This window comes from Williamwhitmania taraxaci, from assembly GCF_900096565.1.
In the GTDB taxonomy this organism is placed as follows: domain Bacteria; phylum Bacteroidota; class Bacteroidia; order Bacteroidales; family Williamwhitmaniaceae; genus Williamwhitmania; species Williamwhitmania taraxaci.
Genome location: NZ_FMYP01000004.1, coordinates 1 through 49853 on the forward strand (window position 1 = coordinate 1; position 49853 = coordinate 49853).

A 49853-nucleotide genomic window follows, 5' to 3' on the forward strand; every position below is an offset into this window, starting at 1 on the left:
CCCGCCAGCGCCAATGGTACTGCCGAAAGGTGGGAGAGTAGGTCGCCGCCGTTCTTCAATCCCGGTCTCGAAAGAGGCCGGGATTTTTTTGTTTATACCCCAGGGAAAGGGTGAAAAGTGAACCGAGCGCAGCGTGCTCGCCGAAGGCATTAACCCCACATTTCATGTGGGGTTTCCGGCATAGGGCTTGCATCAACCACGGCGTGGTTGAATGGAAAATTGGCTGGCGGGCACGGCAGGTCGTGGCCCTACGTGCATTGTTGATTCGCTGCTGCCAACTTTAGGGTATGATTGTCTATGCGCTGTTTACTATGTGGCGCCACCTACGGGGCGCAAATTGGTTTTGGTGTTTTTGTTTCTACCAATGTTTGCCTCCTCCGGAGGCGGCTGATCTTGGATGCGTTATGTGCTGATCAAATGTTGAATTGGCACGATATTTAGTATGTCGAACCATCCCCACTGCACGAAAAAGTGTTTGTAGAAGGGTGCCGTAGGCACCACATTATGGTAATTAAATTACCGCTTGTGCCTTTTTGAGCGCCGTAGGTGCGATACTTTTTTTTAAACGTGGAGGCGATTGTTTCTAATTGAACTCCCTCTATTGTCCTGTTCCTTATGTCCGTTGTGGTTGCTGTTGCGCCACCACCTAAGGGCGTAGTTGATTCTTGATTCACAAAAAAAGAGCAACAACCTGTCGGTTGTTGCTCTTTTGCTAATGTCGTGTGTTTATTATTACTTTCTAAGCGCTTTTGCCTGTGTTTGGAGCTGAATATCTTCCTCTGTTTTTGGAACAATTACAAGGTTATGAGCTGAGGGTTTTGTATTGTCATCAACGTGAATAAAAGTGATAAACCCGCTTACGAAGGGTTCTTCTACACTACCTGCGCGAATTACTTCGATATGAGCAACTAAGCTACTTCTACCTGCGAGCACAATCTTTGATGAGAACTTTAAAACTTGACCTGGACGCGCCGGTTTGCTAAAATACATGCCATGAATTTGGAGGCAAACTACATGCTGAGGATCGATTAGTGTGGCGGCGGCAATAAACCCTGATTCCACAAACCACTCTGCGGTCCGTCCTGCGAAAAGGGTCCCGTGGTGGTTTAAATCTTCACTCTTCACTAGCCTCATGGTGATGGCTGCTTTTGGTTCAATAATTCGCTTTTCCATATTCGTCTATTTTAATGGTTGCAAAGGTAGGATACAACTCCTACCGATATCCCGTTAGTGAATGTTGTTAAGCTGCTATTTTGATGTTGTTGATGTAAAAGGCAGTGAATGGTTAATTGTTGATGGTTACTGGTATATTGACCTGCTTATACTGCATTTACTTCCATTTCGAGTTCAATACCAAACTGGCTGTAAATGCTTCGCTGTATCTCTTTTGCTAGTGCGATTATTTCCGCTCCGGTGGCCCCTCCATGGTTTACAATTACCAGTGCCTGTTTTGCATGAACGCCTGCATTACCAATGGATTTTCCTTTCCATCCACCTTTTTCGATCAGCCATCCTGCGGGAACTTTTACCGTTCCCTCATTGCTTGGGTAAGATGGGATTTCGGGGTAAGTCTCTTTTATCTTTATGAATAGTTCTTCAGTTATAACTGGGTTTTTGAAAAAGCTACCAGCATTTCCGGTTATTTTGGGATCGGGAAGTTTCGATTCCCGTATTCCAATCACCACGTTTCTGATGGTCATGGGCGATGGAGTTTCGCCGGCAAGATCCTGTAGGTTGGCATAGTGTAGCACTGCTGTTGGCAACTTTGACAAGCGAAAAACAACGGAGGTTACAATAATCTTATTTCTTAATTCCTGTTTAAATATACTGGTTCTGTATCCAAAATGGCACTGGTTGTGGGTTATGGTTTCAAACCTTTTCGTGTCTAAGTGGTAATAGGTTACCGTTTCAATGGAATCTTTAACCTCCACTCCGTATGCTCCAATGTTCTGAATGGGACAGGCACCAACTTTTCCGGGGATGAGCGAGAGGTTTTCGATACCCCAAAGGTTTCGCAGGCAACTCCATTCCACCAACGAGTCCCAATCTTCTCCCGCAGCTACCCTTACTAAAACATATTCATTTTCATCCTCAATAATTTCAATGCCTGTAAACCAAGGGGCTACCACGGTTCCTTTAAAGTCGGAGGTGAGCAGAAGGTTGCTTCCCCCTCCAAGCACGAGCATCGGTTCTCTATCTGGTAAGAGGCTATCGAGAAGTTCAACCTCTTGGGCTGATTCAAGAATAACAAACTGATGTGCAGTGGCATCTATGCCAAAGGTGTTAAATGGTTTTAGCGAATAAGTCTCAAATCTCTTCATCAATCCTTAATTTGTTCAAAGATAAGCATACTTTCAATGCGCAAGGAAGCGGTTGGGCATGGTTCTTTCGCTATATTTGAAAAAAAATGTTTAATCATTCCTTGCATTGCTAAGGAGGATACAAGATTGTCAATCCATAATTCTCCTCTCTCAAAAATTAACCATTTAGTAGATTTAATTTAAAATACCAGGTGAGCCGAGTCGTAATTCTTGTAACTAACGATATTGAAGCCGATCAGCGCGTGGCGAAAGTGGCGGGAAGTATGGCTGTGTTAGGTTATGATATATCCATAGTGGGTGTTATGCGTTCGTATAGCAGTCGTAGTTTCAGGATGACTCACAAGTTGGTACGATTCCATTTGCTCTTCCAGCGCGGACCTCTGTTTTATTTGAGTTTCAACATTAGAGCATTCTTTCACCTTCTTTTTCATTCTTACGCTGTGGTGGTGGCCTGCGATACCGATACACTTCTTGCCGCCAGGCTTGCAAAGCTCGTAAAGGGATTCAAACTTGTTTTTGATGCGCATGAACTTTTCCCCGATGTTCCTGAACTAGTAGGGGATGATCATCGGCTAACCCGCGCTATTTGGAAAATGGTGGAACGCAGTTGCATTCCAGGTGTCGATACTGCAATAACCGTATCGGAGGGAGTTGCCAAGGAGTATGCTCGCCGCTATGGTAAATCGTTTTCGGTAGTGCGCAATGTGCCTCTTTCAATTTCAGGTTTCAATGCAAATCAATCGAATCAAAACGTTATCATTTACCAAGGGGCCATTAATACTGGCAGAGGGCTTGAACTCTTGTGCGAAGCGATGCATTTTCTTCCCGAAGCCGAACTCTGGATTGTGGGAACGGGATATCTCGACAATACTATTGCACGATTAGTGCAACCGCTGGTGGATTCTGGACAGATTAAGCTACTTGGGCGAATTGCCCCCGAAATACTGCGTGGCATAACAACCCAGGCGAGTGTTGGGGTTTCGTTGGAGGAGGATTTGGGGCTCAGCTATCGCTATTGTTTGCCCAATAAGCTATTCGATTATATTTTCGCCGGAATACCCGTGCTGGTATCCGATTTGCCCGAAATGCGCAAGTTGGTAGAGGGCTATAGCATTGGTGTTGTGCTCATGGAGCGAACGCCTCAAGCATTGGCAAATACAATAAGAGGGATGCTCTCTGATCTTTCTAGAAGAAAGCAATGGCAGCAAAATCTTGCGATTGCTGCCATTGAGCTATGTTGGGAAAAGGAGCAGGAGAAATTTTTTCGCGTTTGGAAACACGATATTTCTTCGCCCCAGTAAAGGCTATTCAGGTAAATCTTCCTCTGCTACGTTAATTGTTTCGGACACCCGAAATTTAGCTGGTCGGCTGACGAGCATATAGATAACGAGCATGCCAAGGAGCATCAGAGCCGTATTCTTTCCCGTGAGAAAGTATGCTACTGCACACAATACACCGCCTAGACCAATCAGGATCATCTTCTTTATAAAGGCTACTTGAAAGATTTTCATCTTGATGGTAATATCGGTCTTGTAGTTCAAATCGCCCATGGCCTCCTTCGCCAATGCATTGCCACCCAGAATGGACCCGATAGATGCCACAATGGCAATAATGTCGGCTGTGTAGCTGATCATTGGGTTTACAACTGGCTGAATATGGAACAGTAGGCGTATTGCCACGAGCGATAGCCCAGAAATAATAACAACCATTAAGGCTGTAAAATGGATAGAGTTTAAACGCTTCACCTTTAGTATATTTTGGGGCCGAAGATATACTATTTTACCGGGATAATAGTGAAATATATACCTCAAAAAGCAACTTGTTATGTCAAAATTGCTTATTTTTAGTAGGGTTTAAGCATATGCTTATTGGGTGCATGATAAGTTGCTTGTTTTGCATTGCCATATATTGCTGATGTTTAGATAAACTGGTAATTAAAAATAACGATTATGGGAAACAATAATCCTGAGTTGCTCTTTAAATTTCCTACTAACGGAAAGGGGAGCCTGAAAAATTTTTCGACTAATGGCACTGATGGTGTCGAAGACAAGGATCACGCCAAGAACCTATTGGAAGAGAATTTAAATACCATGATTGAGCATGAGGATTTGTTGTATGCTTCCGATCGCAACTCTGTTCTTATAATTTTTCAAGCGATGGATGCTGCGGGTAAGGACGGCACCATTAAGCATGTGATGTCGGGATTAAACCCCCAGAGCTGTCAAGTTTACAGCTTTAAGCAACCCTCAAAGGAGGAGCTCGATCACGATTTTCTCTGGCGAAACTACCGGTGCATGCCGGAGCGTGGACGAATTGGTATCTTTAACCGTTCGTACTATGAGGAGGTGCTGGTGGTACGCGTTCATCCCGAGATTCTGCTCAAACAGCAACTTCCTGGTTTGCATGTTATGAAGGATATTTCAAGCGATATTTGGCAACATCGTTACCGTAGTATTAATAGCATGGAGCGCCACTTGGTGGAAAATGGTACCATCATAATTAAGTTCTTCCTTCATCTTTCAAAGGGGGAACAAAAGGATCGGTTGCTGGCACGTATCGATGATAAGAGTAAGCGGTGGAAATTCTCGCTGGCCGATCTCAAGGAGCGCGAGCGATGGGACGACTACATGAACGCCTACAATGAAATGCTGAAGGAAACCTCCACCGAGGATGCTCCTTGGTATGTAATCCCTGCCGACCATAAGTGGTTTATGCGCTATGCCGTGGGTAATATTATTGCACAGAAACTCAAAGGGCTTAAGATGGAATATCCAAGAGTGTCGGAAGAGATGGAACGTGCGCTTTTCGATGCAAAGGCTAAGATGGAGATGGAGTAATCTCAGTTCGAAAATTGATAACTTGAAGATTTTATATTGGGGTAATTCGATAGTAAGGTGTTAAATGGTAAAGAGTAGTTAAACGGAAGTTAAAGAATTAAATGGAGTTAGAGGAAGTTAAAAGAAGTTAGAGGAAGTTAAAGAATTAAAAGAAGTTATACGAAGTAATGCTGATCCCTAAATTTCTACAGCCTTTTAACAATTGCCTCTCTGCGTCCTCTGTGTAAAATTTCTCTGTGGTTAAAACTTCGAAGTCAAAGGAAGTTAATCGGGAAAGGTAATACAGTAGTTGTGTAGGCTAAACACGGAAGTGTTCAGGAAAGTGTGTTGTAAACACTTTTGCAGGCGAAGCATGAAGGCCATAGACCGAAGGGCTTTGCGCTGTAATGGCTTGCAGCGCAATTACAGGTAAAATATCCGAGCGAGCTAGTGTCTCTTCTCTATGATAATTCCAAAATAGTCTAATCGTCACAGGTTATAGTGTATACCGATGAAAACAATTGTAATCACAGTTTTATTTTGCTTGCTTTTCCTCTTATCTTATTCACAAGAGAACATTAAACTAACTATTGTAGATGATGAAACGAAAGAGCCGATAGAATTTGCCACGTTTGCCTATTTTCATGCGAACCAATGCAGCGGTGTCTATTCCGATGCTTTGGGCGTTGTAACCATCACTTTGCCATCCACGGTTGATAGTATTAGGATTTCCTGCATGGGCTACCAACCCACAACGCTTACCAAAATTGCAAGCAAGACAATAGGCCTGCACAGAAAAACATTCAACATAAAAGAAGTGGTGGTGCGTCCATGTATAAACTTTAAGACATTAGGTTATATCAATAACAAAAAAGAGGTTCGCATAGGGGCAGAGTCTGGTCTTGAATGTGCTGTTTTAGTGGAAAATGAGACAGGATTAGAATCGCCCATTAAATCTTTATTATTCAGGTTTAAGCAGAACGAGAAAACTAAAACTGTCATTCGTATTCATCTATATAGTTGCAATAGCAATAGGATGCCCGACAAAGAACTGATAAACGAGAATTTGGTAGTGTACATAACTCCACAAAATGATGGTATTATAGATTACGATATTTCTAAGTTTGGCATTACTTTACCTGTAAATGGTGTGTTTGTCGGTATGGAATGGATTGGCTGCACTGATGGAGAAACAGAACAAATAATTAAACCCAAAAGAATCCTTAAAACTTCCATTGTATTTACTTCATTGAACCATCAAGCCACCTACCTCCGAAGTGAATTGTTTAATGGGATATGGGATAATCGTCTTTTGGATTCTATTGTGCCGCTAAAAAAAGGAAAATTTTTAAATGCCGCATTTGGATTAAAGATAGTTGAGTAGTGCATCTTAGATATTAATCTACTCTCAAACAATAGTCTATACACTTATCAAATAGTGCTGGATATTCCGGTGAAATGGCCCCGTAGATTTGCCATAACGCGCACTGCTTGTGCGGATGACAGTGCAGTACGCATATGATAGTCTTCATTGCGGGTATGCCCTATTGTATTTGTATCTTGACATAATACCTTTCTGTTTTTATCTTCCATTCTCGTTCTGGGATTTGTATTTCGGAATTGTCACCATGTATTGCTGACCCGGCATCATGAATTTCCGATTAACATTGTTGTGCAAAATTGTTTGCATTACGCAACGTATTTTGCTAACACATCCACCGAGTAGGTGAGGCTACCATGGTTGATTAATGGAACAGGCCATTTTTCAGGTTTACTGCTTATAGAAAGAGGTTATTGCGTTTTCCGCAAAAAATGGTAGATTTGGATAGGAGGCAAAATGGTATCTTGTATCCTGCGATTTGTAGATATAGTAGGGTTTTGCAACCGGTAAGCATCTCTTAAATTATTAGGTAATGCGTTCTATTGCAACCGATTTTTAATTGGCAACACGAAACAGTAGTATATGCTTCATCTTCCCGCTCTGATTATTGACTTGACGCTTATTCTCGGTGCGGCTGCTGCAGTAACGCTTATTTTTAAAAGATTAAAGCAGCCGGTAGTATTGGGATATATTATTGCTGGACTTATTATTGGTCCTTCCTTCAACCTATTCCCAACTATTCTTGAAACCGATAGCATCAAAATATGGGCCGATATAGGCGTTATTTTTCTGCTGTTTGGCCTTGGCCTCGAGTTCAGTTTTAAACGTCTAATTAAGGTTGGGGGCGTAGCAATTGTTACTGCGCTTACCGAGGTTACGCTTACAATGGGTGTGGGGTTTGGGCTGGGTAGGTTACTTGGATGGAACACCATCGACAGTCTTTTCTTAGGCGGTATTTTGGCCATCGCATCCACCACTATTATTATTCGTGCCTTCGATGAGTTGGGGGTAAAGAATCAGAAATTTGCAAGCGTAGTTACTGGTGTGCTGGTTATCGAAGATCTTGTGGCCGTTTTGTTAATGGTAATGCTTTCCACCGTGGCCGTTAGCAAGACATTTGCCGGAGGCGAAATGATTATGTCGGTTTTAAAGTTGGCATTCTTCCTCGTCCTGTGGTTTGTCTCCGGAATATTTTTTCTTCCCACTTTGCTCCAAAAGTTGCGGTTGTTGCTCAACGACGAAACGCTTCTGATTGTTTCGCTAGCCTTGTGTTTCCTGATGGTTGCATTGGCTACCTATGTTGGATTCTCTCCTGCTCTTGGTGCATTCATCATGGGTTCGATCTTGGCTGAAACAACAAAAGCCGAGAGAATCGAACACCTGCTTAAGTCGGTCAAGAATCTATTTGGAGCCATTTTCTTTATTTCGGTGGGAATGCTTATTGATCCGCAGATGATGGTTCAATATGCGTTACCCATCTTTGCGGCTACCTTAGTTCTGCTATTTGCTAAACCACTATTTGTAGTATTTGGAGCCACTCTTGCAGGACAACCCCTCCGAATTGCTATGCAGTCGGGGATGTCGCTTTCCCAAATTGGAGAGTTTTCATTCATCATTGCAGCGTTAGGTCTTAGCCTTAATGTTACCAGCAGCTTTCTTTATCCCATAGCGGTTGCAGTATCGGTAATTACAACCTTTACTACCCCATACATGATTCGCCTCTCGGAGCCTGTTTACAAGACCATTGAGGGAAGACTCCCTCAAAACATAAAAAATCTTTTGGCCAAGTATAGCCTGGGAACTCAAAACATTTCGGAGGTGAGCGATTGGAAAAAGGTGCTCCGTTTTTACCTTATAAATGTGATTGTATTCTCGGTAATCATTGTTTTTATTATAATTCTGAGTACAAAATATCTCGAACCACTCTTCTCCGGATATGAGTGGAGCAGGGTGATCACGGTAATGGTTTCCCTTGCAGTGCTGGCACCATTTCTGTGGGCACTCGCATTCCGCCGCACGCAGCGTCAGGCGTACGCCAATGTGTGGATTAATCCGGCTCGGCGACGCCCTTTGATCATGCTTCTATTTTCAAGGGTATTGTTGGCGGTATTCTATATCGGTTTTTTGTTTCATCGACTCTTTTCTCCCAAGATCGCCTTGATGGGCGTAGTTGTTGCGAGTATTATCCTTCTGATTCTCTCAAGAAGGATTAAGGCTTTTTATGGCCAAATTGAATTGCGATTTTTAACCAACTACCATGCGCGGGAAACAGAGACTGACTCAAAGGTGATCCCAACGCCGTGGGATACCCACATCACCTCGTTTGTGTTGAGTCCCCAATCACCCTACATCGGGAAAACCCTGTTTGAGGCTCGGCTGAGGGAGGATTTCGGAATAAACATTGCAGCTATTGAGCGTGGCGATCTCTTAATCAATATCCCAAACCGGTTCGAACACCTTTACCCGCACGATAACCTTATGGTAATTGGCACGGATGAGCAGCTCAATAAGTTCAATAAGCACCTGGATGATAGTGTAAATGAAACGCCTACCGTAGATATAAAGAAGCACGTTGCGCTGCATCAATTCACGGTAGGTAGTCGCTCACCGCTGATAAGTAAAAGCATTCGCATATCGAAGATACGGGAACGATCCAAAGGGTTGGTTGTCGGGATTGAACGCAACGGCCAGCGGTTGCTAAACCCCGAATCGGATATGCTATTTGAGGAGGATGATAAGGTGTGGATTGTTGGAAACGAAAAGCGTATCCAGATTTTGCTCAAGGAACTTGCCGACTAGCATGGAGAAAGCCTCTTTCATTTCAAATCATTTGCGGGCTAAATCAGGACGTAAATAACCAAATAAATAATTATACTTGTAGTTTGGCGTCGATATAATCATCCTAAATAACACTGATTTGCACAGAGTGAACTTTTTTATCTGAATTATTTTAGAAACGGCTTAAACGTACATTATGACAACACGATTACTATTTGTATTGATTTTTGCTGGTCTATGCTTTGGCTGCGAAAAAACGGAGGAGAATGGTGTAGATACTATTACGTTGCCGGTTAAAAAGCATTTTATTGCTGGCCAGTTTATCGGCGACTCCCTTGTTTCGAACTGTTTTATACCGGTAAAAGAGGTTAAAGGATATCGAAAAGGGGATGATTTAAATTACACCTATTTAGATTCCGTGCTTTTTGACGTAAATAGCGATGGTATAAACGATATAAAGTTCAGATACTATGAAGAATTAGTGACTTATAATTGTCCCCCGCCAAGTAATCCTGACGTAGTGGGTGATTGCTTTCCTGTTTTTTCTAAAATTGGTGCTATTGAATTGCTCTCAAATGTAGAAATTGCATATAATGTAATTGATTACCCTATACGGGTTACTCAAGCACAAAAGTTTGTTCAGGGAGATACTATTAGTAACCATACTTTATGGACAAAGGAAAAAATTCAAATGATTGGGAATGTGCAAAGCACCACACCATTTAATAGTTGGAGTATAGATGATTATTTGAGTTTTGTTGGGATAAGGATGATTAATAGGAGCGATACACTCTACGGATGGATTAGAGTTAACACTGCATATAATTCAAAATTCTTAATCTCAGATTATGCTGTTAGGGTGAAATAAAGCAAATCCTGATTGTATTCTTGATGCAAGGGAACTACAATATCATATGGAACGCCATAGGAGGGTGATTGGCGTTAACCTTAGGTGAGTCTTAGAGCCTTCGATGTAACTTAGCAACCTCGGTATAAATAGGTAATCGCTCAATGGTATCACCGATCTGCTGTATTAGCATCCATCTTCTCCTCTGCAATTATCAAAAGAATGCAAAACGCCTTAACGGATATGCTCTTGCATTCCTTGTTATTCCTTAGGTTCCATTGGTTAAAATTCGATTGAATCGGCTACACACTCAAAAAAAATATAGCGGATACTTGCGTGGGATTGCAGTATGGTTTATATTTATTGAAGAAAGAATCGACAGATACGGAGTGCTTTACCTTCTCATCATTTAGGCTGCATCACCATGAATCTGTTTTTAGGCACCAGTAAGTTTTATATCCGACAGTATCCTTAATGGGTTATCTTTCATAGAAAAGTGTAGTTTTTCAGTTATCCTATTCATCGTTTCTTTTAAAACCATATTTACTAAACCCTTACCAAAATGGACGCAACATCGGTTTTACTGAATACACTGGTATGGCTATTACCATTAATCATTGTTCTGGCTATCTGGGACGTCGTTTGGAAAATTATTGCCATGTGGAAATCGGCTCGAAACAACGACATGGCATGGTTTATTTGTATTGCCATTTTCAACACAGCAGGAATTCTACCCATTATCTACATTTTATTACATCGGAAGAAATCCAGTGATATAACGTAAGCAGTATTATAGAAATCTTCAATTTCCCTGAGACTAGCCACAATACTGCTGATAATTCCTTTCTATTAAAATCTAAGCCATGAGTAATCAAAATACTTTTCGAATTGGCATTTCAATGGCGGGAGCCATCTCTGCCGGAGCTTACACTGCTGGTGTAATGGATTACCTATTCGAAGCCTTAGAGAGTTGGCAAAAAGCCAAAGATCTTGGCTTACCCGACGTTCCCAAACACAGCGTTATCATTGAAATTTTAAGTGGAGCATCGGCTGGTGGAATGACTGCGGTGATTACCTGTGCGGGCATTCAACGTAATTTTCCGCATATTAACCATCAGAATTACGCAACCGCTGCGAGCACCCAAAATCCTATGTTCGACTCCTGGGTTAACCTTACGGAACAGCCTTCGAGTGATATGATGAGCCAAATGCTTAGCTCCGATGATATCCTCAGCACTGCATCAAACCCGGACAAGGAGGTTCGATCAATATTCAACTCCCTGTTTATTGAGAAAATTGCTCGCCGGACTATCGATAGCCTTATTGCTGATCCAAGCATCCAGCGAAAGTATATTGCCGATGATTTGGAACTGTTTACCACCATTACAAATCTTCGCGGGTTTAACTATCAGCTGCAGTTTATTACGGCTGAGGGTAAACGAGAGGATCGGATGACGATGCATAAGGATATTGTCCATTTTCAGCTTAACCCTACCGGAACATATCGTAACGATGGAAAAATCCCTTTCAATTTTTCCACGCCCGATGGTGTAAATCGCAACCTGCTTATTGATGCAGCCATTGCTACTGGAGCATTTCCTGTTGGATTGGCTCCTCGAGTTCTTACTCGCGATCCAAAGTATATCAACGATAATCCTTTGCTTAAAATATCTCACACCAAGAATGCCTTAGTGGATCCCCTTACCGATTATACTACCGTTTGTGTAGATGGTGGCGTGATAAACAATGAACCATACGATACTACCGAAACCATATTATTCAATCGCAGAAAGGCCGAAATAGCACAGGAGTTGGGTTCCGCCGCCGCTGCCGATTACAAAATGGCAATTAGCGCTGCCAATTTCGATACCACCGTGCTTACCATTGATCCTTTTCCTAACTACGAAGATAAACCTATTGGCAACTACTTCGATTTAGTAGCCTTAAAGTTTGCAGCACCCGACCTTGTTGGTGCCATGCGCCAGCAGCTGATGCTCAAGACCGACTTGCTCGAAAAGGCTTATAGCGAGGATGATTATTCGCGGTTTATGATTGCCCCAATAAGAACCAAGGGTGGAATTACCCAGAAGTATAGCATTGCTTGCGGCTCGCTTGGCGGATTTGGCGGATTTTTCAATAAGCAGTTTAGGGTGCACGATTATATGCTTGGCCGTAGAAATTGCCAACGCTTTATTCAGCAATTCTTTTCCGTTCCTGTGTCGGCCAACAACCCCATTATACGGTTTGGATACGAGGGAATCAACGCCGATATTATTCAAGGGAGAACTAGTAACGACCGACCCATTATTCCCGACATTCGTATCTCCGACGATAATACGCATATTATTCTACCTATGGAGGAAAAGGAGTTTGACTATCCTGCCATAAGCCTGAAATATTTAATGAGCCTAGAGCCGCTTGTCCAGAAGCGTTTCGGCATAGTCTTAGACAATATTGCAAATGGAAAGAATCCGGGAACACAAACCAGTGCTGAGAATCCTATTGTAAAGCGAATTCGTAAGCATTCTTGGTTTGGACGTAATATTTCCGGTCCGATAGGAACGTTTACTGCCGAAAAGTTTATCGCAATGGGAAAGACGGCGGGGAAGGGTATTGCAGCCGAAAAGTTTATTGATGCCGTGATTACCGATATGGATAAGCGTGGATTACTCAATCAGGATTGCTAACCACAAATTTTTGGCCATTTTCACTAAAATCTAAGCAGAATGACGGTTTCATCTATTATCATTCCCAACCAGTCTAATCTCGTTTGTCATTATGACGAGTTGTTCTTTATATTGCTTATAATCTCAATGCCATATTGTAAAGTTATAATTCTGAAATATATATAACCATGCTCACTATAGGCTTTTCTCGTGCTACCAGCGAACCAAAATACCAGCTATACATTAGCTGGCTCAAGAGCATAGATCCCAGCTTGGGGGTTGTAAACTTTTATGGGATGGAGATTCCGGAGGCGTTACAGGCGCTCGAAAAATGTTCGGGTATTGTAATTACTGGTGGCGAAGATGTGCATCCCTCTCACTATGGCAAGGCGGAGGAGGAGCTGCGGTGCAGTTGTGATCCCTATCGCGATAGCCTTGAGCTGGCTCTTATCGACAAGGCGCTGGCAATTAAGTTGCCCCTGTTGGCTATTTGCCGTGGCGAACAAATCCTAAACGTGAGCCAAGGAGGCGATCTGATTGTCGATATCGTCTCCGACTATGGAGACACTGCCAACCATGGTTCAATAGGCGATCAGCTGATTTACCACAGTGTAACTATCGATGCTTCGAGCAATCTTTTTCGAATTTGCCAAGCAACATCTTTCGAAATTATTACCGTTCACCACCAGGCTGTAAAAACGTTAGCATCCTGTTTTCGACCCACAGCCTTTGCTCCCGATGGAATTCTTGAAGCATATGAATGGCTCCATCCCGAAGGAAAATGTTACCTAAATGCCGTGCAGTGGCACCCCGAAAAGGGCGATTATCGTAATTCTCTAAGTCGGGCAATTGGCAACGATTTCATTGAAAAGGTATATCTTTATTCTAGCGTAAAATAATTACCTATATCTAATTGCCTTCCACAACCATTTTGCTTTATTAGGCGCCGATCAACTTTGATTTGCGGGAGAATCAAAATATTTCGCCATTGGATTGCTAAATTATTCCGGAATCGATTTCCTTTGCAGGTGCAATGCTGCATTGAATGCACTTTTGATGCAGCCCATTTAATAATCGACATGGAACAATGATAGATAGAGCCAATAAGAGAGTATTAATCTCCAGAATATTTCCAGAAGTAGGAGTCGAGCGGCTTCAAAGCGCAGGCTTTACCGTAACGGCATGGGATCAGGATAGGCCCATGACCCAAGATGAGCTCATTGAGCAGGCAAAACAGCACGATGCTCTCTTCTGCACGCTTTCCGATAAGATTGATGCGAAGTTCTTGGGCGAGTGTTCTCACCTCGACATCATTTCCCAGTTTGCGGTGGGCTACGATAACATCGATATTGTAGAGGCTACACGCTTGGGTATTCCCGTTGGTTTTACCCCCGATGCCATGAGCAATGCTACTGCCGATATTGCCTTTGGGCTAATGATTGCCACCTCGCGCAAGATGTTTTTCATGCACAAGCAAATACTCAGTGGTAGCTGGACCAGCTTTAAGCCTAATGCTAACTTGGGCATGGAGCTTACCGGGAAAACGTTGGGTATTTATGGTTTAGGACGTATTGGAATGGAGATGGCCAAGCGTTGCAAGGGTGCCTACAACATGAAGGTTATTTACCACAACCGCACACGAAACGAAGCTGCCGAAAAGCAGCTCGATGCCGCTTATGTCGCCTTTGCAGAACTGCTGGCGCAGAGCGATGTTCTTTCTATTCACTGTGCCCTTACTGCCGATACGCGGGAGATATTCAATAAAGCAGCCTTTGCCCAAATGAAGCCTACCTCAATATTCATTAATACATCGCGTGGATTGGTGCACAATGAGCCTGATTTGATTGAAGCGTTGAACGCCGGAACTATTTGGGGTGCAGGGCTGGATGTTACCAACCCCGAACCCATGCAGCCCGACAACCCGCTGCTGCAAATGGAAAACGTTTCCGTGCTGCCCCATATTGGTTCCGCTACTATGGAGGCCCGTGGTAAAATGGCGCAAATGGCTGCCGAAAATATCATAGAGTTTTACCGTAGCAAGCACGTTCCGCATATTGTGAATCCTGAGGTGCTGAAGAACAAGTAGGGTTGCTACTCGATACGAACATTTGAGCGATGTCTCGATTATTTTGGACTCATTGAAATTGAAAAGGAGATGAATAGGGTGAAATACATCAATAAAACTAATCTTTTCGATCGCTTAATAAATTTGCTGGAGCATAGAATCATTGAAGATATCCCAATGGAGTTGAGGTAAGCTACACTAAATTCGATGTTAGAATCAATGTATAGGTTACTCACAGTTATTGATGTATTTTGGTGGATAGAAAATTTTATTAGATGAAAAAATATCTTTTTGCAATTACGTTTCTATTCATTGCTCCGTTAGCCTACGCCAATATGGCCTCGCCATACATTGAGGGATCACAATTTTGTTCTCCACTGACGAGTAGAAATATCCGTATTTTAAAGGAGACGATAGATGTATCCATAAATAGTAACTTTTCTGCTGCAGTCTTTGACGTGCAATATCAAATACAAGCCAAGATAGAGGGAAACAAATACCGTTACTTTTTGAAGCAAAGGATTGTGGCCCCAATTTTAAGGTATGGGTTGATAGTAAAGAGGTGATGCTAAAAGAAATTCCGGAAGAAATTCAGTTAGCAAAGGGGTCACCTTTTGAACCGTTCAGTAGTTCTTTTGGTATCTCAGAAGAAAGTAATCGTGTAATGGATTATTTAACTAGTGGTAATTATCGATATTTTGAGATAGACATTGATGCAGGAATTCATATAGTTAAGGTAATGTACTCTGCAACCTTTTGGATCAATAATTCTGAATGGGTAAAAGAACGAAGTTTTCGTTATGCCCTTTCTCCTGCCAAGTATTGGCAAAGTTATGGGACTCTCGATATTACCATTAATTCAACTGAATTTAAAAAGAGTTATACAACAAGCCTTGGGTCGCCTTCGGAACAATCATCTCCTACTCTTGCACATTGGCATTTTATGTCACTTCCAGAAGAAGATATAATTATTTCCTATACTCCAGAGGTTAGTCTATTTGCTACTATTATGATTGCTATAGGCCCATTTGGATTAGGCTCTTTATTGTTATTAATTGCAATCATGCTGCATGGTTGTGTTATAAAGCGATATCGGCGACATGATGTTACCACAAGATTGCCATGGGTAGTAATTGTTGGAAGCCTTATTATTCCATTGTTTGTTCTGATAAGCATAATTGGCTTTTTCCCACTAATTGATATTTGCATTGGAACTGAGGCTGGAGGTCATCATGGCTATACTTTTTTAATCATTCTATTATATCCAGTAATAGCGCTTTTATATTGGCTTATTATGTGGTTTTACGATTGGATGCTACGTCGAAAAACTAAGGGATAAATCCTTTCACTTCTATCAAACATATTAGCACATTCTCTTAATACTTATTCCACCCACTAATCGCTTCAATTGGCTTGCGGAACTTCTCGCGATCTTCTTCACTCTTGGGATATCCCATGGTAATGAGTAGCGGTATGCGCCTATTCTTAGGTATTTCGAGTAGTGCTCTCACCTTTTTCTCGTCGAACCACCCCAGCATGCAGGTGCCAATGCCCAGCTCCGCTGCCTGAAGACAGAAGTGCTCCGCAGCAATACCCACGTCGATGAGCGGGAAGTCCTTCTTCTTGATTAAGCCACCCAGCTTAGAGGTAACGTTAGCGGGCTCCATTACCACGGCTACAATTACCACGGCTTGCGGTGCAAACTTATTCATGCCCAGCACTCCGCTTACCGCAGCATCGGCCATCTTATTCCGCAGCAATGGATTATCAACCACCACAAAGCGCCATGGCTGTGCGTTGCATGCCGATGGCGCCAGCTGCGCTGCTACCAGGCATTGCATTAGCTTATCTTGTTCGATGGGTTGGTCGGTATACGCTCTAACGCTGCGGCGTTGCTTTACTAGTTGGATAAAGGATGCCATGGTATTGCTCTTTAGTTTGAGGGAAAGGTAGGTAAATTGAACGAAGATTCGAATGTCTGTATCTCCTTTTAATGCCGAGGCCTCACTACCTCGGCTATTGCGTGTTGCACTATTGGCGCTTAGCTGTAGCTTGCGTAGGATTGTAATCTCGTTTATTCAATAAAAGAAGTCTCCTCTGTCGGTATTAAAAATTGGCGTTTTAAATTATTCCATTACTTTCGTGTAATGTTTCCTGATGTTTATTGGTTTGATTGCTCAGCCAAAGTTTGGAATCTCATCTAAATTGAATCTCGAATATGGTTAGTAAAAGGAGTAGGGGAAACCTCTTAGGTTTAATTGTTCTGCTAATTGTCAATTTTGCATTAATAGGTTCTTTAGTTTATTTTAGAGAAACGGTAATGCCAACGAGACGTGTTGTTATAGATGTTCTCATTGCATTTATGGTTGTGGTTACTTTTTTCTTATCTCGTATTGTATTAAAAATACCGAGAATAGAGGTTTTGCCCGAAGGTCTTGTTGTTTCGTTCATGAATGATATAAAGAAAATAGGCTGGAGTGATATTTCCGATATCAACTATCATGGCAAAGATGGCATTATGCGCACGGAAACTGTTACTGTAAAAACTATTTTATCGCATAAGCCTGTATTGATTCAATATGGATTCTATTCCAATACCAATGAGCTTATTCAGGCAATCAAGTATGGCGTAGATGCCCACAAAATGGGGAAGAAGGTTGATTTTACTAATTTTATATCGGTCAATGCTTTGCCTGTAAATGAAGAGGTGGAGTATTCTGAGTCGTATAACGTTGTTTCCCGAACACCGTTGCTTTCCATGTTTGGTATATTTCCTTTATTGGGTCTTTGGGGTATATATAAAATGTTTACATCTCCTCATATTACAACAGAAGGCATTGTTCTTTTGATCGTATTTACGGTGTTGATTAATTTTCCTGTTTTTTTATTTATTGGAAAGGTAGGAGCGTCTGCTCGTCATCTAAAAATCAGTAATTATTACATTCCCTATAAGAGAGTATTCAGGCTCGAAGATATTCAGAGCGTATTTATCGAACCTTCGGCAAACAATAGGAAAAATGTTCTGAAGGTGTTTTTCAAGGATAGTAAAATGAAGATATTTCCAATTATAGGTTTTTTAAAAAAGGATTGGTTAGAGTTGGAAGGGATTCTTACCGCTAAAGGCATTGTGGTGTACAATAAGCTATACCCGAAGAAATAGGTCGTACTGCGCATCAAATGATTGATGTTTGCTGGTTTCAAGGTGTTCCTGATAATGAAAAAGCCGTTGCATGCAACGGCTTTTATTCTATTAACTTCGTGTAACTTCTTCTAACTCCCCATTTATATCATTTCCGACTCCACAATCACCACACCCGTATGGGAATTGTTTGCTGCCTTATGCATTGCGGCAGCAACAGCAGTGGCTTGCACCGGACGGTAGCGCTTTAGCTTGCCCGAGAACAGAAACCCAAAAACTTTAAAGGCATTCCTACTAATTACTTCACCTAAACGGAACTCTGAACGGTTTCCAAGTAGGAGGGAGGGCCGCATGATTGCCACCTTTTCGAAGGCGAGTGCAGTAATTTTCTGCTCCATTTCCCCCTTAGTGTGCAGATAAAAATTATTCGATGTAGCATTTGCGCCAAGCGAAGAGACTACAATGGCAGTTTCAACCCCATTGGCTTGTGCCATTGCTGCTACTTTGGCAGGTAATTCCAAGTCAATACGGCGGAACTCTTTCTTGCTTCCCGCAACCTTTATGGTGGTGCCAAGGCAAATGAACAGATCATGACCGGTTAAATTATCCAAAAGTCGCTCAGGATTGCGAAGGTCGCCAATAAAAACCTCTACCTTTTCGGAGGTAAATTTCGGTTTTGAACGACCAAAAACCTTTATCTTAGAGTATGTTGAATCTTGTTCGAGCATTCCTAGAAGTTCGGAGCCAACTAATCCGGTGGCACCAAAAAGGATTGCTGTTTTATCTGCAGTAGTCATATGCTGTTCGTTTGTTACGATGTGTATAAACAATAATTCGGCCAAAAGTTGTAAAGGTGCTGAGGTATTTATTATAAAAGATAAATTTCCACAAATGGGATATCCGGCAAAATATGTTATGCATAGCCTTTCATTTCCGATGTTTCTTTACTAGTTTTAACACTCCAATTCGAATCGATGGTTAAGGATCTGTTTTATGCTTCGGCCAAAAAGTATGGTGCCACCCCCGAAACGGTAAATTTCTACTGGGGCGAGGTGGTGCGCGACTATTCGGCCGAGGGACGCCACTACCACACTATCGATCATTTGGAAGATATGGTGGTTTTGCTCGATGAGTTTCGATCGTGGGTGCGCAGGTGGGATATCCTGCTCATGGCTGTAATTTACCACGATCTCTCCTACGATCCTGCTGCCTCCAACAACGAGGAGCAGAGCGCTCAGCTGGCCGATCTTCACCTGTCGGGGCTCGATTATTCCCCTGCCGAGATGAAGCTTTGCCGCAAGCATATCTTAGCCACCAAAACGCATCAAGAAGCCGATTATTCCGATACCAATCTGTTGCTCGATGCCGATATGGCTATTCTTGGATCGGATTGGAATCGATACCGGAATTACTCGAACAGCGTAAGGCGGGAGTATGCCATCTACACCGACGATCAGTATGCCTGTGGGCGAAAGGCGGTGTTGCAGATGTTTCTTATGCAGCCGCGCATATTTCACACCGAGCCATTCTTCAACCGGTTCGAGGAGCAGGCAAGGCTAAACCTAGGCCGCGAGCTAATGTCGCTCGAGGCATAGCTATCCTCGCTTACTAATATCCAAAAGTAGATTGCGGTTCAGAATGGTGATATTCTTCTCCTCTAGCGCAATGATGCCATCGCGGGCAAAACTCTTAAGCAGCTTTACGGCACTCTCGGTAGATATTCCGGCAAAGTCGGCAATGTCCTTGCGCGATAGCAGAGGGAAGAGTTCCTCGTCGGTAAATTGTTCGGAGCTGAGGTAGAGCAGCACATCGGCCAGCTTGCCGTGCATCTGCTTGTATATCAGATTTTGTAGGATGTCGTAAAGATCGTTCTCCTGCATACCACTTCGGCCCCCAATTTGAAAGGCAAACTCGCCATTCTGCTTCATAACGTTGGCAATAACCTCTTTCTCGATAAGGTAAACTACCGTTTCGCGCAGGGCCTGTACCGAATAGTTGAAGGTGGCGCGGTTGAATATCGTGGAGAGGCCTACAAAGTCGCCTGCCTTTTGCAGCCGGATGTTAAAGTTGTGGTTGCCATCGCCCTCTACGTATTGCTTCACCAAGCCGGAGCTTACAAACAGTATGTAGGAGGCGTAGGCACCCTGCTTAATGAGATTTTCTCCTTTGCGAAACACCACTTGGGTACGGCTGGTCTTCACCAAATCGACCTCGCCGGCAGTTAGAGTGCTGAAGCACGGTGCCTTAATGTCGCAGCAAAATTCTTGATCCGATTCTGTTATGGTTTTCATCGTTGTCGGTAATTGTGATCCAAAAGTAGAATAAATTGGGAGATTTCCCTTCTCCTTAATCTGCTTTAATAATGATGGGGCAACTTAGTATTTGATAAGGCTGCGCTTACCCCGTCGGGGTTAAATATTAATAGCCGAGGGTTTCAAGCCCCGGTAGATTAAGAGAGGCTATTGGCGGCGCGATGCATAGCTGCTCGCTGTGACTAACCATTGTTCGCCGCCCTATTGGAACCATGAGCGGTGAACCGAGCGATGCAAGCTCGACGAAGTAAACAGTGAAAGGATGGCATATGCAAGTGCCGCTGTGTTCCGGCCCGCCCGTATTTTCCGTACGTTCTTACAACCCTCACACAGCGTAAATATTGCTAGCAAAAAACCTGCATCGTAGTTGCGGCTGGGCAGCCTTGCCCTTATTATTAAACTTAGCGCAAGTGATCCAAGCCTAGTTTTTCTATAAGCCACGAAAGAATCGATCCTAGGACTGCTAGCAACCCCGCATATTTGGTTCCTTTCAAGGTTTCAAACACTAAAAACAGCATGTCCGCGCGAACGTGGGCATTGCAAACTATGCACAACGAAAGTCGTTCGCACGATCTGTGGTAATTACAAATTATCAAAATCCCCTTTTATAAAAACTAGAATCTCCATTCTTGAGAATGGAACTTTAAGAATCCCATTTTCTATTAATATTTGTTCTTCATTACGCAATAACTGTAAATATAAAATTTCGAAATATGCAAAAGTCCATTTATTTGAGATTAAACTACGTTCACCCTTATCATCTGTATAAAACATAGTAAAACAACTATCCGCCTCCCATCTAATGTAAAAGCTGTCCTTACAAAAATTATTTTCGTCAAATGAAAAATATCGATTCTGACAACCTATTTTCGATAAGAATGAAACGGCATCATCTTTTGTTTTTAAATTTGTAATTGACAGGCTCAAATTTAGCCTCATCTGATCAATTGTTTTTGAGAATTGACTCCTCAATACTTTTAAAAAGAAAAATAAACAAGCCACATCTTCATCTAAGAAAGCCCTCATCACTTCTTTTTTATTATATGCAGTTTTTGAAACCATCCAAAAAGCATCTGTTTTTTCAATTTCAGAAAACACTTCCAGACTATTGTATCCATCATCAGTTCTAGATGAGGAAACCATTAATTTCATGTTTTGCCCATTAGCAATAAGCCTATCTGTTAATTGTTCTAAATTCATTTTATCTTTTCGATATATCCGTTTGTTTTCAAGTTTTCTATCACACAATCTATCCAACCGCTATTTAAACTTTTAATTTGTCTAGGCTCAGAAACCCAATCTTCATCGCCTCCTAGAATATTCCAGTTGCATCTCTTCTAACTTTCTTAAGATTAAATTGGGTCGCAACCCCACAACCCTCACAAAGCGTAAATATAGCCAAAACATAGCACCACAGTGATAGCTGCGCAGCCTTCCCCTTCCCCTTCCCCTTCCCCTTCCCCTGCACTTGGCACGGTTGCGGTTATGCTACCTTACTGCACGGTGCCTGTATCGTGCATGACTACGGTTGCCTTCTCTTCACATTTACTTGGTTTCGATCAACAAAAAAGCTGTTCTATTTCAATCAATCGCCTGTTGCAGCCGGAGCTGTTTTTGTAGGTGGCGGCGATGGGAGGCCATATCTTTGTATCCGAAGAAATCATCATTTCGGTTGCAAAAGCGAAATGGCCCTTTTAAATGCTAACCCAATAAATACTATAGATTATGCTCTACACAAACTTAAAGCACATCGAAAGCGCTGAGGCGCACCAGAAGTTTATCAACGACAACGAGAACGTTATGATTTGCTGTGGACGTATGGGCCCCATGTGTATCCCGGTTTACGGAATCATGGAGGATATTGAGGCCGATTACTCCCACGTGAAGTTTGCCGATATGGAGTTTGATAATCCCGAATCGCATGTTATCCGCAATGCAGATGAGTGCCGGGGCTTTATGGGAATTCCATTTACCGTTTACTATAAGCATGGAAAGTTGGTAAAAGCAACCTCCAGTATCCAAACAATGCAGCAGATACGCACCATCCTCGACGAGAATTTTGCAAAATAACAGCCATGGAAACCAATAATCATTTCGATGCAATTGTAGTAGGTGCTGGGCCTGCCGGGCTAACGGCAGGCATCTACCTCTCGCGCGCTCGGTTTCGTACGCTCATCTTGAACGAGGGAACCGTGGGTGGGCAGATGAATCTTACCCACGAGATTGCCAACTATCCCGGTGTGGAGAATATTAGCGGTTACCAGCTGGCCAACATCATGAAGAAGCAGGCCAAAACCTTTGGCTGCGAAATCAAATCGAACATTGCCATTGCCACCATGCAGCTGGAAGGCGATAGGAAGATCATTACCCTAGAAGATGGGAAGGTTTTTACTGCCAATGCAGTTATATTGACTCCCGGTGGTCGTTCGCGAAGCCTCGGTGTTCCGGGCGAAAGCCAATTCAAGGGGCGTGGCGTTTCCTACTGCGCTACCTGCGATGGCGATTTCTTTACCGATAAGCAAATTGTGGTGGTAGGCGGTGGAAACTCGGCGCTGGAGGAAACGGTTTCGCTTACCAAGTATGTGAATCGTGCCACCATTGTGCACCAGTTCGACCATTTTCAAGCATTTGAATACGCCATTGAGGAAGCGGTGAGTAACCCCAAAATCGATGTGGTATTGGAGAGCACCATTGCCGAATTTTATGGCGGTGATCGGTTGGAAGGCGTGATGATAAAAGATACTAAAACAGGCGCGTTGCGCAAGTTTGCCACCGATGGTGTATTCATATTCATCGGCTATGTGCCCAACACCGAGTTCCTCGCCGGGAAGGTTCATCTGAACCAATGGAAGGAAATTGTTGTTGATACGGAGATGGCAACCAACGTATCGGGTGTTTTTGCTGCTGGCGATTCTATTGCTAAGCGATACCGGCAAATAACTACCTCGATAGGCGAGGCCACTGTTGCAGCGTTAGCTGCTTCTGCTTATCTTCAAAAAGTTAAAAAGACCCAATCCATTGAATCTTAAAAATGAAAATTATGTCTATTTCAAAATTATTTGTTTCGCTATTTGCGGTTATGGCAATGAGCCTTGTGGGATGTTCGCAACAACCTTCGGCACCAAAGGAGGATGTAAAGGCTGCATCGGCCGAACTAATTAAACACCTTGATGCCAATAGTTTTACTCCCGGAATTGAAAAGGGGATCGTAATGGTTGATTTCTGGGCCACTTGGTGTCCTCCTTGTAGGCAAATGGCTCCTATCCTCGATGAGGTGGCTAAGGATGTTTCCGGTAAGGTTACCGTTGCGAAGGTGGATGTTGATCAGAATAGGGAGATAGCTTCTCGGTATAACATTCAAGGGATTCCCACCCTCATTCTGTTTAAGGATGGCAAGGAGATTAACCGTTTTGTAGGGCTTCAATCCAAGGATTACTTAATCCAGCAGCTTAATCTCGTGAAATAAAACATTCTTAAAAAACGCTATTTTATGTCGATAGGTGCAATTATTGCCATTGTTCTTGCTGTGGTGGTTGTAGGGTATTTTGGAATCGCGCTTAGGCGCATGAAGAAGATTCAGGTGCCCTCGAGCGAAAAGATTGTTAATCTCAATGAAGCGAACTTTGAGCACCAAATTAAGCGAGGTATCACCTTGGTCGATTTTTGGGCTACTTGGTGCATGCCGTGTAAGATTATGGTTCCCGCGCTGAATGATGTGGCCGAAGAGCTCGATGGTAAAGTGAAGATTGCCAAGGTGGATGTGGATCAAAACCAATCGCTTTCGGCAAAGTTCAAGGTGCGCAGCATACCTACCTTGATTCTGTTTAAGGACGGGAAGGAGATCAATCGATTTGTGGGTGTTAAGGATAGAAATTTTCTGCTAAAACAGCTAAAGGCGGTTCTGTAACGAACGGTCGTTGGTACCAATGGTATTTCAAATCATATTGGCGCTTAATTTACCTCAATGCAAAAGTTTCTAAAGACGCTTATTTCCCGGCGAACTATTGTTCAGGCAGTGATTGGGGTTTCCCTTTACCTGCTATTTAGTCGATACAATATTTCGTTGTGGTGGTTGCTGGTGCCCGGAGTTCTTACGGGTTTGCTCTTTGGCAAGGTTTTCTGTAGATGGATGTGTCCACTCGGCTTCGTTATGGAGCTGATTATGGGGATGGATTCCAGCCAAAAGCTAAAGCAGATGTATCAGTACCACAAGATTGGATGCCCTATTGCATGGATGCAGGGGGTAATGAATCGCATGTCGGTGCTGAACATTAAGCTGAATTTTGAAACCTGCAAGACCTGCGGGCTTTGCGATAAGCAGTGCTACATTGCCACGCTGGAACCCGAGAAGTATAGCTTGTATAAGGCCGGAAAGAAACGGCCCGGTGATGCATACGCCTGCTCAAAGTGCCTTAGCTGCGTAGCGGTTTGCCCCAACGGTAGCTTGCGGTATAAAGGGGGGCGATAGCGTTTACATTTAAGTTTTTAATACGATAAAGTGGCCAATTTATAGCAGAAGCGGCTCTTTTCAGTCGATCGAGCAATAGCTGTAATAACTATTGCTCGATTTTTTGTTGGGTAGTAACTCGTATTCGAAATTGGTTGATCAACTGGGCAACGACATTTCCATTCGAGTATAATATCCCTATTGCTTAAGGAATGGATAAAACAATTTGTCGCCGCTTTGATGGTTAAAGGCGGGATGAAGGTCGAAGCGAACAACTCCTACAACGGCATTATCGCCAACGGCTTTTGCTATAAGTGCGGTACCTTCTGAGCCAAACCCGGCACATAATTCTATGGCGGTTACTCCTTCTTCTATCAATTGCAGGGCTACTTTAACTGCTTCTTCATAGTCTTTAACACCAACAACGGATAGTTTTACTACCGGAGAATCAATAGTTGCCCGATGTTTTGTATAATCATTCTCGGGGGCTACAAAAATAAATGCTGCTTTTACTGACATAATCGTTTGTTTTGTAAAGGGAATATTAGTTCGAAATATCTATCAACGATAAATTTTATTTTCACTTGGTGAATTGATTACCCACCCTGGATGGATTTTTATTTGCCAATACGGTTGCTTGAATATTTTTTCCAAATCAAGCGCAAGGAATGGGGTCGTTCGATGTCAAAACAAAATAAACAAATAATTTTGGGACGAACCCTACGTTTCGATTATAAAACCTATTGCTATGCGATTTTTACTTGTGTTTGTTTTTAGTGCCATTGCTCTTATCTCCTTTGGTAACCCTGATCCTACGGCTAAAACCGATTGTGTTTACTATTCTGTGAAGGTAGATAGTAAGGATGTTAAAGCCAATGTTGAAAAGAAGATGCTTGCTCTTCAAGGTGTAACCGCTGTTGAGGTTAGCGTTGTAGATAGCTACATTCAGGTTACCTATTCTCCTTCGAAGGTAACTGCTGTAATTATTAAGGAAAAGATTGAGAAGTTGGGATTGGCTCCTCAGCCATTGAAGTGTAAGCCTCAATCGTCCTATTGTGATGGCGATTGCAGGGGATGTTCGGCAATTAAATCAAGGGGCCGCCATTGATTTCCGATTGGTAATCGTATCTCTAAACCGGATTGGACCCATACAAGGAAACAGTTCGGTTTCTTCTTTAAATGTGGTTCGCCTTTGTTTTAATAGTACAGAACATAATTCGGTGTAATGAAGGTTTGAACTAAATAGGAAAAGTAATATCTTTGCATTACAATATAATTTAACTAGTTAGCCATGAACCTCCAGTATTTATTCGACAGCGCTGGGAATACAACCGGAGTTTTTATTCCCATTGAAGAGTGGAATACCCTTAAGAAAAAGTATATGGGGATTGATGATGAGGTGATCGCTATTTCATCCTGGCAGGTAGATGAGGTAAAAGATCGGTTAGTCGATTATCGGAAGAACCCAAACCAAAGGCTGGATTTTGATAGTGCGATGGCGGACATCGAAAAGGATTTGTAATGTATACGGTCGTAATACTACCAAAGGCCAAGGATGATATTCGACAGGCTGCACTTTGGTATAACGAAAAACAACCGGGACTTGGAAAAAGGTTTGTGTTTCAAATTCGCCAAAAGGTTGAGCATATTCGCCAACACCCCATGGCTTTCAGCAAACGTTACGAGGATGTCAGACTGGCGGTAATGAACATCTTTCCTTTTACTATTCACTATTCCGTTGACGATCGAGTTAAAACAGTGCTTATTATTGCCGTGATGCATACTAGTCGCGATCCTAAAAATTGGGATAGACGCATTAAGGAGTAATTTTTGCGATAAATATTCTAATACAACACAAGTGGGTTTGCAACCGCAAATTAGGTTCAGGAAACACTTGGGGGAAATTATGTGCGGCTCTTCTATATACATATGATGCCGGAGGCATCAATTCTATCTAAGAAAATAGGTTTGCATGAGTTTATTCATTTGAATAAACTACATGCACCATTCTCTCTATTGGTTACCTCTAAATGCCCAACAGCAACCGATCGGGATTGCCACCGCCCAGCAGCATCAGTTCAGGGTTTTCGAGCATCTGTTTTACCTTAACGAGGAAACCCACGGAATCCTTGCCGTCAATAACCCGGTGATCGTAGCTGAGGGCAATATACATCATGGGGCGAATTTCCACTTTTCCGTCTATGGCCATTGGCCTATCCACAATGTTGTGCATTCCCAGTATTCCCGATTGAGGTGGATTAAGAATTGGGGTGCTCATCATGGAGCCATAGGTGCCTCCGTTGGTTATGGTAAAGGTGCCACCGGTCATTTCGTCGAGCGTTATTTTTCCCGTTCGGGCTTTTTCGGCCAACTCACCAATTCTACGCTCAATGCCAGCAAGCGAAAGCGTTTCGGCATTTCGGATTACGGGAACCATTAGCCCCTTAGGGGTTTGTACTGCAATGGCAATATCGTAGTAGTGTGGGGTGATTATCTCCTCGCCATCGAGGATGGAGTTTACCGAGGGATGCTGCTTAAGCGCCTCCACCACGGCCTTGGTGAAGAACGACATAAATCCCACCTTTACCCCGTGCTTCTCTTGGAACTCCTTGCCGTAGGTTTTGCGTAGATCCATTACACAGGTCATGTCCACCTCGTTGAAGGTGGTAAGCATGGCCGTTTCATTCTTTACTGTCACCAAGCGCTGTGCCAGCTTACGGCGCAGGGAGCTCATCCTATTCCTATCCTCGGAGCGAAGTGCTTCGGTGGGCATTGCCGGAACAACTCCGCCAGCTTGGCTTATACCTGCCTTAGCAAGTTCTACCTCGTGCCTTCCTATGCGCTTTAACCCGTTGATGATATCGTCCACCGACAATCCTTCCTCCTCCATCATCTGCTTGGCAAGAGGCGATACCTTTACCTTGTCGTCGGTTGAGGAGGTGATGGGCTGAGCCTTTTGCTCAACAATAGGCTTGGCTGCATCAGGTTGTTTTGCTGAAGGAGTAGCGGCACTCTTTGCAGCTGGTGCTTCAACTTTTGTGGCGCTACCGGTGGCTTCGCTATCGATGGTGCAGGCAACGCTACCAACCTTGATAGGTGTATTAGCCTTGGCAAGAATCTTTATTTTGCCACTCTCTGCCGCAAGCAACGGTAGGGTAGCCTTGTCGCTCTCTACCTCGGCAACTTCTTGATCTTTTTCAACCGCAGCACCATCTTCAACTAACCAGTTGGCAATTTCCACTTCGGTAATGCTTTCGCCCGGGCTGGGGATTTTTATTTCTATAACCATTATTTACGCTTATTTATGGTTCGTCTTTTTATTTTAAAATTGGCATATTGACAAATTGTCGAATTGGCACATTATCTCTACTTCTCTCCAAACAACACGTCTCTATCTACCTTCACATTTTTTCGTGCACTACCAACTTTACACTGTAGGCCGCAATACTTGTTCTTCAGATCGCAATCGCACTTACGAAATACCTTGTCGATGATCTCGGTTTGTTCTAGTATGTGCAATTTGTTGAGTCCAATAGCGGGGCTACCGCTTGCTTGGCGTGTAATCTGCTCCAAATCCAGTTCGGGAAGGTTGTTCTTGATAAAGTTCCAAGCACCCATGTTTTCTGGTTCTTCCTGCACCCAAAGATATTTAATGGCGTGCTTGTAACGATTGAGCACTTTATTAATCTGTTGGGCAGGGAAGGGGTAAAGCTGTTCCACTCTGATTAGCGCAATATCCTTTGCATCGAATTGTTCCTTGCGTTCGAGCAGGTCGTAGTATATCTTGCCTGAACAGAGTACTACACGAAGCACCGTATCGGGCTCGGTGTTATGATCGTCTATCACCTCTTGGAATGCTCCGCTGCTCATATCGCTGAGCGATGATACGCACTTGGGGTGGCGAAGCAAGCTCTTTGGGGTAAATACTATTAGCGGGAGGGTAAATTCACGCTTTACCTGCCTCCTATGCATGTGAAACAGGTTTGCTGGCGTGGTAGGTATAACTATCTGCATGTTGTTGTGGGCGCAAAGAGTTAGGAATCGCTCTATCCGTGCGCTGGAGTGTTCGGGTCCTTGACCTTCGTAACCATGGGGTAGAAGCAGGGTAAGGCCATTGAGCAGGGCCCACTTATCCTCTGCGGAGCTGATATACTGATCGATGATCACCTGAGCCACATTGAAAAAATCGCCAAACTGGGCTTCCCATATGGTTAGACCATTGGGCGTTGCAAGAGCATAACCGTAGTCGAATCCCAAAACGCCATACTCGGAGAGGTGGGAATTATATACTGTAACCGGGGCTTGATTCTTATCGAGGTTTTGAAGTGGGTAATACTTTTCATCGGAGTCTTCAATGTTGTAAACCGAGTGCCGATGCGAGAAGGTTCCTCGCTCGGAATCTTGTCCGCTAAGCCTTACTGGATGCCCTTCGATGGCTAAGGAGGCGTATGCCAAGAGCTCGCCAAGCGCCCAGTCGAGCTTTCCCGATTCCATCATCTGCGTTCTATCGTCGAGCAGCTTTTTTAACTTTTTGAAGAACGATTTTCCTTCGGGTAGGGTGTTGAATTTGGTAAATAGTTGCTTTAGCGTTTCGGCAGGAACCGCAGTAATTGGGGAACTATGGAAATCTTCAGGTCGTGAGTGACGCATACTCTTCCACTCTTCGGCAAAGAATCTTCGAATAGATACCTTTTGAAATGTTTTTGCTAAATCCAGCTTCTCGTCGAGCTCCTTGTCGAACTCTTGCTGCATCTGCTTTGCCTCCTCTTTCGACATGCTTCCGCTAGCTGCGAGATCGATGGCGTAAAGGTCGCGTGGGTTAGGATGTTTTGCAATGGCATCGTAAAGGATGGGCTGGGTAAAACGGGGCTCATCACCCTCGTTATGCCCGTATCTGCGGTAGCACAGAATGTCGATAAACACATCGGTGTGGAAGGTTTGCCTATACTCAACGGCCATTTTTATGGTATGGACCAAAGCCTCTGCATCGTCACCGTTCACGTGAAAAATTGGCGATTGGGTTACTTTGGCAATATCGGTGCAGTATGTGCTGCTTCGGGCATCGAGGTAATTGGTGGTAAACCCCACCTGATTATTAACCACCAGATGAATTGTTCCACCGGTTTTGTAGCCATTCAGCTGGCTCATCTGAAGGGTTTCGTAAACTACCCCTTGAGCGGCAACTGCTGCATCTCCATGAATAATTATTGGGGCAAGTTTATTGAAATCGCCTTTGTATCGGTTATCGATAAGGGCTCGTGAAACACCTTCGGCAACTGGACCAACCGTTTCGAGGTGAGACGGGTTGGGCAAGAGGCTTAGCGCAACTTTTTTTCCATTGTCGGTGGTAATGGTACTATTGAATCCGAGGTGGTATTTAACGTCGCCAAGAGTTACGTTTCCGTCGTAGCGTTCGCCCATAAACTCGGCAAATATTCTCTCAGCCGGCTTACGCATTATGTTTGTAAGGATGTTGAGCCTGCCACGGTGGGGCATGCCAATAATGAACTCTTCGATTCCAAGGTTGGCTCCATGCTCAATAACCGCATCGAGGGCCGGAACGAGTGATTCTGCACCTTCGAGAGAGAATCTTTTCTGTCCAACAAACTTCTTGTGAATGAACTGCTCGAACCCTACGGCGTGAGTGAGGTGCCAGTAGATGTGCTTTTGCTCTTCGGGGGTGTATATGGATAAGTTCTTAGAGTTCTCCATCTTTGCTCGGAGCCACTCCACGGCCTCTGGTCTTCGGATATAAGAATACTCTACACCAATTGAGGCGCAGTAGGTTTGCTGCAAATGATCAATAATAGTCTGCAGGGTTGCTGGTCCAATGCCAATGCCCTTGCCCGCTTGAAAGACGGTGTTGAGGTCGGCCTCGGACAACTTGTAGTTCTCCAGATCAAGGGTAGGTGTGTAGGTGCGGCGTGTTCTTACCGGGTTTGTTTGGGTGAAGAGGTGGCCGCGTTTGCGGTAATCTTCAATTAGGGTTACAACCTTAAACTCGTTGTCGACTATTCCAGAGGTTTGTTCGCCGTAGGTAGTTCGTGCCAACTCGTAGCCCTTAAAGAATGTCCTCCAACTCTCATCTATACTCTGCGGATCCTTCAGGTAGCGAAGATATAGTTCGTCAATGGCTTCAATTTCAGAATTCCCAACAAATGAAAATTTATCCATAGCTTATTGCATGTTCTCGTTTTGAAGATTATTATTGCCGTAGCCAAACAGCTTTCTTTGCTTAATCATTTCGCAGGCAAAGTTTGGAACCATTGATTCCCATTCGGCATCGTTGTTTTTTATTTTTTCAATTAAATCGTGCGGTTGTATGTGCAAGCGGCTTTTGTTGGCGCCCATTATTTCTAGTACCTTTCGGTTTGCCTTGAGGTATTGGTAAAGCGGAGCGATGTCGGGCGGTAGCACTAGGTCTTCGGAATGGATACACTTTCCCGTTTCTTTCTCTAGTTCAGGATAGATATAGAGTTTTGTATTCGCTGGGAATAACCGGCCAAACGCTTCCAGTATACCTCCTTTCAGGTTCTGGTAGTATTGCTTATCAAAGACCTTACGAAAGGTGGGTATTCCAATCACTATACGCAGCTTCTTTATTTTAAAGGCCGAGAAATAGCTAACCAACTTATAGTATTCACGGAAGTTGGAAATCATTACGTTCTGGCCCATGGCGTTGAGCAGATTCACACGGTCGAGGAAATCGCGCTCATCAATTTCTCCCTCATGTAGGAGGTTGTTGAGGGTAATCTCGCACAGGGCAATAGTGCTGTCGCGGGAGTATTCGGGATCGCTTTTGAAAATGGAGTAGCTGGTTTTCAGCATATCCAAGCCCAAGTAGGAGATGGGGCGAAACCTGCCTCGAATGGCCAGCACATTTTTCTTGTAGAGCATGTCCGATGGTTGGCGAACCTCCCCATTCCTATCGAAGATGGTGGCGTTGGTCATTCCATTCTTAACCAGCTGCACGCCAAGAAGGCGATTGTCGACCCAAGCCAAATCGGGGCCGCACATGCGCACCATGGTTACCTCAATACGGTCGGTGTCGAGGTTGTCCATTAGACTTTGAAGAAAAGTATTTGGGCTTTCGATGCAGTGAAAGCAGGCCCAAATTAGATTTACTCCAAGCGTTCCAAGCGTATACTGTTGCAGTAGCGTGTCGTTTTCTTTGAGGTTGACGTGAATCACCACCTCGCTGGCCTTTCCACGCTCCTGCATCTCAAATTTCACACCCAGCCATCCATGGCTATCGTTGGTCTTGGCAAAATTGATAGTTTCAACGGTGTTGGCAAAGGCAAAGAAACGGGTTTCGCTATCGTGCTGGTGTCTTAGCAAGTTTATGAGTTCGTCGTACTCGTAGTGGAGCATCTTGTGGAGTCGCTCCTCCGAAACGTAACGATCGGGTTTTCCTTCGTTATAGAGATGATCGGAAAAGGTTTTGTTGTAGGCCGAAATACTCTTGGCAATAGTGCCGGATGCCCCTCCTGCTTGGAAGAAGGCGCGTGCCACCTCTTGTCCTCCGCCAATTTCGGCAAGGGTTCCATATATGGTTTTGTCGAGATTTATGTTGAGCGCCTTGCTCTTAGTACTTTGTATTTCCCGTTCCATGAGGTCCATCTACAGTTGCCTAAAGGTAGAAAACTTTGTTTAACGTCATACTGTTTTCGCTTATTACCAAGGTAAACAAGCTTTGGTGGCAAAGGTTTTGAGGGAGCGAAAAAAAATGTGCCAATGCGACAATTGTTAAGAGGCAATAGAAACTAGGTGTTTAGGGTTTTAGGGTTCAGCATTACTTCATTAAACTCTAAAATTTAACCACAGAGAGCACAGAGAAATTAACCACAGAGAAAAACCGATTAGCTTCCTCTAACTTCTTTTAACTTCCTCTAACTCCATTTAATTCTTTAACTCCCGTTTACCTTCCGTCTTACTCCCGATTAACTTCCTCTTTCTCGATTAAACTTCGCAGTGGAAAAGTTATCTTAGAAACTCTACCTAGAACGAATATTCACAACCTAATGAAAAAACTTACGAGTGTATCGTTAACCTTGCTTTTGATTGCAGGGTTAGTGTTTTCTTCGACCAGCGCGAATGCCCAGGGCGATGTAGTTAAGAATATAATAAAGATTGGAACTACCGATAACCAAACCATGCAGCACCTCGACGTGTTGTGCAACCGTTTTGGTGGCAGGCTCATTGGCTCCGATGCTTACGATAACGCCGCCGAATGGACGGCCAGTAAGTTTAAGGAGTGGGGCATGCAGGTGGAGATGGATGAAGCTGGAACGCTGCCGGTTGGTTTTAACCGGGGACCATGGTTTGGTAAAATGTTAGGAGAGGAGGGGATGGATTTGCACTTTGCAACCCCATCGTACACCTCGGGAACAAAAGGTGTCCAGACAGGTCATGTGCTATTGGAACCCAAAACCCAAGCCGAGTTCGACCGCATGAAGGGCCGTCTCAAAGGTGCTTGGGTGCTGATCACTGGAACTAGCAGCGGATGGCCCATCGACTACTCCGTTAGCGCAACTGCACATAGGAGTCAGATCATTGCCGAAAACATTGATATTGCCAAGAAAAACCGTGAGATTGCTGATATTAACGATACGGCTAAAGTTAAACTAGAGCCCATACCACTGAAGGATGAGCCCGCGCTTTTCTACAAGCAGATGAAGGATGCCGGAATTCTAGGGATTATCCAATCCGCACCGGTACCCATTACTGCCCTCTACGACCGTAAGAATGTCGACAGCATGACCTTTGAAACGCTGCCTACGATTCCCGATATTAAGCTCGATGAGCATCAGTATGCCACCATTGCCCAAATGGCAAAAGAGCGCCGTAACTTTTTCCTCGAGTTCGATATCCGCAACCACTTTAAGATGGGTCCGGTGAAGTATCACAACGTTATTGGGATAATCCCAGGCTCGAAATTCCCCAACGAGTATGTTATTATGAGCGGACATCTCGATGCCTTTGATGTGGGCACCGGTGGCGTGGACGATGGTTCGGGTGTAACCCCAACCATGGAGGCTGCCCGACTGATTATGAAAGCAGGAGGAAAACCTAAGCGCACCATTTTAGTTTGCCTATGGGCTGGTGAGGAGTTTGGCCTGTTGGGTTCCAAGAGTTGGGTGGCTAAGAACAAGGCCAAACTGCCTAAAATATCGAACATGTTCAACCGCGATGGCGGCCCAACCGTAGCCAACAGCCTCAGCGTTTCGGAGGCTATGTGGGACGATATGGAGACGATTTGCAAACCGCTCAATGGTATTAATCCCGACTTTCCCTTCACCCTAAAGAAGCGTGAGCCACGGCCCATGCCTAAAAAGGCTGGTGGAACCGATGCGGGATCTTTTTCGGTGGAGGGTGTTCCCACCATTACCTTTGGCACCGAAGACTCCAAGGGCTATAATTTCAGCTATATGGAGATATGGCACACCGAGCGTGACCTTTTCAATAAGAGTATTCCCGAGTATCAGGAGCACACTTCAATAGTTACGGCCATTGTGGTGTATGGAGTAGCCAATCTCAACCATCTGTTATCGCGCGAGGGTTACTTTGCACCGGAGAAGGAGGAGCTAAAGAAGTAGGTGTATATAGTATTTTTGTAAGTTAGCCCTGCATGATTATCTTGCAGGGTTTTTTTCAATCATTTAATATATAGCTTATCTTTGTTGTGAGTTAATGAAGTTGGGATTATGATTGAGTATATAGAGATAGAGGGATACAAATCGATTAAGCAGCTGAAGTTGGAGATGCGGCCAATTAATATTCTAATTGGAAGCAACGGTGTGGGGAAAAGCAACTTTATATCGTTCTTTAAGTTGGTAAATGCCATCTTTAACCAGCAGTTGCAACGCTTTGTTATGGAAGAAAAGGCAGACAATCTGCTATACTTTGGAAGAAAAACGACTAATATGCTTTATGGTAAACTAATTTTCACCACTGATAACAACAATAATAATGGATATCTTTTTGCACTTAGCCAAAATAAAGAAGGTGGATTATTCTTCTGGGAAGAGGGATCTGGCTATAATGTAGGTAGAGATATTAGTTATGATAAATTTAGGATGTCTTATGATCTAGCTGAAAGTAGAATAAAAGATTCTGATTGGGTTCGGGATGCTTACCTTCGGAATTATTTAACCAATCTTCAAGTGTTTCATTTTCATGATACTTCCGCCACCTCTTACTTAAGGCGAGAATGTGATATTAACGATAATGCATTTCTGAAACAGGATGGTCGAAATCTGCCTGCATTTTTATACTTTCTAAAGATAAAACACCCGATTGTTTTCGCTAGAATTGAAAAAACAATTCAATCGGTTGCACCCTATATTTCAAAATTCATTTTAGAACCGAATCGTTTAAACGAAAAAGAGATAGAGCTACGTTGGGTCGATAGGGGAGACTTGGACTCCAACTTCTCTGCCTACCAGCTATCGGATGGAACGCTGCGATTTATTGCCTTGGCTACCTTGCTAATGCAACCGGAACCGCCAGCTGTAATTGTAATTGATGAGCCGGAGTTAGGCTTACATCCTTTTGCCATTGGAAAACTTGCTGCCATGATGCAGGTTGCCGCTTCAAAAACCCAAATTGTTGTGGCTACCCAATCGCCCGGATTAATCAGCCATTTTTCGCCTGAAGATGTGGTTGTAATGGATAAAAGTGTCGAGGAAAACCAGACCATTTTTACCCGATTGAGTTCTGAATTGTTGGAGGTTTGGTTAAAGGACTATACTCTCGGCGATTTATGGGAACGCAATATTCTTAATGCTGCTCAACCGTTTACCAAGTAGTATGAAACGGATAATTATTATAAGCGAAGGGCAAACGGAGCAATCGTTTTGTAACGACGTGCTGCAGCCTTACTTTAATGATCGGGGTATCTTTATTCAGAATCCTGCAATTAAGAAAATGGGTGGAGGAATTGTTCGATGGGATGCCTTAAAGTTTCAGGTAGAAACTCATCTGCTTCAAGATAATACTGCCTTTGTAACTACCCTTGTTGATTACTATGGGATGTATGCAAATATGGATTATCCGGGTTGGGAGAATGCCCAAAAACTTGTAGATAAGAATCAGCGGATGACATTTCTTGAGAAAGCAATGCAAAGTGATATTCGACCCGATTTGCAGCGAAGGTTTATGCCATATATACAACTCCATGAATTTGAAGGATTGCTGTTTAGCAATATTGATGTTTTTGATCGGAGTTTTGAGAGGGGGGAGTTTTTAAATTATCGCTATTTAGAAGAAACAATAGATAAGCACCCCAACCCCGAGATGATTAATGATAGCAGAGACACCGCACCATCGAAGAGGTTGATGAAAATTATAAAGGGGTATGATAAGGTAGTATATGGCTCACTATTAGCAGGAGAGATCGGTCTTAACAGAATCCGAGCCAAATGTCCTCGTTTTAACGAATGGGTAGCCCGATTAGAATGCATATAGTCAATTATGCATCGGAATTAGAAGCGGTTGTAGCGCTAATGCACTACAACCGCTTTTTAATCCTAATTACCGTAAAGCTGGTGTTTCACGGTGGGAAGGTTGAGTTTATCGAGTGTGGCCTCCAGCGGTTTGGTTGTGGTAGGGTCCCAGCCCATGGCGGTGAAGTAGGCTGCCTTGGCATCATCCCACATTAGCACGTTGGGGCTATAGGCGTTGGGCCCTTGGGTTAGCGTTGGATTTCCGCGGGCTCGCTCGGGCATACGCATCTTGGACATATCAATGCCCTCCCGAATATTGAAGGCATGGCGCACAGTTTTGATCCGCTGACCGATGGTTAGGCAGTCGTCGAGGGAAAGCTTCCAACCGGTGGTACCATTAATCCACTCCACAAAGGGAACCATAGGGCCAAGGTAGAACCCAAAGTTGCAAAGACCTAGGGCGTTAATAATATCCTCGGCGCAACTTCCATTCTTAAGCGTAGTGCCAAGATCGGGTGAGGATATTTGGTCGTTGATTGTGTACTTCGATTGCAGCTTCTTTTTTCCAAAATGTCTATTGAGGGTTCTCTGCAGCTTTGCCTCATCCTTTTGCTCCTTTTCGATATACTCATCGATGCCAGAGAAGGTGCTGGTGTGTCGGCCGGGAGTAGGCTCCACTTCGTAGCCAATGCCTAAGCTTAGCCCACCCTCCGTATTCCTAGAGTCGTGCATGGGGAGTTCCTGTCCATGCACGTGCATGGCTGCCGATTCCATTTGGGGTATCCCAAGATTTATCACAGCCTGCCTCACGCCATCCTTTAGATTCTTTCCAAATCCATGGTTATTCACCATTTGATCCACCATTTTTACCACCGAATCGGCGTTGCCCCACTCCAAGGGAATACCGCCAGTTTGCTTCAGGGTGATGAATCCTTTTTCGTAGGCTTCGAAGGCCCAGTTGAGGGTAGTGGCGCAGCTGATGGAATCCACGCCGGCACGATTGCATAGCTCGTTGGCCATGAAAATGCTCTCCACGTTATCGTTGATTAGCTGAACGCCAAAACCGCAGAGCGTTTCGTATTCGGGGCGGTGGGTCTCTTTTAGGAGCTTCTTGCCGGGCAGTTCACAAATGCCGCCGCATCCAAATGGACAGCCGTAGCAGGCATACTTCTCCACCTCATACTTGGTGACATCGAATGCATTGATTTTGTTGGCCATTGATTCGGGAAAGTCGATTGTTCCAACACCAACCCAGTTTTTTACCGGGGAATCACCGCTCTCAGCTGAATCGGTCAACGTGCCGGCAGTTCCACTGTTCTTCATGGTTTTGCCAAAATCGTTGAGGTTGTTTACAAGATCGGTAAGAAAGGTGGAGGTGCTATTCCAAACTGCATCGGAATCGTGAACAACCATCTCATGCGATCCTTTTACACATATTGCTTTGAGATTCTTTGATCCCATTAGTGCTCCAAAACCGCTTCGTCCGGCAAGTCGGCCTTTAGCGTTTACTACTCCTGATATTAGGGATAGATGCTCTCCTCCGGCGCCTATTGTGATTGCCTTATAGTCGGCACCATGTCGGGTTTTTAGGAACGATTCGGTCTCCACCGCATCTTTCTTCATCCACAAGTCATGGGCATCGAGGATCTCAACTTTGCTGTCGTTAATGAGCAGGTAAACAGGCGCAGCACTTTTTCCTGTGATGAAGAAGCCATCGTAGCCGGAATTTTTAATGGCAGGTGCAAAGTCACCGCCACTATTGGCATCGCCCCAGGTGCCGGTGAGCGGACTTCTTCCTGCCAGCATCCAACGCCCGTTGAAAACGGCTCTACCGTTGGTGAGCAAACCACTCATAATACCCAGAATATTGTCGGGGTGAAGTGGCGGCAGCTTTGGCTTTTGGTGGTCGAAGATTATCTTCGATGCAAGGCCATACCCTCCAAGGAATAGCTCGTAGGTTTTATCGTCAATTACTTCTTCTCTATGCGTTTTAGCGGTAAGGTCGATCCATAGGATCTTTCCATGATATCCTTTTTTCATTAGAAAAAGATTAGGTGGAATGGTTTTTATTTTGTGTAGTCCGAAGCATACGGCTTAGCTATTTCATCCAAACGGTTTCGAAGTTCTCCTTCATGTTTACCAGGTTCCAACCGTTGTTGGTTAGCGAATCGCGCCAGCCCAAATCAGCGGTTCCGTGGTATGGAGGGTAGGCATACTCGCGTGTGGTATCGTCGTGGTTGAGCAGGTAGGCCGCGTGTGGATACGTGCTGGTAGAGGTTAGGTGAAACATGCCAAAGTCGCCGGTGGTGTTGCCAAACGCAAACACGGGTGTTTTCCCTATCTGGTGGTAGATGTTTAGCGATTTCCCATTCTTATCGTCCTTGGGCGAGTATATACTGTTTTGAAGGATGAACTGGGTATTGCTGTTTGAGGTATATACCGGACTCATCTGCTGCCAGGTGCCAATAAGGTGGGCGCGGTCGAAGCCAATTTGATCCGGACAAAGCCCCCACAGCATTCCCTGCATCGAACCCGATACCACGTAAACGGTAAAGTCGTTTGCCTTTAAGAAATTGAGCAGCTCAACCATTGGTTGGTAGAACATTTTGGCCAGCGGCATTTTATAGTCTATACTCTTGGCTGTACCGAGATAGTTTTTGCAGAACTCCACGTATTTCTCGTTGTCTACTCCGGCAAAGGCTTTCCACACCATGGAGTCAACATAGTTGAAGTTCTTTCCCGCCCAGTGGTTGGTAATGGATGTGTCGGCTGGGTTTATACCCAGCGCTTTGGCATACTTATACGCGGTATCGTTTAGCAGCGTAGGATTTTTTTCGCTTTGCAAATTAAGATTGGCTACGGCGCAATACATTTCGCCCCATAGCGGCGTTTCACAGGCAAGGGTTCCATCCAAATCGAATACGGCAATACGATCTTCAATCGGTATTTTCTCAACTGCTACGGCAACGTAGTCGGTGATCGATTTCTTCATCTCGGTTTGCTTCCACGATGGAAGCGGATCGGTATTGTCGGCTTTCTGGGTGCAACCTGGGGTAAGAAGCGTAACTATTGCAGCAAAAAGCAGCACTGATAGCTTGTGATTTTTCATAGTTTGTAGTTTTAGGATTCGAACGATTAGTTAGATGGAGTATGGTTACTCCACCTAGCATTCGTTGGGCTGTGAATATTAACTTAGGGGTGTTACAGGGCGATTGACATAGTTTTCCATATGCGAAAGCGGGAGTGTTATAAATGGAGCATTCCATCCACCTACGCGAACCACTATGTCGGCATACTTGAGCAACTTTTCGGCTGCAACCGTTGGTTGTTCGAGATGACTTATAGTTTTTGCAATTTCATAGATTTCCTGATATTGGGTTGAGGCGATGGTGATGGTGAGCATTCCGCCTCTTTTATTAATAAATATCCGTAGGAAATCTTCGAGGAGTGCATCACTCTCGAGGCAAACATCGGTAATGATACCGGCTGCAAACCTATCGAGGTTTAACCTCTCAAACGATTCAAGCAAATAGGCAGCTGGGGTATGCCATGTTCCAGATGTAGGCGTGAAGTTGGGTGCCAAAGGTGCTCCAGCGCTTCTACCAGCGGAGGCTGCGTTGCCGGCTCCTTGCCAGTTATACTGTTCAAAGGTGCCAAAGCCAACGGTGAATTTCAGGTCAAATTCAGGCAGGGTGGATTGAAGTGATTTTCCGTAATATCCGGCAATCGCCCTTAACGCCCATATTTGAGGATCGCTATCGCCTTTTTCATCTAGGAATACCTTGTCTGCTAATAGTTTTGATTTTTTAACCGCTTTGTAGACTTCATCGAGAATAAACTTTGTGATATCCTCTACATCGCTGGTATTACCAAATTGCGGGCTATTGGTGTTAAAGTCGATCTGAATAGATTCGTATAAATTCTTGGTTAAGATGTTGTGTGAATCGATGGGTTTGAAATTGTATTTGAGGGCATTGATTACATCTTGCATCTGATATTTTTCCTTGTCAAAAACCCATTTCTTAATAGCGGCAATGGTATTCACCATGTCGGGAACCCCGCCTACTATGGTTCCACCAAGGTTGTATTCGGCACCGCCCCACGATTTGTCGCGTCCTTTTTCGAGGCAGGTTCCAAAGAGAGCCGAAACCAATGGCGATGGAACCACAAACTCGGTAGTCATGTAGTAAAGATACATGGCCAGAGCCGATTGGTCCACAAAGAACTGTATTTGCTCAGTTAGGGCTGTTTTTAGGTTGGCAAAACTCGTTAGCGAGCCGGTGTCGATGCTCAATTTTTGCCCCCGCAGCAGTGATGGGTTGGGGTTCAGTGTTGCACCTTTATTTAGGGTGCACTCGAGTATGGTCAGCCCGTTTATCATGCCGAATGTCCACTCGCTAAGTCCGTTGAGAATTGGTTCCCAACAGCCATCTACACAGTAGTCATTGGCCAGTTCTTGATATTTTTTTAGCTTAGTCGTATTCTTTTCCCTATCCGCGAGTGCGCTGAACATGGCAGGAATCATTACATCATCGTTGAGGATTGATGGAAGATTCTTTGTCTCCTTCAACGCATCACTAACTGCCTGAAATAGTTCCGTTGGACTATCCTTATGCAGCCTGACATAAATTCCAGGAGTGGATAGATTTACGTTGCGAAACGCATCTAGTATTAAGTAGGTGCAAGGGTTGGTGGCATCTTTTCCATTGGGTAATTTGCCTCCAATGATCACATTCTGGAGGAAGTTATTTATTGCGGCCCGTTGATCTATATAGTAGGAGTGGATACCTAGGGCTGCGTTATAATCCATGTGATCTTGTTTTTCCAGATACTGGGTTGTAAGGTTAATTCGTCCGGCCGCTTTTATAATGAAATTCTCCATTAGTTCGCGGGCAAACTCCTTGTTGGGCTCGTTCTTAAGATAGGGATTTAGAACTTGATCGAGCCGCCCAAGTGACATAAAATCCATGGTAGAATGGAGGCTGCAATGCATAAGCCAAATGCTATGGATAGCTTCGTAGAATGTTTCGGCAGGTTGCTCAGGCACCTTATTGCAAATGCGCGATATCTCCAGCAGCTCCAGCTTGCGCGTTGGGTCGGTGCAGCTGTCGGCATTTTTCTTTGCAAGGGCTGCAAATCGGTGTGCGTAGTCTATTACCGCCTGACAGGAAATGATCACCGAGGTGTAAAAAGCATCCTTGTCGTAGGCATCTTCAATGCTTCCACGCAGTTTTGGTTTTAGCTTCTCCTCGCAGAAGTGGATAATGTGCTTAAGACCGTGTTTTAGTAACTTTTCGTAGTTGATAGAGTTATGGCCGAGCAGGGCCATTTCAGTTTTGTTGGTGATTGATCCAATTCTTAACTCTTCAGTAGTTAGGTAGTTGGGAAAAACCTTTCCAAGCCCATTTGATCCCATGGGAATGGTTCCCGCCAGTAGATCGCCCTCTTCGAGTTCGAAGGTGTGGGCGTTTCCAAACTTTTTAGCATCGCAAATAGCTACGAGCATCGCATCAATAGCATATGCCCGGCGCACAATAACATGCTCGTTGGGGTGCAGCACGGCAATGTCGGGTAGTTTCTGCTTGTTGATCCATTCTCCTGAACGATCGGAAAATGCACGGAGCATTAATCTGTTTCTTAGGTTCTCAATTCTTGGGCTGATTTTTTGTTGCATGGTCATAAGGATTAGTTAGATATATTACGAAAGGATAGCGATTTCGAGAGATTCTTTCATGTATCGGTAGGTCGATTCGGCGAGCTCTTTATTGTAGGGGATTATTGGTTTTATTCCCATGGCCTTGTAGTAATGGGCACTTTCTGGATTATGTGGAAGTAATTCTAACCTATTTACGGGGAATTCGTCCATTAACTCTTTTACCTTTGTGAGGTAATCGTCGTTGTTGGTATAACCGGGTATAACCGGGATTCGCCCAATGATTTCGATGCCCTCTTTTTTAGAAATGTGCGAGAGAAATTTGTAGGTAATGCTTTCCATTTCTGGCGATGGCTCCTTGTTGATTCCCTGATGCAACCGAAAACCAACCAGCCAGGTATCAACATACGGAAGAAGCTTATCTGCATCAGCAATTTCAACTATTCCCGAGGTTTCCACGGCGGTATGAATGCCCATGTCCTTACATAGTTTGGCCAGCATTGCTAACGCTCCAGACTGAAGCAATGGTTCGCCTCCACTAAACGTAATGCCACCGGAATTCTTTACCAACTCAAGTTGTGGTTTGAGCATTTTAAAGAGCGAGGATACCTCTACCTTCTTTGTTGGTAATTGCAGGGCACCAGTGTTTCGGTTGCAGGAGGAGTTGGGGCATGCTTCAACGCAGCTGCCACAACCGGTGCAGTGTTGTCGGTTGATGAAGTGACCTCCATTTACAAAGATATGTCCATTATTTTTACAGGCCGATTCACATCGATGGCATCCAATGCAAAACTGATTGAAGAATAGTAGCGGACTTTTTGATGGCTGAGATTGGGGTGAATGACACCAAGCACAATCCAATTGGCATCCTTGAAGGTAAACAACGATTCTTTTTCCCGGTCCATCAAATTCTGAAAGCCAAGAAATGTTGAAGTAAGAGATGATTGTGTCTTCTTTCATGGTCAATTCTCTATTTGGATGATTTTTACTGTATTTATAAAGGATTGATAGTGTGAATCATGATCAATTGGCAATACAAATTACAACTTTTTTTGATAAACGGAAAATATATTTTTGATAATCGTGTAGGAATGATAAAATTAAATGATAATAGCGTACTTATCAAGGCTTTTAGTATGGATCTTTTTTATAGCGGAAATAAATGGTTATGAACTACGCCACATTTTATTTGTTTTGTTAATTTTGTAGTTACAATTTGTAGTGAATCATGGACGAATTAAATCGGAAAACCACCAATAATATTGATGTTTGTGCATCCACTCCTTTGGTTTTGGAGGGCGGTGGTTTTAGGGGTATGTATACTGCCGGGATACTGGATCGCTTTCTGGAGCATCGGATGAATTTTGGATATGCCATAGGTGTATCGGCTGGGGCGGCTTACGCCGTTTCCTATGTGTCGCGCCAGCACGGACGAAACCTAGAGGTTAATCGACGGTTTACCGCCGATCCACGCTACTTTGGGTTTATGAACTTTATCCGAAAACGCACTTTCTTCGATTGGGAATTTATATACAAGGAGGTGCCCCAGAAGCATGTGCTATTTGATTACGATGCATTTCGGGATTCTTCCACTCGACTAAGGATTGGAATAACCAACTGCGCCACCGGGGCTGCGGAATTTCGTGATGGAAACGGACTCTCACCCGATGGTTTCAAGGCGTTGCTTTCGGCCTCCTCTGCATTGCCATTTATTGCCCAAAAGATTACCATCGACAATCAATACTATATGGATGGGGGTATTTCGGAATCAATCCCGCTCGATCAGGCTTTTGCCGATGGCTACAGTAGGGCCGTGGTAATACTTACTCGAAATGCAGGCTACAGGAAAAGTCCATCGCGCTTTACTAGACTTGTAAGGGCAACCTATCGAAACTATCCTCACCTGGTGGAGGCGCTGGCTACCCGCGCCGAAAGGTATAACGCCATGCTCGATAGGTTGGATGCGCTCGAAATTGAAGGACGAGTTTTTATTATTCGCCCGCAGGAACCACCTACTGTTTCACGAACCGAGAATAATCCCGAAAAGTTGGAGGCACTCTACTATACAGCCCAGCGTGAGTTTGATCAGATGCTTCCCAAACTGAAAGCCTGGATTGGAAATGGTATTTAGTGATTTATGTGTTTATGATGGTAGCAGATACGATCTTATTTGTATAATTACAGAGCGTTAGTCGTATCCTTGTTGCGTAAACTTCCTTTAACTTCTCACTTTTAACCAACTTTTTTCACCCTAAAATGGAATGCTGAGTAGTAGCATGTCGTCGTACTGTATATTACTCCCCTTGTAGTTATTTACCAGTTGGCTTACTAATTTTTCTTGTTTCGAAGGAGCTGTATTCAGAACCTGAATAAGCATTTCTTGGAGGAGGTCTTTGCCTAATTTTCGTTGCCGCCCATCACCTCCATATTGATCGGTAATCCCATCGGTATACATAAATAGAATATCTCCAGGGTCAACCTTTATCTTAATGGAGGAGAAAGGTTCGTTTCGCACATAGTAGCAAACGGGCATTCTGTCTACGGCTAGGGTTTCAAAAGACTCTTCATTATTCTGTTTATAAAGAAGGGCTTTTCCATTAGCGGATGCAAAATCGATAATGTTGGTTTTGGTGTCGAAGATGCAAAGAGACATATCCATGCCGTCGTTGGAGTAAAGAGTAAGTTCCGATTGATGGAGTGCCTCAATTATTCTGTGGCGCATTTCCTGCAGAACTTGAGCGGCATCAAGAATTTTATTCCGGACAACGATATCGTTCATGAAGTTAATGCCCAAGATGCTCATAAACCCACCAGGAACCCCATGTCCGGTACAGTCGACTACGGCTGCAACTTTGAATTGCCCGATCTCAACCACCCAGAAAAAGTCCCCTCCAATCGTGTTTTTTGGTTGTAAAAAGGCGAAAGCTCCCGGAAACGTTTTGCAGGGTGTGCTTTGTGGAAAAAGGGCATTCTGAATACGCTGGGCGTAGCAAATGGAGTCGTTTATCTCCTTTTGCTGAATGAGTGCATGGTGATGCTGCATCTCTAATTTCTGCTTCTGATTTAGAATTTCTTCCTGCTGCCTCATAAGGCGCAGATTATCTCGGCGACGGCGCCGTGAGTTGAGCAAGAAAAACAGCGCAAAGGCTATTGAGAGAAACTCCAACCCCACAAGGATATAGGATAATTGCTTCTCGTTTTTTATTCTTTCGGCAGTGAGCATGTCTTTTTGTTCTTGCTCCAACTTCCTTAATTTCAACTTTCTGTCGAAGTCGTAGTTCAACTCGATTTGAATTCTGTTTCGGGTGGTCTTCTCGGTGCTGAGACTATCCTTGAGCTGTGCCATTTGGTGATAGTAGTTCAGGGCTTTTTTGCAATTTCCTTCTTGCGATTCGATATAGAATAAGTTTTCAATGGCTGTTACCTTTGAATCACCTTGTTGCAGCCGAGTTGAAAGGTCATACGCTTTTATGGCATAGATTCGCGCTTCGGAATAGTTGCCCATGTCAATAAGTATGGTCGACAGGTTATTATATGAGTTAATCATCCCTATTGTGTAGCCACTCTTTTCCCTAATTTTTAGTGCTTCCTTATTCATTTGTAGTGCCTTCGGGTAGTCTTTTAATTGCAGGTATACTTTCCCCATGCTCTGATAGTTGGAGGAAATACCAATTGATTCATTTAGTTCCAGCATCAACTTTTGGCTTCGTTCGAAGAAACTCAATGCCGTTTTGTAGAATTGTTTTTCCGATAATATACTTCCCTGTGTTCCCATAATGTATGCCACGGTTCGCTTGGCTTTGGGCGTTTTTCCGTAGCGAAGGGCTTCCTCAAACTTGGCAAGGGCATTGTCGTATTCCTCACTCGAGTAGCTTATCAGCCCTATGTTGTAGAGCTGCATGGCTACCATTACGCTATCTTTAATTTTCTTACTAATTTCTAAACCCTTGTGCAGAAAATTAAGGGCCTTGTCGGAATTCCCGTTATTTAGAAACAAAACCCCCATACCATTATAGGAGATCTGGAGGCCTTTTTGATCGTCTAACTTTTCCTGAATTTCTAATGCTTGGGAGTAATTGTCTAGAGCAAGTTTAACCAACCCTTTTCTAGAATAGCATGCACCTAAACTGTTGAGCGCCGTTCCCATTCGATGCAGTGAATCCATTGATTCTGCTAATTCAAAGGCCGCTTCAGCATAGCAAATGGCTGTATCCATGCTTCCGGAAAGCCGCTCTTTTAAGGAAATTTCTAAGAGTAGCGATAGCTGTTTTTTGTGTGGGGTTATTTGAAGTTGCTGCTTCAGGAAATCGCTTACCGGTTGAGCCGAAAGATTGGCACTAACCAGCAGCAGTAATGAAATTGCAAGTAGTCGTTGTATCATAGGCCTTGAACTATTAGCGGTTTATAGTTTCAGCAAATACACGTTTCAGTAATAAAAGTAGATTACAATGTGGTGGTTTTTATTCTAATTTCCTAACGAATCAATTGGCAATAGCTCATTTTATTTTGCTGGTTTTACAACAGTTCTTGTGCAGATGGAATAACCTCATTTGATCTTACATTATATGCTCTACGCTTGCTACTCGCTAATGGTACCGTATTGACGTTAAATGGAAAGTGCCATTCTTACTGCTTCCTGCGCATGGATGGTAGTGGTATCGAAAATTGGAACGGCCACATCGGTCTGCTTAACGAGGAGTGGTATCTCAGTGCATCCTAGTATTATTCCTTCGGCTCCGCGGTTCACTAAATCTTGAATGATGCGCAAATATTCATTCTTTGAACTTTCGAGAATTGTGCCCTGGCACAGCTCGTTGTAAATGATGCTGTGAACAATTTCCCTATCCTCGGTGGTTGGAATAATCACGTTCAATCCATGTTTTTCGGCAAGTCTTCCTTTATAAAAATCCTGCTCCATGGTAAACTTTGTGCCGAGCAGCGCTACCGTTTTTAACTGCTTCGCCTTGATTTGCACAGCCGTTGCATCGGCAATATGGAGCAGGGGTAGGGCGGTTGCGTTTTCGACCTCTGCGGCCATCTTGTGCATGGTGTTGGTGCAAATAACAATCAGCTCGGCTCCGGCCCGCTCGAGGCGTTGTGCCGCATCCATCATAATGGCTGTAAGTTCGTCCCACTTGCCTTCGTGCTGCAACTTTACAATTTCATCAAATTCCACCGAATACATTACGATTGGTGCCGAATGCAATCCACCCAGCTGCTCTTTTGTGGTTTGATTTATAATGCGGTAGTATTCCACCGACGATTCCCAGCTCATACCGCCTATTAGTCCGATTGTTTTCATAGTGTGAATTGTTTTTATGCTCTACATTCCCCCACAATATAGCATTTTTCTCTTTTGATGAGGGTGTGATTAAAGAGTTGTTAAAGCAACATGTATCTACTACAATAGTTATATTTATTCGGTATCAACTTTGTATCAAAAAAGAAGAGAGGTTGAACACGTCAACCTCTCTTCTAAATTTATGTTATTTTCTGAACTCGAAAATATAACCTAGGATATGCTTATAATTTTAGCATCTTAAGTATTCTAACTCTGCCATCATTCGTTTTTACATAAATGAAGTAGTTACCAGACATTAATTTACTTACATTAATAGTCGTGGTGTCGTTTCCTTTTATGTCTAGTTGCATAATCATTGTTCCCATAAGGTTGAAAATTGAGGCTTGTTTCATATTGCTTCCCTCCAACGTTACAAAATCATCCGCTGGATTCGGATATAGCCTAAAATCTTCGGTAGATGTGGAGTTTATGGAATTACTCAAATCCCACTTAGCATAAAGTGACATATTTACTGTTACTAAATCCGTCGCAAACAGCCAGGCGTTGGTGCAAGCAGTTTCCTTATACCAACCCGCAAATTTGTAACCGGTTTTGGTAGGAGGTGTTGGTGCTGAAATTGTTGTGTTGTAGGTAGCACTTATGCTTGCAATTGCATTACCTCCCTGAGAATCGAAGTTAACGGTGTAGATATTTATAGACCACTTGGCATAAAGCGTTGTATTGTTGGATACAAGATCTGTAGCGAAATTCCAAGCAGTAATATAGTTGTATTCTTTGTACCATCCTGCAAAAGTATAACCGGTTCTCGTTGGTGCTATAGGCTCAGCTATTGTATTGTTATAATCACAAGTAACATCAGCAATGATACTGCCTCCCTGAGAGTTAAAACTTACGGTGTAGGTGTTTATATTCCATTTAGCATAGAGCATTGTTGCCTTAGTTACCACATCAGTTGCGAAGTTCCAAGCGGTGGTGCAGCTTGCATCTATATACCAACCAGCAAAGGTATATCCAGTGCGGGTTGGATCTGCTGGACGGGTCAGCAGTGTGCCATGGTTTGCATTCATATTGCTAACTGAACTGCCTCCTTGTGAATTGAATATTACAGTGTATACAACCGCATTCCATTTAGCATAAAGAGTCGCATTATCCGATACAACATCCGTTGCAAAGTTCCAAGCCGATGTTAGCGCCTCTTCCTTAAACCAACCATCAAACGTATAACCTGCACGTGTTGGATTTGTGGGAGCGTAGATGGTTGAGTTGTATTCGGCCGTTTGGCTATTGACCGATGTGCCTCCCTTTGAATCAAACGTGATAGTATAGGTGTTTAGCATCCAGTGTGCGTATAGGGTAATATCTGCAGTTACTTGGGTGTAATCGAAAAAGAAGATAAAGCCATTGGTAGGTTGATTGTACCATCCCTTTAGGGTATATCCCTTTCGTGTGGGAGGTGTTGGCTCTGATATCTTGGTACCATGGTTTACCGTAATTGCGGGTACAGTTGTGCCTCCTTGCGAATCGTAACTAACCTTATATGTTAATGCTGTCCACTTTGCATAGAGCGACATGGTTGACATTACCTTATCAGTAGCGAAGTTCCAAAGGTTAATGAAAGTTGCCTCCTTATACCAGCCGTTAAAAATGTAGCCCGTTCTTGTTGGGTCTTCAGGTTTATTTGTAATGGTAGTGTTATACTCTACCCCACGGTAGTTTATTGAAATTCCCTCAGAGTAGAAACTAACGCCGTAGGTGATAGGAGTCCACTTGGCGGTAAGAGTCAGGTTGCTTGTTATAAAGTATAAGCTGAAATTGAAGCTGAAGGCATCCGATAAATTCTGGTACCATCCATCGAACGTATAACCCGCTTTAGAAGGAGGCGTTGGCTCGCCTATTTTTGTGAAGTAATTGGTAGTGATGCTCGAAACAGGTGTGCCTCCATCGGAGTTAAACGTAACGGTGTAGGTGTTTATCGTCCACTTGGCAAATAGCGTTGTGTTTGCAGTTATCTTATCGGTTGCAAAGTTCCAAGCATTGGTGCATGCTGTTTCCTTGTACCAACCGTTAAATGTGTAGCCCATGCGGGTTGGCGCAACTGGTATTGTTATAGTCGTATTGTAGTTTGCATTGATATTGGCGATAATATCGCCCCCCTGCGAATTGAACGTAACCGTATAGCTGTTAATATTCCACTTAGCGTATAGCGTTGTGTTTGCAGTTACCTTGTCGGAGGTAAAATTCCAAGCATTCGTGCAAGCAGCATCCTTGTACCATCCACCAAAGGTGTATCCGGTGAGGGTTGGGTCGGCTGGGCGGATAACCGTAGCATTATAGTTTACCGTAGCATTTGCAATTGAGCTTCCACTCTGGGTGTTGAATGTAATGGTAAAGGTGTTGATTGTCCACTTAGCGTATAGCGTTGTGTTTAATGTTATTTTGTCTGTTGTAAAGTTCCAAGCATTGGTGCACGCAGTTTCCTTGTACCATCCACCAAAGGTGTATCCGGTGCGGGTTGGGTTGGATGGAGCAGAGATTGTTGTATTGTAATTTGTTGCTTTTGATGCTACTGCACTACCCCCCTGCGAATCGAATGTAACCGTATAACTGTTGATATTCCATTTGGCGTAAAGGGTGGTGTTTGCGGTAACTAAATCGGATGTAAAGTTCCAAGGGTTTGTGCAA

At 43.7% G+C, this 49853-nt stretch carries 43 protein-coding genes; 25 read left to right on the forward strand and 18 right to left on the reverse strand.

Annotated features, from left to right (window positions below; translation table 11 throughout):
• Window positions 1–732: 732 nt before the first annotated feature.
• Window positions 733–1173: an acyl-CoA thioesterase gene (locus BLS65_RS01710; protein ID WP_092434826.1), complete on the reverse strand. Its 441-nt coding sequence runs from the start codon at window positions 1171–1173 to the stop codon at window positions 733–735.
• A gap of 146 nt (window positions 1174–1319) precedes the next feature.
• Complete coding sequence (murB, locus tag BLS65_RS01715) at window positions 1320–2321, reverse strand: UDP-N-acetylmuramate dehydrogenase (RefSeq protein ID WP_092434828.1); 1002 nt, start codon at window positions 2319–2321, stop codon at window positions 1320–1322.
• A gap of 191 nt (window positions 2322–2512) precedes the next feature.
• Here murB and BLS65_RS01720 point away from each other — a divergent pair, with 191 nt between their 5' ends.
• A complete protein-coding gene (locus tag BLS65_RS01720) occupies window positions 2513–3622 on the forward strand; it encodes a glycosyltransferase (protein WP_092434831.1) in 1110 nt (369 codons plus the stop codon).
• A 3-nt stretch (window positions 3623–3625) separates the two neighbouring features.
• Here BLS65_RS01720 and BLS65_RS01725 read toward each other — a convergent pair whose 3' ends face one another.
• Window positions 3626–4066: a hypothetical protein gene (locus BLS65_RS01725; RefSeq protein WP_125869727.1), complete on the reverse strand. Its 441-nt coding sequence runs from the start codon at window positions 4064–4066 to the stop codon at window positions 3626–3628.
• A 204-nt stretch (window positions 4067–4270) separates the two neighbouring features.
• Here BLS65_RS01725 and BLS65_RS01730 point away from each other — a divergent pair, with 204 nt between their 5' ends.
• The 10 genes from BLS65_RS01730 (at window position 4271) to BLS65_RS01775 (ending at window position 16213) form a co-directional block, all read left to right on the forward strand.
• On the forward strand, window positions 4271–5158 hold the full coding sequence (locus BLS65_RS01730; protein ID WP_092434837.1) for a polyphosphate kinase 2 family protein: 888 nt from the start codon (window positions 4271–4273) through the stop codon (window positions 5156–5158).
• Window positions 5159–5648: 490 nt separating this feature from the next.
• Window positions 5649–6521, forward strand: a complete 873-nt coding sequence (locus BLS65_RS01735) for a peptidase associated/transthyretin-like domain-containing protein (RefSeq protein ID WP_092434840.1) — start codon at window positions 5649–5651, stop codon at window positions 6519–6521.
• Between the two features lie 579 nt (window positions 6522–7100).
• Window positions 7101–9317 (forward strand): monovalent cation:proton antiporter family protein, encoded by a 2217-nt coding sequence (locus BLS65_RS01740; protein ID WP_092434843.1) that lies wholly within the window; start codon window positions 7101–7103, stop codon window positions 9315–9317.
• A 175-nt stretch (window positions 9318–9492) separates the two neighbouring features.
• Window positions 9493–10164 carry a hypothetical protein gene (locus BLS65_RS01745; RefSeq protein WP_092434847.1) on the forward strand — a complete coding sequence of 224 codons (672 nt, stop codon included), beginning with the start codon at window positions 9493–9495 and terminating at the stop codon, window positions 10162–10164.
• A gap of 541 nt (window positions 10165–10705) precedes the next feature.
• Window positions 10706–10927, forward strand: coding sequence for a DUF5652 family protein (locus BLS65_RS01750; protein ID WP_092434850.1), 222 nt, complete (start codon window positions 10706–10708; stop codon window positions 10925–10927).
• Window positions 10928–11006: 79 nt separating this feature from the next.
• Window positions 11007–12830, forward strand: coding sequence for a patatin-like phospholipase family protein (locus tag BLS65_RS01755; protein WP_092434853.1), 1824 nt, complete (start codon window positions 11007–11009; stop codon window positions 12828–12830).
• Between the two features lie 167 nt (window positions 12831–12997).
• The gene (locus tag BLS65_RS01760) at window positions 12998–13708 is read left to right on the forward strand and encodes a gamma-glutamyl-gamma-aminobutyrate hydrolase family protein (protein WP_092434856.1); all 711 of its coding nucleotides are present in this window, start codon (window positions 12998–13000) and stop codon (window positions 13706–13708) included.
• 188 nt (window positions 13709–13896) lie between these two features.
• Window positions 13897–14895 carry a 2-hydroxyacid dehydrogenase gene (locus BLS65_RS01765; RefSeq protein WP_092434859.1) on the forward strand — a complete coding sequence of 333 codons (999 nt, stop codon included), beginning with the start codon at window positions 13897–13899 and terminating at the stop codon, window positions 14893–14895.
• Window positions 14896–15149: 254 nt separating this feature from the next.
• Window positions 15150–15440, forward strand: a complete 291-nt coding sequence (locus tag BLS65_RS01770; RefSeq protein ID WP_092434863.1) for a hypothetical protein — start codon at window positions 15150–15152, stop codon at window positions 15438–15440.
• The gene (locus tag BLS65_RS01775) at window positions 15440–16213 is read left to right on the forward strand and encodes a hypothetical protein (protein ID WP_092434866.1); all 774 of its coding nucleotides are present in this window, start codon (window positions 15440–15442) and stop codon (window positions 16211–16213) included. Before BLS65_RS01770 ends, BLS65_RS01775 begins: the two co-directional genes overlap by 1 nt.
• Before the next feature lie 37 nt (window positions 16214–16250).
• Here BLS65_RS01775 and BLS65_RS01780 read toward each other — a convergent pair whose 3' ends face one another.
• Complete coding sequence (locus BLS65_RS01780) at window positions 16251–16796, reverse strand: nitroreductase family protein (protein WP_092434869.1); 546 nt, start codon at window positions 16794–16796, stop codon at window positions 16251–16253.
• 398 nt (window positions 16797–17194) lie between these two features.
• Between BLS65_RS01780 and BLS65_RS01785 the strand changes: the two genes are divergently transcribed.
• Window positions 17195–18034: a hypothetical protein gene (locus BLS65_RS01785; RefSeq protein ID WP_125869728.1), complete on the forward strand. Its 840-nt coding sequence runs from the start codon at window positions 17195–17197 to the stop codon at window positions 18032–18034.
• 122 nt (window positions 18035–18156) lie between these two features.
• Here BLS65_RS01785 and BLS65_RS01790 read toward each other — a convergent pair whose 3' ends face one another.
• Entirely contained in the window at window positions 18157–18810 is a 654-nt protein-coding gene (locus tag BLS65_RS01790; RefSeq protein WP_092434875.1) for an NAD(P)H-binding protein, read from the reverse strand.
• A 177-nt stretch (window positions 18811–18987) separates the two neighbouring features.
• Here BLS65_RS01790 and BLS65_RS01795 point away from each other — a divergent pair, with 177 nt between their 5' ends.
• Window positions 18988–19608, forward strand: a complete 621-nt coding sequence (locus BLS65_RS01795) for an HD domain-containing protein (protein ID WP_092434878.1) — start codon at window positions 18988–18990, stop codon at window positions 19606–19608.
• Here BLS65_RS01795 and BLS65_RS01800 read toward each other — a convergent pair whose 3' ends face one another.
• Together BLS65_RS01800 and BLS65_RS01805 are read right to left on the reverse strand one after the other, a co-directional pair.
• Window positions 19609–20304, reverse strand: a complete 696-nt coding sequence (locus tag BLS65_RS01800) for a Crp/Fnr family transcriptional regulator (protein WP_092434881.1) — start codon at window positions 20302–20304, stop codon at window positions 19609–19611.
• A 603-nt stretch (window positions 20305–20907) separates the two neighbouring features.
• Entirely contained in the window at window positions 20908–21525 is a 618-nt protein-coding gene (locus BLS65_RS01805; protein WP_092434884.1) for a hypothetical protein, read from the reverse strand.
• Window positions 21526–22050: 525 nt separating this feature from the next.
• Here BLS65_RS01805 and BLS65_RS01810 point away from each other — a divergent pair.
• The 5 genes from BLS65_RS01810 to BLS65_RS01830 are packed head-to-tail and all read left to right on the forward strand — an operon-like array spanning window position 22051 to window position 24793.
• On the forward strand, window positions 22051–22395 hold the full coding sequence (locus tag BLS65_RS01810; protein ID WP_170829966.1) for a thioredoxin family protein: 345 nt from the start codon (window positions 22051–22053) through the stop codon (window positions 22393–22395).
• 5 nt (window positions 22396–22400) lie between these two features.
• The gene (locus BLS65_RS01815; RefSeq protein WP_092434938.1) at window positions 22401–23354 is read left to right on the forward strand and encodes an NAD(P)/FAD-dependent oxidoreductase; all 954 of its coding nucleotides are present in this window, start codon (window positions 22401–22403) and stop codon (window positions 23352–23354) included.
• Window positions 23355–23365: 11 nt separating this feature from the next.
• A complete protein-coding gene (gene trxA, locus BLS65_RS01820) occupies window positions 23366–23791 on the forward strand; it encodes a thioredoxin (protein WP_244500649.1) in 426 nt (141 codons plus the stop codon).
• 24 nt (window positions 23792–23815) lie between these two features.
• Window positions 23816–24232, forward strand: coding sequence for a thioredoxin (trxA, locus tag BLS65_RS01825; protein WP_212590479.1), 417 nt, complete (start codon window positions 23816–23818; stop codon window positions 24230–24232).
• A gap of 57 nt (window positions 24233–24289) precedes the next feature.
• Entirely contained in the window at window positions 24290–24793 is a 504-nt protein-coding gene (locus tag BLS65_RS01830) for a 4Fe-4S binding protein (RefSeq protein ID WP_092434942.1), read from the forward strand.
• 177 nt (window positions 24794–24970) lie between these two features.
• Here BLS65_RS01830 and BLS65_RS01835 read toward each other — a convergent pair whose 3' ends face one another.
• The gene (locus tag BLS65_RS01835) at window positions 24971–25291 is read right to left on the reverse strand and encodes a DUF6506 family protein (protein WP_092434945.1); all 321 of its coding nucleotides are present in this window, start codon (window positions 25289–25291) and stop codon (window positions 24971–24973) included.
• Between the two features lie 229 nt (window positions 25292–25520).
• Here BLS65_RS01835 and BLS65_RS01840 point away from each other — a divergent pair, with 229 nt between their 5' ends.
• The 3 genes from BLS65_RS01840 (at window position 25521) to BLS65_RS01850 (ending at window position 26599) form a co-directional block, all read left to right on the forward strand.
• Entirely contained in the window at window positions 25521–25880 is a 360-nt protein-coding gene (locus tag BLS65_RS01840) for a heavy-metal-associated domain-containing protein (RefSeq protein ID WP_092434948.1), read from the forward strand.
• A gap of 183 nt (window positions 25881–26063) precedes the next feature.
• Complete coding sequence (locus BLS65_RS01845) at window positions 26064–26294, forward strand: hypothetical protein (RefSeq protein ID WP_092434951.1); 231 nt, start codon at window positions 26064–26066, stop codon at window positions 26292–26294.
• On the forward strand, window positions 26294–26599 hold the full coding sequence (locus BLS65_RS01850) for a type II toxin-antitoxin system RelE/ParE family toxin (RefSeq protein WP_092434954.1): 306 nt from the start codon (window positions 26294–26296) through the stop codon (window positions 26597–26599). Before BLS65_RS01845 ends, BLS65_RS01850 begins: the two co-directional genes overlap by 1 nt.
• Window positions 26600–26798: 199 nt before the next feature.
• Here BLS65_RS01850 and odhB read toward each other — a convergent pair whose 3' ends face one another.
• The 3 genes from odhB to BLS65_RS01865 all read right to left on the reverse strand — a co-directional run bounded on the left by odhB (window position 26799) and on the right by BLS65_RS01865 (window position 32383).
• Window positions 26799–28061, reverse strand: coding sequence for a 2-oxoglutarate dehydrogenase complex dihydrolipoyllysine-residue succinyltransferase (gene odhB / locus BLS65_RS01855; protein ID WP_244500650.1), 1263 nt, complete (start codon window positions 28059–28061; stop codon window positions 26799–26801).
• Window positions 28062–28138: 77 nt separating this feature from the next.
• Window positions 28139–30946 (reverse strand): 2-oxoglutarate dehydrogenase E1 component, encoded by a 2808-nt coding sequence (locus BLS65_RS01860; protein ID WP_092434961.1) that lies wholly within the window; start codon window positions 30944–30946, stop codon window positions 28139–28141.
• Between the two features lie 3 nt (window positions 30947–30949).
• Entirely contained in the window at window positions 30950–32383 is a 1434-nt protein-coding gene (locus BLS65_RS01865; RefSeq protein ID WP_125869729.1) for a TonB-dependent receptor, read from the reverse strand.
• 410 nt (window positions 32384–32793) lie between these two features.
• Here BLS65_RS01865 and BLS65_RS01870 point away from each other — a divergent pair, with 410 nt between their 5' ends.
• The 3 genes from BLS65_RS01870 (at window position 32794) to BLS65_RS01880 (ending at window position 36238) form a co-directional block, all read left to right on the forward strand.
• Window positions 32794–34368 carry a M28 family metallopeptidase gene (locus BLS65_RS01870; RefSeq protein ID WP_092434968.1) on the forward strand — a complete coding sequence of 525 codons (1575 nt, stop codon included), beginning with the start codon at window positions 32794–32796 and terminating at the stop codon, window positions 34366–34368.
• A gap of 108 nt (window positions 34369–34476) precedes the next feature.
• Entirely contained in the window at window positions 34477–35580 is a 1104-nt protein-coding gene (locus tag BLS65_RS01875; RefSeq protein WP_092434971.1) for an AAA family ATPase, read from the forward strand.
• Window position 35581: 1 nt separating this feature from the next.
• Window positions 35582–36238, forward strand: a complete 657-nt coding sequence (locus tag BLS65_RS01880) for a DUF4276 family protein (RefSeq protein ID WP_092434974.1) — start codon at window positions 35582–35584, stop codon at window positions 36236–36238.
• A 62-nt stretch (window positions 36239–36300) separates the two neighbouring features.
• Here BLS65_RS01880 and BLS65_RS01885 read toward each other — a convergent pair whose 3' ends face one another.
• The 4 genes from BLS65_RS01885 to BLS65_RS01900 form a co-directional block, all read right to left on the reverse strand.
• Window positions 36301–38256, reverse strand: a complete 1956-nt coding sequence (locus BLS65_RS01885; RefSeq protein ID WP_092434977.1) for an aldehyde ferredoxin oxidoreductase family protein — start codon at window positions 38254–38256, stop codon at window positions 36301–36303.
• Window positions 38257–38314: 58 nt separating this feature from the next.
• Window positions 38315–39325 carry a haloacid dehalogenase-like hydrolase gene (locus BLS65_RS01890; RefSeq protein ID WP_092434980.1) on the reverse strand — a complete coding sequence of 337 codons (1011 nt, stop codon included), beginning with the start codon at window positions 39323–39325 and terminating at the stop codon, window positions 38315–38317.
• A 78-nt stretch (window positions 39326–39403) separates the two neighbouring features.
• A complete protein-coding gene (locus BLS65_RS01895; RefSeq protein WP_212590480.1) occupies window positions 39404–41890 on the reverse strand; it encodes a pyruvate formate lyase family protein in 2487 nt (828 codons plus the stop codon).
• A 24-nt stretch (window positions 41891–41914) separates the two neighbouring features.
• Window positions 41915–42829 (reverse strand): glycyl-radical enzyme activating protein, encoded by a 915-nt coding sequence (locus BLS65_RS01900; RefSeq protein WP_092434986.1) that lies wholly within the window; start codon window positions 42827–42829, stop codon window positions 41915–41917.
• Between the two features lie 268 nt (window positions 42830–43097).
• Here BLS65_RS01900 and BLS65_RS01905 point away from each other — a divergent pair, with 268 nt between their 5' ends.
• Window positions 43098–44000 (forward strand): patatin-like phospholipase family protein, encoded by a 903-nt coding sequence (locus BLS65_RS01905; RefSeq protein WP_092434989.1) that lies wholly within the window; start codon window positions 43098–43100, stop codon window positions 43998–44000.
• A gap of 120 nt (window positions 44001–44120) precedes the next feature.
• Here BLS65_RS01905 and BLS65_RS01910 read toward each other — a convergent pair whose 3' ends face one another.
• From BLS65_RS01910 to BLS65_RS01920, 3 genes are all read right to left on the reverse strand, one after another.
• The gene (locus BLS65_RS01910) at window positions 44121–46250 is read right to left on the reverse strand and encodes a tetratricopeptide repeat protein (RefSeq protein WP_092434992.1); all 2130 of its coding nucleotides are present in this window, start codon (window positions 46248–46250) and stop codon (window positions 44121–44123) included.
• 225 nt (window positions 46251–46475) lie between these two features.
• The gene (locus tag BLS65_RS01915; RefSeq protein WP_092434996.1) at window positions 46476–47171 is read right to left on the reverse strand and encodes an aspartate/glutamate racemase family protein; all 696 of its coding nucleotides are present in this window, start codon (window positions 47169–47171) and stop codon (window positions 46476–46478) included.
• 221 nt (window positions 47172–47392) lie between these two features.
• The coding region (locus BLS65_RS01920; protein ID WP_092434999.1) for an InlB B-repeat-containing protein at window positions 47393–49853 on the reverse strand (2461 nt) is incomplete at its 5' end.

Coding starts and splice junctions, on each gene's coding strand:
- BLS65_RS01710 (WP_092434826.1), bottom strand. CDS start 1,173: ATGGAAAAGCGAATTATTGAACCAAAAGCAGCCATCACCATGAGGCTA.
- murB (WP_092434828.1), bottom strand. CDS start 2,321: ATGAAGAGATTTGAGACTTATTCGCTAAAACCATTTAACACCTTTGGC.
- BLS65_RS01730 (WP_092434837.1), top strand. CDS start 4,271: ATGGGAAACAATAATCCTGAGTTGCTCTTTAAATTTCCTACTAACGGA.
- BLS65_RS01735 (WP_092434840.1), top strand. CDS start 5,649: ATGAAAACAATTGTAATCACAGTTTTATTTTGCTTGCTTTTCCTCTTA.
- BLS65_RS01740 (WP_092434843.1), top strand. CDS start 7,101: ATGCTTCATCTTCCCGCTCTGATTATTGACTTGACGCTTATTCTCGGT.
- BLS65_RS01745 (WP_092434847.1), top strand. CDS start 9,493: ATGACAACACGATTACTATTTGTATTGATTTTTGCTGGTCTATGCTTT.
- BLS65_RS01750 (WP_092434850.1), top strand. CDS start 10,706: ATGGACGCAACATCGGTTTTACTGAATACACTGGTATGGCTATTACCA.
- BLS65_RS01755 (WP_092434853.1), top strand. CDS start 11,007: ATGAGTAATCAAAATACTTTTCGAATTGGCATTTCAATGGCGGGAGCC.
- BLS65_RS01760 (WP_092434856.1), top strand. CDS start 12,998: ATGCTCACTATAGGCTTTTCTCGTGCTACCAGCGAACCAAAATACCAG.
- BLS65_RS01765 (WP_092434859.1), top strand. CDS start 13,897: ATGATAGATAGAGCCAATAAGAGAGTATTAATCTCCAGAATATTTCCA.
- BLS65_RS01770 (WP_092434863.1), top strand. CDS start 15,150: ATGAAAAAATATCTTTTTGCAATTACGTTTCTATTCATTGCTCCGTTA.
- BLS65_RS01775 (WP_092434866.1), top strand. CDS start 15,440: ATGCTAAAAGAAATTCCGGAAGAAATTCAGTTAGCAAAGGGGTCACCT.
- BLS65_RS01780 (WP_092434869.1), bottom strand. CDS start 16,796: ATGGCATCCTTTATCCAACTAGTAAAGCAACGCCGCAGCGTTAGAGCG.
- BLS65_RS01785 (WP_125869728.1), top strand. CDS start 17,195: ATGCCAACGAGACGTGTTGTTATAGATGTTCTCATTGCATTTATGGTT.
- BLS65_RS01790 (WP_092434875.1), bottom strand. CDS start 18,810: ATGACTACTGCAGATAAAACAGCAATCCTTTTTGGTGCCACCGGATTA.
- BLS65_RS01795 (WP_092434878.1), top strand. CDS start 18,988: ATGGTTAAGGATCTGTTTTATGCTTCGGCCAAAAAGTATGGTGCCACC.
- BLS65_RS01800 (WP_092434881.1), bottom strand. CDS start 20,304: ATGAAAACCATAACAGAATCGGATCAAGAATTTTGCTGCGACATTAAG.
- BLS65_RS01805 (WP_092434884.1), bottom strand. CDS start 21,525: ATGAATTTAGAACAATTAACAGATAGGCTTATTGCTAATGGGCAAAAC.
- BLS65_RS01810 (WP_170829966.1), top strand. CDS start 22,051: ATGCTCTACACAAACTTAAAGCACATCGAAAGCGCTGAGGCGCACCAG.
- BLS65_RS01815 (WP_092434938.1), top strand. CDS start 22,401: ATGGAAACCAATAATCATTTCGATGCAATTGTAGTAGGTGCTGGGCCT.
- trxA (WP_244500649.1), top strand. CDS start 23,366: ATGTCTATTTCAAAATTATTTGTTTCGCTATTTGCGGTTATGGCAATG.
- trxA (WP_212590479.1), top strand. CDS start 23,816: ATGTCGATAGGTGCAATTATTGCCATTGTTCTTGCTGTGGTGGTTGTA.
- BLS65_RS01830 (WP_092434942.1), top strand. CDS start 24,290: ATGCAAAAGTTTCTAAAGACGCTTATTTCCCGGCGAACTATTGTTCAG.
- BLS65_RS01835 (WP_092434945.1), bottom strand. CDS start 25,291: ATGTCAGTAAAAGCAGCATTTATTTTTGTAGCCCCCGAGAATGATTAT.
- BLS65_RS01840 (WP_092434948.1), top strand. CDS start 25,521: ATGCGATTTTTACTTGTGTTTGTTTTTAGTGCCATTGCTCTTATCTCC.
- BLS65_RS01845 (WP_092434951.1), top strand. CDS start 26,064: ATGAACCTCCAGTATTTATTCGACAGCGCTGGGAATACAACCGGAGTT.
- BLS65_RS01850 (WP_092434954.1), top strand. CDS start 26,294: ATGTATACGGTCGTAATACTACCAAAGGCCAAGGATGATATTCGACAG.
- odhB (WP_244500650.1), bottom strand. CDS start 28,061: ATGGTTATAGAAATAAAAATCCCCAGCCCGGGCGAAAGCATTACCGAA.
- BLS65_RS01860 (WP_092434961.1), bottom strand. CDS start 30,946: ATGGATAAATTTTCATTTGTTGGGAATTCTGAAATTGAAGCCATTGAC.
- BLS65_RS01865 (WP_125869729.1), bottom strand. CDS start 32,383: ATGGAACGGGAAATACAAAGTACTAAGAGCAAGGCGCTCAACATAAAT.
- BLS65_RS01870 (WP_092434968.1), top strand. CDS start 32,794: ATGAAAAAACTTACGAGTGTATCGTTAACCTTGCTTTTGATTGCAGGG.
- BLS65_RS01875 (WP_092434971.1), top strand. CDS start 34,477: ATGATTGAGTATATAGAGATAGAGGGATACAAATCGATTAAGCAGCTG.
- BLS65_RS01880 (WP_092434974.1), top strand. CDS start 35,582: ATGAAACGGATAATTATTATAAGCGAAGGGCAAACGGAGCAATCGTTT.
- BLS65_RS01885 (WP_092434977.1), bottom strand. CDS start 38,256: ATGAAAAAAGGATATCATGGAAAGATCCTATGGATCGACCTTACCGCT.
- BLS65_RS01890 (WP_092434980.1), bottom strand. CDS start 39,325: ATGAAAAATCACAAGCTATCAGTGCTGCTTTTTGCTGCAATAGTTACG.
- BLS65_RS01895 (WP_212590480.1), bottom strand. CDS start 41,890: ATGCAACAAAAAATCAGCCCAAGAATTGAGAACCTAAGAAACAGATTA.
- BLS65_RS01900 (WP_092434986.1), bottom strand. CDS start 42,829: ATGAAAGAAGACACAATCATCTCTTACTTCAACATTTCTTGGCTTTCA.
- BLS65_RS01905 (WP_092434989.1), top strand. CDS start 43,098: ATGGACGAATTAAATCGGAAAACCACCAATAATATTGATGTTTGTGCA.
- BLS65_RS01910 (WP_092434992.1), bottom strand. CDS start 46,250: ATGATACAACGACTACTTGCAATTTCATTACTGCTGCTGGTTAGTGCC.
- BLS65_RS01915 (WP_092434996.1), bottom strand. CDS start 47,171: ATGAAAACAATCGGACTAATAGGCGGTATGAGCTGGGAATCGTCGGTG.